The following is a 57,671-nucleotide window of genomic DNA, read 5'->3' on the forward strand; positions in this document are numbered from 1 at the left end:
GTCTTTTCTAATACTAGTAATCAATGTTTTAAAAAATTGAGGGCGTCTTTTTGTAAATTCTTTTAGCTCGTTACCTATAGACAGTAATTTTACTTCAGGAAATTCTTCGGAGAGTTTTGCAAATTCGTAAAACAGTTCTGTATATGTTTTTTCTATGGGCTTCCATTCTTCTTCGGTGTTTACATAAAAATCTCCCCAAAAACCAGAACCATTTACAGTCCAAAAAGACGTCAAAGGTTTTAACATTATATTATTTATTCCACTTTGTATCATATTAGGAATAACAACTTTCATTAACTCAACTTCATCATTTATATCAAAACATGGATGATTATCACATAGCTTTTCCAATTGTACTAAAGGAGATAGTGTTACCCAATTAATATTAGTTTTTTGAGCTAAATCAATTATCTTTCCATCGATTCTAAGCCTATAAACTTGAAGAATAGAACCTCCATTTATTTTGTCGTTAGTGCTTATTTTTTCAGTAAGGCAATCTTTAGGAAATCCATCATCATCTTTTTCACAAGAAAAAAAAGCTATGGCAATACAAAATATAAGTAGTCTTTTCATTTTAAATTATAATCAAAAGCAGTGCCAATTATGTTTATTAGCAATTAACACTATTTTTTAATTTATGAAAGGTTCATAATTTAATGCGTACTCTTATTAATATTTCCCTATTTCTTTCCTTTTTCATAAAAATTAGTTCTTTTCGTTTTTTATAATCGCAATGTTCATTTTAATTCTGACTAACGTTTAAATTTAGTATAATTTTCTTATACAAAATTTGACTCGTTAGCTTAAGAAATTAATAGAGTTTTTTTATGTGGAGAATTGCCCATAACGGCAGACTGTCTCAAAACCCAATTTTATAACATATGTATTCGGATACCTGTCTTTAAAAATTTTAAAATACTCAATTCTCAGAGAGCGAATCTGAGTTTTGAGACAGACTGACGGTTGAGCTATGAATAGTACGGGAGCAAACTAGTGTTTGCTTTCCGCCACGCACATAGCAAAATCTTTTTGTTTTGTTTTTTCTTTTCCTTGTTTAAAGCAAAATCTCAAAGATTTTGCGGACATCATAAAAATACACAAACCATTCGATTAAGCGCGAAGCCCGTATTGTTTATAGGTTGTGTTAGCACATGGTTTTTATCTTTTGTTTAAATTATCGTTGTACTGGAAATTCATTAATCCAGTTAAAACCTCTTTTAATAAGAAAGAAATCCTCTCTATCTTTTTTTAAACCAGTAATGTTAATAGTATCATTGTTTAAAATACTTTTTAAATATAGAACACTATCTTTTTTCTTATACTCTAAAGTGAATTTTACATCATCATTAGAATAGGATATTAATGTTAACAATTTAGAAGTTGTGTCAATTTCATGACGCATAGCCATTCCGCTATCATCCATGTTAATAATCTTGCTACTTCTCTTGTCTATAATGAGTTTTTTCCATCTTTGCTTATCAGTTGTTAATGGTGGTTTTGAATTACCATTAACAGTAAAATCACTCACATGGTATAAGCCGTAAAGTGTACTAGGTTCTGCTTTTTCTTTTTTTCTTTTTACGTTTTTATTAATTATATTAAACAGGACAAAACAGATTAAAAACCCTTTTAAAAAGTAAACCCCATACCTATTAATACCCTTTAGGACATAAGGTTCAATTTGATTAGGAATTGTTGGTTTGTTTAAAAAGAAAAAATGATAGACATTTTTAATATTTGAACTTATAATAATTAGAGCGATAAAACAGAGATGAAATGAAAGAATTTTAACAGGAACATCAAAAGTCATATTTAATATAAAGACATGCAACATTACTCCAAAGGTTATAAACCCTCCCAACAATTTTGTATGCCTGAATAAGAGAAATATTCCTCCCAGAACTTCAATTAAACCGGTAAAAACAGAATATGCTTCCGAATATCCCATAAATCGCCATAATAGTAGCATAGGAGATGAATCGCCAAAAGTTCGTGTCAAATCGAAAAAATCTAACTCGGTAAATTGTAAGTAAAAGATTTTCAAAAAGCCGTAAAAAAACATTATGAAAGCTAAATAATAGCGCAAAGCAACAATTAAATAAGTCCACAAAGATTTTTCATCTCTTTTTAACCTATCTAATCCTGACCAAATTAAGATTATAATTAAGGAGCTTAAAAGTCGGGTCGCAAGTAAAAGAAAACCGTAGGTATTGTCCCCGCTTCCAATGAAAGAGATTTTCTTTTTATAACCAAAGATGAAATTGGCGAATAAAGTAGTGTACTGCTCCCAAAAAGAAGCCACAAATTTTGAAATAGTATCACCAATTCCGAAAGGAATATAAGAAAATGGAAAAGGAAAAATATAAAGCATTAAGTACACTAAAAGAAATCTAATCGAAATTTTTTTTAACGAATTCATGTTTTTAAACTTTGTGCTAACGTGTTTGTATAAGAATAGTGCGGTTTTGTGTCCGAGGATTTTCCGCAGGAAAATCAGAGTGACCAAAAGAGCACTATCGTTTAGATTTAGGAATAAACTTAAGCATTATTTTTATACTTTGTTAGCCACAGTTATTTCTTTCTTTTCGTAATATTCTAGCCAAGATTTTATTCTTCCAACAAACATTTTTAGATAATTTTCAGTCAAAAAAATATTTGACCAATCAAATCTTTGCGCTTGTATTCCAAGATAAAAAACAAAAACAGAAGCTCCAGCTTTCGGAATTAGCCCAAGTTCCTTTTCCGATAAACTCCTATCTTTTCTATACCCATTCAGGAAACTCTGAACTTTTGATTCATACTTTTCTTTATCCGATTCTATGAAAAAAAGCTGTTTGCAAAAGTATGCGACATCTAAAATTTGATTTCCATTCCCACAAAAGTCAAAGTCAAAAATTGTGATTTCTCTTTCATCTGTAACAGCCATATTATCATACCAAATATCCATATGTAGAATTCCATTTTGAGTATTGTCAAAATCTGTATCTCTAAAATCTTGTCCGAATTCCTTAATGAATTCCATTTCTGGTAGTTTGTCAGAAAAGAATTGGTTTAAATAATTGTAAGGTTGTTCTACAAGCGATTTTTTATCGTAGGAAACTCGGTTAATAGTTTTATCTGAAGTAAGATTATGAATTTTTGCCATTAGAGAACCTATTTCGAGACAAGTCTCATTATCCATAAATCTAATTTTATCACCTTGAGCAAATGAGAAAAGTACAACATACCTAATTCCTTCTGGTGCATTTATTTCTTGAATCAATTCTCCATTTTTATCTTGAATAGGAAAGGATACGCTTAAATTATTTTCTTTCAGCAACTTTAAAAGTTCTATTTCTTCGACGATTTCAGATTTTGTTCTCCAATTATGACTGTAAACTCTTAAAACGTATTTATCTTTATTGTTAGAAAGAAAGTAAGTGTGATTCATTCCTGTTCTAAATAGTTCACATTTGAAATCTTCTTTCAATTGATACTTATCTTTTATAAACTCGCCCAATTCTTTTGCTGAAAGTGTAGAAGTTATAACTGGAAATGTTGTCATTTTTTGATTGCTAAATTAATTGTTTCGTTAACAAAATTTGTTTTTCCTAAAACGTAAGCTCCTCTATCATTTTTAAATTTAGAAGCTAATTCAAGTTTCAAGTTTTCGTATTCCTTTGCTCTTTTTTTATTTGTATTTAGATAGTCTCTAAAGTCAATTTGTTCCCACATGGCATTGTCTTTAGGACACATATGAATGTGGAAAATCTGTTCTTTCGTGCCATCAACATTGTATCCTTTTCCAAATGTTGAATATTCATCTATGTTTTCTCTTGCAGGAACTTTAAAATGAGAATATCCTAACTCAGCTAATTTGTCAATTAGTTTTTCATCAAATAGTAATTCTTTTGGAATTTCAATCATTAAATCAATGTAGGGTTTGGATTTGATTGAAGTAATAGATGTGCTCCCGAAATGCTCAATTCGTAATATTTTTTCTGTTCCAACTTTATCTAAAATCCGTTGTTTTTCTTTTCTGTAAATATTTTTCCATTCGGGGTTGTGGTCAACCAATTCAATTGGAAAAAGTCTGTTCCAATCCTCTTTCTTTAATTCTTTTAGACTTTTTGTCATTACTATGTTCTAATTGTGGCTAACAATAGTATAAAGAACATATGTTCTTTATACACCCAAATATAGGATATATATAACATATGTTACATATATCTTTTATATTCTTAAATATCTAGAGGGATCTTTATTTTCTTAAAAGTAGTCATGGCAACATGGGGCTAAATCTCCGTTGTTTTGGAAGAGCTGTAACCTAATAAAACTTGAATTTGCCTTAAAATCAACACCGTCTTCTAAAAAGTGAGTTGGCAGATGTATTATAACAACTTATAAAAAGGAGCTTCTATATGTGGAATTATGAATAGACAAGTTTTTAAATAATAAAAGTATCATTGCATTATTTAAAACAAAAACATTAAAATATCGAGATATTAATAATTTTCATGAAAAAACGATTCATTTTTACAAGTTGTATTAAATAAAGTTTTAGATTTGTGCTATGATAAATTTAAAAAATAAAATACGTTGTTCTGTTCCCGGTTTGCCCGCGCGCAATAGCCGCCGCTGTATCTAATCTTCCTGATAGCAAAACCAAAACGTAATTTTAATTTTTTCATAGTGTCCAAAATATTTTTTATAGCATTTCAAAATCAAGTTAATTTCTTAGTTAACACACAAATTATGCGCCGTATTTTTCCGCGTCGCCCGTAAGGGTGTACTTCAATTTTTGAACTTAGGTGAGTCCAGTTCAGCAATCAAAAAAAGGTTAAAATTCAAATAAAAAAATAGATCCAAATACATGGAGATTGTAATTGCCAATAAATCACATACTAAATACGCAGAAATTATTTGCGAAACCATTGCAGAATCAGCAATGGTTAGAGGTACAGGTATAGCCAAACGTACCCCTGAATATATTTCGACAAAAATGGAAAATGGTAATGCTGTTATTGCTATAGACGGCGACGTATTTGCAGGATTTTGTTATATAGAACTTTGGGGTCATGGAAAGTTCGTAGCGAATTCAGGTTTAATTGTACACCCTAACTATAGAGGTAAAGGTCTTGCTAAAAAAATAAAGCATAAAGTATTTGAGCATTCAAGAACAAAATTCCCCGATGCCAAAGTATTTAGTATTACTACAGGTTTAGCTGTTATGAAATTAAATAGTGATTTAGGATACAAACCTGTGACATTTTCAGAATTAACAGACGATCAAACATTTTGGGATGGTTGTCAAACCTGTCAGAACTATGACGTTTTAACACGCACCAATCGTAAAATGTGTTTGTGTACAGGGATGCTATACGACGGAAAGTCAAAAGAAAAAAAGGAATCAAGAAAAGTAAAAGAAAAGGTTTTTAAAAGATTGAAACATATTAAAGAAACCATGTTTTTAAAAAAGGATAAAAAAGTAAAGTAATGAAGAAATTAGTAATAGCATATAGTGGCGGATTAGATACATCTTATTGCGCAGTTAGTTTATCTAAAGAATATGATGTCCATGCAGTAAGCGTGAATACAGGCGGATTCACAAAAGAAGAAATTGGACATATAGAAAGCAATGCCTATAAAATGGGTGTGACTACTTATAAAAATATAGATGCAGTTGCTACATTTTATCAAAAAGTAGTAAAATATTTAATCTATGGTAATGTTTTAAAGAACAATACTTATCCACTATCTGTAAGTGCAGAAAGAATTATTCAAGCCATCGAGATTGTAGAATATGCAAAAAGTATCGGTGCAGGATATATTGCGCATGGAAGTACAGGGGCGGGAAATGATCAGGTGAGATTCGATATGATTTTTCAAACTTTAGCTCCAGAGATTGAAATCATTACACCAATTAGAGATCAGAAATTAACTAGGCAAGAGGAAATAGATTACTTAAAATCTAATGGAATTGATATGTCTTGGGAGAAAGCACAATATTCAATAAACAAAGGGCTTTGGGGAACTAGTGTTGGAGGATCTGAAACCTTAGCATCTGAAAAACCATTACCAAGTGAAGCTTATCCATCTCAATTAGAAAAAGAAGGTGAAGAAAAAGTAACACTAACATTTAAAAATGGAGAGTTTGTTGCATTGAATGGTCAAGAAAATGCACCAGAAGTTAATATTGAACTATTAAATGATTTCGCTTCTGCCTATGCCATAGGAAGAGATATTCATGTTGGTGATACCATTGTAGGTATAAAAGGACGTGTTGGTTTTGAAGCAGCAGCAGCTTTAATTACAATAAAAGCACATCATTTATTAGAAAAACATACACTTACCAAATGGCAGCTTCAACATAAAGAATATTTATCAAGTTTTTATGGGATGCATTTACATGAAGGACAGTATTTAGATCCAGTCATGAGAAACATCGAAGCCTTTTTACAAAGTAGTCAAGAGCAAGTAAGTGGTGATGTAACAGTGACTTTAAAACCATATCACTTCTCATTAGATGGTATTGTGTCAGAACATGACTTAATGAATGCTAAGTTTGGAAGCTACGGAGAAGTCAATAAAGGATGGACTGCAGACGAAGCCAAAGGATTCATTAAAATTATTGGAAATCAAAATAAAATATATCAACAAGTAAACTCTTAAGGAAAGGAGCTGTGAGACCTGTCAGGTTTTTAAAACCTGACAGGTCTAGCAAACACAGTAATAAATTGTATAAAATGGAAAAAATAGAAGTTGGTATCATAGGAGGCGCTGGTTATACAGCAGGAGAGTTGGTGAGATTATTAGTGTCGCATCCAAAAACGACTATTAATTTTGTGTTCAGCACATCCAATGCAGGTAATAAAATTAGTCATATCCATCAGGATTTAGTGGGATCTTTAGATTTGAAATTTACTGATACCGTTAATCCAGATGTCGATGTGTTGTTTTTATGTTTAGGTCATGGAAATTCAGTAAAGTTTTTAGAAAACAATACGTTTTCAGATAAAACAAAAATTATTGATTTAGGAAACGATTTCAGATTAGAAAAAGATACCATTTTTGATGGTAAAAACTTTGTGTATGGTTTACCAGAATTGCAAAAAGAAGCTGTAAAATCTGCTAATTATATTGCCAATCCAGGCTGTTTTGCAACTGCTATTCAATTAGCATTATTACCATTAGCAGAAAAGAATTTGTTGAATAACGATGTGCATGTTAATGCCGTAACAGGAGCCACAGGTGCAGGAACATCATTATCGGCAACAACGCATTATACATGGAGGGATAATAACTTTTCGTATTACAAACCGTTTACGCATCAGCATTTAGGAGAAATTAATCAATCTGTAAATCAATTACAAAATGATTTTTCATCAGAGATTTTGTTTATGCCAAATAGAGGGAATTTTTCAAGAGGCATTTTTGCAACTCTTTATACGGATTTTGAAGGTACGATTGAGGAAGCGATCTCGATGTATAAAGATTTTTATAAAGATGCCAAATTTACCTTTGTTTCAGATGCGGCCATACATTTAAAACAAGTGGTAAATACGAATAAGTGTATTATACATTTACATAAACACAATAATAAGTTGTTGATTACAAGCGTGATTGATAACTTGTTAAAAGGAGCGTCTGGTCAAGCGATTCAAAACATGAATTTAATGTTTGGATTTGAAGAAACAACTGGGTTGCAGTTAAAAGCTACCTACTTTTAAAAAATATTTTAATTGTCATTCCTGCGAAGGCAGGAATCCACTTGAAACTAAAAGAACCATGAATAAGATTCCCTCCTTTGAGGGAATGATAAAAAAAAGTATTCAAATGAAAATAGCAATCATAGGAACAGGGAATTTAGGAAGTTCAATCGCTAAAGGGCTTATAAAGAATAAGTCATTTACATCGTTGTATCTAAGTGATAAAAATACATCGGCAGTAAAAACTTTTGAGGAAGAACCTCATGTTACGATTACAAGCGATAACGCTAAAGCAGTTGAAGCATCAGATATTGTTCTTTTTGCATTACAGCCCAGACATATTGAAGGCGTATTGAAAGATGTTGCACCACTTATAAAAGCTGATCATGTGGTGCTATCTGTAGCTGCTGGTTACGAGATTTCAAGAATAGAAAGTATTATTGGAAGCGATAAAAATATCATTCGTGTGATGCCGAATACAGCAATCTCAATAGGGAAATCCATGACATGTCTTTCAGCGAATGATAAAGGCCAAGGGAAAATTGAATTAGCAAAAAATATATTTAATCAGTTAGGAACTACCATGGTCATTCCAGAAGAACAAATACAAGCTGCTACGGTTATTTGCGCTAGTGGTATCGCATTTTGGATGCGCTTGGTGCGTGCGACAACACAAGGCGCTATTCAATTAGGTTTTGAAGCACATGAGGCGCATGATTTGGCTGTACAAACTTGTTTTGGTTCTGCGAGTCTATTAATTGAATCTGGAAGACACCCAGAGCAGGAGATTGATCGTGTAACAACACCTAGCGGATGCACCATTGAAGGCTTAAATGCTATGGAACATCAAGGTTTGAGCTCAGCCTTAATACAAGGTATCGTATCATCATTTGAAAAAATTAATCAAATTAAAAAGAATTAAAATGCCATTATTTGACGTTTATCCATTATATAATGTAACGCCCGTTTCTGGGAAAGACATTCTCGTTTATGATAACGAAGGAACCGAATATTTAGATCTTTATGGAGGGCATGCTGTGATTTCTATCGGACATGCACATCCAAATTATGTGGAGGCAATCACGAACCAAGTTAACACCTTAGGGTTTTACTCCAATGCGATTCAAAACCCATTACAAAAGCAATTAGCAGATAAAATTGAAGCACTTTCTGGGTGTCAAGACTACGAGTTGTTTTTATGTAATTCTGGAGCAGAAGCCAACGAGAATGCTTTAAAATTAGCGTCCTTTAAAACTGGTAAAAAACGTGTGGTGGCCTTTAGTAATGGATTTCATGGAAGAACATCTGCAGCTGTAGCAGCAACCGATAACAAAAGTATTATTGCGCCAATAAATGCACAACAAGCTGTAACAATCTTGCCTTTAAATGATGTTGAAGGTGTTAAAAGAGAATTAGAAAAAGGTGATGTTTGTGCTGTAATTGTTGAGTTTATACAAGGTGTTGGTGGATTAGATCAAGGCACTGTAGAATTTTTCGAACAAGTAGATGCACTCTGTAAAGCCAATAACACGATGTTTATTGCAGATGAAATTCAATGTGGTTATGGACGTTCAGGAAAGTTCTTCGCATTTCAACATTATAATGTAACGCCAGATATAATTTCTTTAGCCAAAGGGATGGGGAATGGTTTCCCAATAGGTGGGATTTTAATTCACCCAGATATTGAATCCAAATATGGTATGCTAGGAACGACCTTTGGTGGGAATCATTTAGCATGTGCGGCAGGTTTAGCTGTTTTAAATACGATTGAAGAAGAAAATCTTATTGAAAACACAAATAACATTTCTGAATATTTTATTGAAAAAGCAAAAGCTGTTCCGCAGATAAAAAACATAAAAGGACGAGGTTTGATGTTAGGTTTAGAATTCGATTTTGAAGTTGGAAATATCCGCAAAGCATTAATATATAATCATAAGATATTTACTGGAGGCGCATCCAACAAGAAATTACTAAGGATTTTACCTCCATTAACTATTAAAAAAGAACACGTAGATCAATTTTTTGAAGCTCTTAAAAAGGTTTTAGAAGAAATACAAGAAACAGTTTAAACTATAATATTATGAGATGTCTCAATCGTGATTCATATCGACATGACAAAGCCATATTAATAGTATTGAGTCATTTCGACCAAAAGGAGAAATCACATAAGAAGCTAACGAATATAGCGAGACTGAACACTGAGACTGTAAGCTGAACACTAGAACAACTGAATACTAAAAAAATGAATACCTTATTATCCATAGAAAAAAGAAACGCCGTACTACTTAAAATGGCAGTGCTTTTAGAACAAGAAAGAAATGCCATTATTACGATTAATAAAACAGATTTAGAAGCATACGATGGGGATGATATTTCAATGTACGACAGACTTAAGGTGGATGATGCCAAGGTGGACGAAATGATTGCCTCAGTAACACATTTAGCATCTCAAGAAGATCCTGTTGGGGTAGAACGCTTTAGTTTTAAACATGATAACGGGATGCAGGTTTATAATAAAACAGCATCGTTTGGGACTGTGTTAATTATTTACGAATCTAGACCAGATGTAACCGTTGAAGCGGCAGGTATTGCTTTTAAATCAGGTAATAAAATATTACTTAAAGGTGGTAAAGAATCTCTAAAGTCAAACTTAAAAATTGTTGCCTTATGGCATGAAGCTTTAAAGGCAAATGAAGCATCAACAGATTGGGTAGAGTATTTACAATTTAACAGAACAGAAACGCAAGCATTTTTAGAAAAACCAACACAGAAAGTTGATTTAATAGTACCTCGTGGCGGTGAACGTTTAATTGCCTTTGTGAAGCAACATGCAACCTGTCCGGTTATCATTAGTGGTCGTGGTAATAACTTTGTGTATGTACACAAAGAAGCCAATTTAAATATCGCCATAGACGTGATTATCAATGGGAAATCAAAAATATCGGCTTGTAATGCGGTTGATAAAGTTTTAATTGATAAAAACCTTCCTAATAAAGAGGCCTTCATAAAAGACTTAATTTCTAAATTAAAGGCATCTAATATTCAGATTTTAGGAGATAAAGCAACCTGTCAGTTTGATGAGATTGAAGCATTTGAATCTGATGATATTTGGTATGAAGAGTTTTTAGATTATAAGATTGTTGTTGGAGAAATAACATCGAATGCGGACACTATTGCCATGATAAATAAATATTCTGGCGGACACTCATCAGTTATTGTGACAACCAATGAAACTGAAGCTAAATTATTTATGGAGAATGTAGATACCGCTGCCGTGTATCACAATGCATCTTCACGTTTTACAGATGGCGGACAACTGGGCTTGGGAGGCGAGTTAGCTATTAGCACCGATAAATTACACCAAAGAGGCCCTATAGGCTTGCAACATTTGGTAACTAATAAATGGTATGTTCATGGAAATGGACAAATAAGATAACCATGAAGAAAAAAAGAATATTACTTAAAGTTGGGTCTAATACACTTACCAAAGAAACTAATAATATTTCTAGAGGTAAGATTGAAGACATTGCAAACCAAATGGCACAATTACAAGATACTTGTGAATTTATTATTGTAAGTTCTGGGGCGATCGCAGTAGCAAAACAGTTTGTAAAGTTGGAAAGTAAACAAAAAGATGTTTTTGTAAAGCAAGCCCTCGCATCTATTGGTCAGCCACATCTTATAAGGATTTATCAAGAGATTTTCAGAGAATACGGATTGCTAACATCGCAATGTTTATTATCCTATTCAGATTTTGAAAAACAGGAAAGCAAAACCAATATCGTAAATACTATAAATGTACTTGTTAATAATAATTACATCCCTATTATTAATGAAAACGATACGGTCGCTACCGACGAAATTAAGTTTGGAGATAATGATAAATTAGGAGCACTTACCGCGTCGCTTTTAAATGCCGATCTGTTTATAATAGCAACCAACACAAATGGTATTTATACCAAAGAATCCATAGAAAATGGCACCCCAAAAACCATAGAACTCGTTGAAGACTTTGATCAATTAAAGAATCAAGTCGTAAACTCTAAATCTACTCATGGTACTGGAGGCATGCAATCTAAAATAGATGCCATTTCAGTAGCAAAAAAATCAAACGTAGAAACATGGATAGTAAACGGATTAGAAGATAACTTTATAACGAATGCTATCGAAAATAAAATTCCGTTTACCAAAATAATGTAGACCTGTCAGGTTTTTAAAACCTGACTAGGTCTAAAACAACAACAATGAAACAATGAAACATTACACCTCCATACACGACATAGATGACATCGATTCGTGGATTGCCGAAGCAAAAGCTATAAAACAAGACCCTTTAAAACACTTAGCATTAGGAAAAGATAAAACCATCGGGTTATTATTCTTTAACTCTAGTTTACGTACCCGTTTAAGTACGCAAAAAGCAGCATTAAATTTAGGGATGAATCCAATTGTTATGAATGTATCTGGTGATGCTTGGGGTATCGAATTTGGAGATGGAACAGTGATGAACGGAACTACGGCAGAACATATAAAAGAAGCAGCAGCAGTAGTATCGCAATATTGTGATATTATTGCAGTAAGAGCATTTCCAACGTTGAAGGATAAAGAAAAAGATGAAAGCGAGCAGGTTTTAAAATCGTTTGTTAAATATGCGTCCGTTCCTATTGTGAACATGGAGAGTGCTACAGGACATCCATTACAAGGATTAACAGATGCGTTAACCATTTCAGAACACACTAAAGTTGCAAAACCAAAAGTCGTATTAAGTTGGGCACCACATGTTAAAACCTTACCTCATGCAGTAGCAAATAGCTTTACTCAAGCCATGCAAAAAATGGATGTTGAGTTTGTGATCACAAATCCAGAAGGTTACGATTTGGATCCTAAAATTACTGGGGATACTCCAATAATTCACAATCAAGAAGAAGCTTTTGCAAATGCCGATTTTGTATATACTAAAAACTGGAGTTCTTATGTCGATTATGGTAAGGTTTTAAGTGAAGATCCTAATTGGATGATAACCAAAGACAAAATTGGTGACGCTAAATTTATGCACTGCTTACCAGTAAGACGAAATGTAGTCGTAGAAGATGCTGTTTTAAATAGCGATAGTTCATTAGTGATTCAACAAGCTAATAACAGAACCTATGCAGCGCAATTAGTGCTTAAAAAATTATTGGAAAACTTGTAACAGATTATTCGGATTACGAATGTCACACTGAGCATTGCTGAAAATGAAAATATATTTTTATTGAAAGTAGCTTGCGAAACAAGTCGAAGTGTCTATATTTCGAGTCTTTCGACTCCGATCAAGGTAAATTAAAGTTGAAATGTCAGGTTGAGCGCAGTCGAAACCTAAATAAGATAAATTAAAATGGAAAAATTATCCATAGTAAAAATAGGAGGCAACATTATTGAAGACGAAACATCTTTAAAGGCCTTTTTAAAACTATTTTCTAATTTAGAAGGAAAGAAAATCTTAGTACATGGAGGCGGCAAACGTGCTACATTGGTGGCATCTAAATTAGGGATTGAATCTAAAATGATAAACGGCAGACGTATTACAGATGCCGAAACCTTAGAAGTCATCACAATGGTTTATGGCGGTCTGGTAAACAAAAATATTGTTGCTAAACTCCAGTCTTTAAATACCAATGCCATTGGGTTAACTGGTGCCGATATTAATAGTATAACCTCAGATAAAAGACCTGTAAAAGAAATCGATTTTGGATTTGTTGGAGACGTTAAACGAGTCGCTCACGAATCTATAGATAAATTAATTCAAGCCGATTTTGCGCCTGTTTTTTGTGCGATCACCCACGATGGTCATGGACAATTATTAAACACCAATGCAGATACTATTGCGTCTCAGGTAGCTGTAGGGATGAGCCATTTGTATGAAACATCTATTTATTATTGTTTTGAATTGAATGGTGTTTTAGAAGATATAAACAATAAGAATTCGGTAGTAAAACATATTAACTCAAAGACTTATAGGGAGTTATTAGAAAAAGGTATCATAGCTGATGGGATGTTACCGAAATTGGAAAATTGTTTTGATGCGTTAAATAACGGAGTAAGTACAATTAATATGGGAAACACATCCATGTTAACCAAAGAAAATGATAATTTTACAACCATAACTTTATAACATGACGCAACAAGAATTAACAAACGATGCCATATCACTTTTAAAAAAGTTGATAGAAACACAATCTTTTTCTTCAGAAGAAGATCAAACAGCATGGCATATAGAAGATTGGTTTAAGCGTTATGAAATCGATTATAAAAGGACGCAGAATAATGTTTGGGCCATTAATAAGTATTTTGATGAACGCAAACCAACATTATTGCTAAATTCCCATCATGACACCGTAAAACCAAACAGTGCTTATACTAAAGACCCATTTAAAGCCATTGTAGAAGATGGTAAATTATATGGTTTAGGAAGTAATGATGCAGGTGGATGTTTAGTGTCGTTAATTGCGACATTTACTCATTTCTATAATCAAGAAGATTTAAAATATAACCTAGTAATCGTCGCTTCGGCAGAAGAAGAAAGCAGTGGGCCAAACGGATTGAACAGTATGTTAGCTGTTATTCCAAAAATTGACGTAGCGATTGTAGGAGAGCCAACACTGATGAATTTAGCAGTAGCCGAAAAAGGTCTAGTCGTTTTTGATGCAGTTGTATCGGGAACACCAAGTCATGCAGCGCACCCTAACGATGATAATGTACTTTATAATGCTATTGACGTATTACAATGGTTTAAAGACTTTAAGTTTGAAAAAGGATCGGAAGCCTTAGGAGATGTAAAACTAACAGTAACGCAAATTAATGCAGGAAAGCAACACAATGCCGTACCAGCACATTTAGATTTAGTTGTTGATGTTCGTGTAAATGATGCTTACAGCAATGCTGAAATTGCAGAAATACTACAAGAACAGTCACCTTGTAAAAGCATTACACCTCGTAGCTTACGTTTAAATTCATCAAGCATTCCTATAGATCACGATTTGGTTAAAGCAGGTATTGCCATTGGTAGAACAACCTATGGCTCACCAACACTATCTGATCAGGCGGTATTATCCTGTCCATCGTTAAAATTAGGGCCAGGAGATAGCACACGTTCACATTCGGCAGATGAATTTATTTATGTGAATGAAATTGAGGAAGGTATTAAAATTTATGTTGAATTGTTGAATCGTGTAATCGTTTAAACAAATCAACCTAATAAACAAATAAACATTAAGGAAATGAAACTCTGGGATAAAGGCATATCAATCGATAAAAAAATAGAACAATTTACTGTTGGAAACGATAGAGAAATAGATATTCATATTGCGAAGTATGATGTTATTGCATCCAAAGCACATGCTAAAATGCTTCAAAAGATTGGCATTATAACTGTTGAAGAATTAGTTGAATTGTTAGGAGGTCTAAAGGTTTTAGAAAACCAGATTGAAAACGGTACGTTTGTTATTGACCCTCAATTTGAAGATGTACATTCTAAAATAGAATTCGAACTCACAAAATCGCTGGGTGAGGTTGGCAAAAAGATCCATACAGCGCGTTCTAGAAACGATCAAGTTTTAGTGGCTTTACACTTATATTATAAAGAGAATTTGGGTATAATAAAAGAAAAAACAAAATCCTTCTTTACCACACTTCTTGAATTAGCAGAAACCCATAAAGATAAAGTATTACCAGGGTATACGCATTTACAAGTGGCTATGCCATCATCTTTTGGATTATGGTTCTCTGCCTATGCAGAGTTAATGATAGACGATGTATACTTACTAAATGCTGCCATTCAAACAGTAGACCAAAATCCGTTAGGGTCGGCTGCAGGTTATGGTAGTTCATTCCCTATAGATAGAGAATTAACTACCAAAGAAATGGATTTTTCTACCTTAAAATATAATGTAGTTGCTGCCCAAATGAGTCGCGGGAAAAGCGAGCGAACCATCGCTGCCAGTTTAGGTAGTCTGTCTAATACCATGTCTCGTTTTGCTATGGACATCTGTTTGTATATGAGCCAGAATTTTGGTTTCATTTCTTTCCCAGATGAATTAACTACAGGGAGTAGTATCATGCCTCATAAAAAAAACCCCGATGTATTTGAATTAATTCGAGGAAAGTGTAATAAAATACAAGCTTTACAAAGCGAAATGATTTTAATAACCAATAATTTACCAAGTGGTTATCATAGAGATTTTCAGTTATTAAAAGAAAACATCATTGCAGCTTTTGAGGAAGTAAAAGATATTCTGGATATTTTTAATTATTCCATTCAACAAATCATTGTAAAAAATATAGATATTAATAGCGATCTGTACAAATACTTATTTACGGTAGATAATATAAACACCTTAGTTGTAGAGGGGCAAAGTTTTAGAGAAGCTTACCAGAAAATTGGTGGAGAAGTGCAAGACGGTACTTATGTTCCAGATACCTCTAAGCATCATACACATGTTGGTAGTATTCATAATTTAAGTTTAGATAAAATACGAGCTAAGTTTCCTGATTAATTTAATCATGCACGATACATGTTCAAGTAGTATATTATATCTTCTGTATAGAAAAACGTGTGTTAAATTTCCTGAATAAAGTATTATTGCAATTAATATTAAGTAAATTGGAATCTATTATATGAGTAAATAAAAAAATAGGTACAATGAAAAAAGGACTGGTATTTCTTGGCTTTTGTTTAATAGTCTCTTTCTCAAGTTTTGCACAAACAGGAAAGGTCTTCGATAAATTATCTCACACGAGTAAAATCTTAAAAGGAGATCGAAACTTTGCCATTTACCTACCGCCAGATTACGAAACGTCTCAAAGAGATTATCCTGTTTTATATTTATTGCACGGTGCTGGTGATGATCAAACAGGTTGGGTTCAATTTGGAGAAGTGCTGCATATTACAGATAAAGCCATAAAAGAAGGTAAAGCAACCCCTATGATTATCGTTATGCCTGATGCAAAAACGAAACGCTTAGGTTATTTTAATGACGCAAGAGGTGATTGGAATTACGAAGACTATTTTTTTGAAGAGTTTATGCCTTACGTGGAAACGACTTATCGTATAAAAAGAGAAAAACGATATAGGGCTGTTGCAGGATTATCTATGGGCGGTGGAGGCTCTTTTATGTATGCATTACATCACCCCGAATTATTTTCATCGGCATGTCCGTTAAGTGCTTATACGGGTCCATTAACTGTTGGTGAAGTAAAAAAAATGGCAAAACAGTATTATAATTTAGAAATCAGTGATACCGATGCAGAAAAATATTTCTCAACACATAGTGCGTTACCACTTATAGAGTCCATGACCAAAAAACAGGTTGAATCTGTAAAATGGTATATTGATTGTGGTGATGACGATTTTCTATACGAAGGAAATAGTCTCGTACATATTGCGCTTCGTAAAAAAGACGTACAACATGAATTTAGAATTAGAGATGGCGGGCATACCTGGACGTATTGGAGAGAATCACTTCCTGATGTTTTAGAATTTGTATCGAATACGTTTCATCAGAAATAGAAAGTATATTTAAATATCATAATAAATAACTGAGGAGTATTTGAGTGATTGAATTAATATTAGAAACTTTAGTAGATTTTGGCCTCATTCGTGAAGATTATAAACATCGAAAGCGGGTAAGTAAAAAAGAAAAAGAAGACGGAATTAAAAGACCGATCCAAAAGTATGTTTTTCAACCAAGTGCTTTGGTAATTATCAAACTTTTAATTGTTGTGAGTATCATTGCGTTTATATTTCTTAGTTATCAAAACGCATTTCTTTTTCCTAAAAGAACTAAAAAAGAAATTTCTCAAATAAGTGATCGAATAGAAAAATGGAATGAAAAATTCGAGCAGTACCCTAAAGAAATAGATGAACTAATTGGGAATGATCCAATGAAACAAAGCTGGATAAAAGATGCTTGGGGTCGACCTTATAATTATGTCATTAAAGGAAATGAAAAAGGTTTTTTGATAATATCTGCTGGTTATGACGGGCAATTTGAAACGGAGGATGATATTAAATCGGAATGAAAATTATGAGCAGTCACTACAATAACCAGATATTAACCCATTGAAAGTTTCTGAAGTATATCCCTTTGGTAAAGACACGTCAATTTCGTGTTTAAGACACTCCATTTTACCACATTTAAGACATTTGAAATGAAAATGATTATGCGTATGCTGCTTTTTTTCTTCATCGCAATTTAAGCAGAAGGCAAAATATTGCTTACCATCGTCACCAATAACTTTATGTACTATACCATCGTCGCTAAATCGGTTTAAAATACGATAAATGGTAGCTCTATCAACCTTTTTAGTTAATTTAGCTTGCAGCATATCATGGTTTAATGCTGATTTTGAATCTTTTAAAATTGTTAAAATTTCTTCCTGTGATTGTGTCTTTCTTCTCTTCATGATTTGTTAACGCGACAATATTGCAATAATATTATTTTTAGTATTTTTGTCAAAAATTATCGTAAAGTAAATTTTTTATGAGTCTCTACAAATTTAAAAACTTAAAGATAGAAAAATGACAAATAATAATTTTGACGTAATCATTATAGGTGGTAGTTATTCTGGTCTTTCAGCTGCTATGGCATTAGGTAGGTCTTTAAGACAGGTTTTAGTTATTGATAGTGGAAAACCTTGTAATAGACAAACACCTCACTCGCATAATTTTCTAACTCAAGATGGAGAAACACCAAAAAACATTTCAATAAAGGCAAGAGCGCAAGTTGAAAAATATGAGGCTGTAAAATTTTATGCTGGATTAGCAACAAGTGGGGTAAAGACTCTAGAAGGTTTTGAGATAACAACGGAATTCAATGACAAATTCATATCAAAGAAACTAATATTTGCTACAGGAGTTAAAGATATTATGCCAGACATAAAAGGCTTTTCAGAAAGCTGGGGCATTTCTGTTATTCATTGTCCTTATTGTCATGGGTATGAAGTAAGACATGAAAAAACTGGTATATTAGGAAATGGAGAGTATGGTTTTGAATTTTCTAAAATGATTAATAATTGGACAAAAGATCTGACGCTTTTTACCAATGGAAAATCAACCTTAACAGAAGAACAAACAGGGAAATTAAAAGCACATAACATAAAAATAGTAGAAGAAGAGATTGATAGTTTTGAGCAGACTAATGGACAAGTTGAGTATGTGATTTTTAAAAATAGGCATAAAAAACCAATACAAGCTATTTACGCAAGAGCTCCATTTGTTCAACACACAGATATCCCAAAAACATTAGGTTGCGAATTAACAGAGGAAGGATATATCTCAGTAGACCCTTTTCAAAGGACTACTGTTCAAGGTATATATGCTTGTGGTGATAATACAACATTTAAGCGTTCTGTGTCAAATGCAGTAGCCATGGGGACTTCTGCAGGAGCTATAGCCAATAAAGAAATCATTGATGAAGCGTTTTAAAGCGCTTTGAAATTTATATCATTAAAAAAGCACATCGGTTAGATGTGCTTTTCGTAAATCCCAATAATTTTAATTTTGGTGACTAACTCAAATAATTAAATGATTGTGGACTGTCCTAGATGTATGTTTGTAAAATTTAAATTAGTTTCTTCTGGGTTATTTATAAAATCTTCTATAAAATCACCAACCTTAGTGGTGGTTACATGATTGTATTTTGTGTTTAAATCCGGTGTTGTAATATGAAGTTTCAATGATTTATCGACACCTTCTCTAATTAAATCAGCTTCTTCATGTAATTCAAAATGATCTAATAACATAGCGGCCGATAAAATGGACGCAATTGGATTAGCAATTCCTTTATTAGCAGCTTTTGTATAAGCACCATGTATAGGTTCGAACATAGCATATTTGTCGCCAATAGATGCCGAAGCTAACAAACCTATAGAACCTACAATAACGCTGGCTTCTTCAGATAAGATGTCTCCAAACATGTTTTCAGTTAAAATAACATCAAACTGTCTTGGGTTAATTATAAGCTCCATGGCGGCGTTATCTATATATAGATAATCTACTTTTACATCAGGGTACGTTGGAGCTAATTCCTGAACTACTTTACGCCATAAGCGAGAACTTGCCAAAACATTAGCTTTATCTACCAGTGTTAGTTTTCGTTTTCTGGATTGAGCAGCTTTAAATGCGCGATGAGCAATGCGTTCTATCTCAAAACGGGTATACTCACAAATATCGGAAGCTGTATTACCGTCTTCACTTAGCTCTTTTTGTCCAAAATAGATGCCACTTGTAAGTTCTCGGTAAATAAGAATATTAGTATCCTTAATTTGTTTTATCTTTAATGAAGATTTATTTAGTAAATCGTCATAAGCTATAACAGGTCTTATATTTGTATATAAATCTAAGACTTTTCGAATCCCCAAAAGACCTTGTTCTGGTCGTATTTCAGCATTAGGATCTATATCGTATTTAGTCTCACCGATAGCACCAAATAAAACAGCATCCGCTTTTTCACAAATAGTTATGGTTTCTTCTGGTAAAGGATCTCCTGTTTTTTCTATAGCAGAAGCTCCTACTAATCCGGTTTCGAAAGTAAATATATGGTTAAACTCCATAGCGATAGCTTTCAATACCTTAACGGCTTGTTCTATAACTTCTGGACCTATACCATCGCCTGGCAAAACGGCAATATTTAGTTTCATTTATTTATTTTTAGTTCCCGTTTTTTGGGAATGACAAATTCAATAGTAACCTCAAAGTTACGCCTTTCGGAATTCTTTTTCAATTAAGCAGAAGTAATTATTTCATTATATACTTTGCTGCTTTCTATTATTTGATGGATATCACTATCATTAACTTCTTTCTTTTTGTCGGCAAAATTTAAGAAATTTACATAAATTTCATCCAACTGAAGTTTTGTTAATTCATATCCAATATTTTTTGCTCTATATGCTAAAGCGGCTCTACCACTTCTAGCTGTTAATACAATAGCAGATTCTGTAACACCAACATCTTTAGGATCAATAATTTCGTAAGTTTCACGATTTTTAATAACACCATCTTGATGAATTCCAGAACTATGAGCAAATGCATTAGCACCAACAATAGCCTTGTTAGGCTGTGTGTAAATACCCATACTATCCGAAACCAATTGACTAATACCGTAAAGCATTTCAGTTTGTATTCTAGTGTCTAGATCTAAATATGGATGCTGCTTTAAAATCATTACCACTTCCTCTAAAGCAGTATTTCCAGCACGTTCTCCAATACCATTAATAGTGCATTCAATTTGTCGTGCACCGTTAATAACACCTTCAATTGAGTTAGCAGTTGCTAAACCTAGGTCGTTATGACAATGGCATGATAAAATAGCATTATCTATACCTTTAACATTTTCCTTTAAGTATTTAATTTTTGCACCATATTCATGCGGTAAACAGTAACCAGTTGTATCCGGAATATTTAAAACGGTAGCTCCAGCTTTAATAACAGCTTCACAAACACGTGCTAAATATTCATTATCAGTTCTCCCAGCATCTTCAGCATAAAACTCTACATCTTCAACAAAAGATTTAGCATAACTAACTGCTTTTACAGCACGTTCAATAATAGCTTCTTGTGTAGATTTAAATTTAAATTTTATATGAGAATCTGATGTTCCAATACCAGTATGGATTCTTGGTGTTTTAGCATATTTTAATGCCTCAGCAGCTACTTTTATATCATTTTCAACAGATCGTGTTAACCCACAAACCGTTGCGTTTTTTACAATTTTAGAAATCGCCTCAACCGATTTAAAATCACCAGGACTTGATACAGGAAAGCCAGCTTCAATAATATCAACTCCTAAATTATCTAACTGTTCTGCGATAATTAATTTTTGTTCAGTATTTAATTTGCAGCCAGGGACTTGTTCGCCATCTCTTAGCGTAGTATCAAAAATTTGGACGTTATTATTAGACATTTATATAAATATATTTTCTTATTGTATTACGAATTTATATTTTGGTTTCCTAAAACGAGGATTAAAGCTTTCGTTTTTACGATGTTTAACCTACGTATTGTTTAATTAAAAAACTGTTAATCAACATGTTAGTGTTGTGTTTGCAACTATGACAAGAGAGCAAAAAGATAATTTGTTTGTTTTAATAAAGTCACTGTCTAAATCTGAAAAGAGACAGTTTAAACTTTATGTAGGACGTTTAGGTGTAAATGAAGATTCAAAATTTTTGACACTTTTTAATATTCTGGATAAACTTTCCGTTTACGATGAAGCTACCATTCTTAAAAAAGGAATCGTAAAAAAACAGCAGCTTTCTAATTTAAAGGCGCATTTGTATAAGCAAATTTTAATTAGTTTAAGATTAAATCCATCCCATCAAAATGTTAGAATTCAAATTCGGGAACAGTTAGATTTTGCGACTATTTTGTACCATAAAGGACTTTACAAACAAAGTTTGAAGATACTAGATAAAGCAAAAAGTTTAGCGATAGCTAACGAAGAAAAAAACATAGCTTATGAAATTGTTGAGTTAGAAAAAATAATCGAATCTCAATACATAACCAGAAGTCTTAATAACAGAGCAGACGAGCTATCTGTACAAGCAAAAGAACTAAGTCAGCAAAATGTAATAGCCAGTAAATTGTCTAATTTATCACTCCAACTATATGGTTTGTTTTTAAAAACAGGCTATATAAAAAATGATAAAGAAAATCAAAGAGTCACTAACTATTTTAATGACAGGTTACCAAAATATGATATTAATAAATTAGGTTTTAGAGAAAAACTTTGGTTATATAAAGCCCATTTATGGTATAGTTTTTTAACCTCAGATTTTTTAGCAAGCTACAAATACGCTTCTAAATGGGTGGATTTGTTTTATAAAAATAAGGATATGATTATTTTAAATCCTGTCTTTTTTTTAAAAGGAAACCACTATTTACTTGAAGCATTATTTTATTTAAGACAGTATGAAAAATTTAAGGAAGTACTTTTTAATTTAGAAGCTGTTACAAAAGAAAAATGGTTTCCAATAGATGATAATGTAGACGGATTAGCTTTTTTATATATTTATAATAATAAGTTTAATTTACATTTTATTGATGGAAGCTTTAAAGATGGATTACCTCTAATAGATGAAATATTAGAGCGGTTAAGAAATTATAAAGATCGCATTGACGAACACCATATTATGGTATTCTATTATAAAATTGCGAGCATGTATTTTGGGGTAGGAGAAAACAAAAAATGTATTTACTTTTTAGAAAAAATTATAAGTAATAAGTCCCTGCAAATGCGTGAAGACTTATTGTGTTTTTCAAGAATTTTAAATCTTGTGGCTCATTATGAAGCAGGTTTGGATTATAATCTTGATGTTTTAATAAGAAGTACTTATAAGTTTTTAATTAAAATGGAAGACTTGTATGAAGTACAAAAGGAGTTTATTAAATTTTTGAGAGGTTTAGGTGATATTTATCCTAATGAAGTGAAAGGGGAGTTTATTAAACTTCACAAGAAATTAAAGGAGTATGAAGATGACCCTTACCAAAGCCGTGCTTTCTTGTATTTAGATATTATTTCGTGGTTAGAATCTAAAATAGAAAACAGACCAATAGACCTGGTTATTAGAAATAAGTTTCTTGAGGGGAAGCGAGGTACTTAATCGTGAAAAATAACGTATTCGAAGAGTATATTTACTTACCTAAATAAAGTTTTTATAAAATTTTTCAAAAAAAATTAGGTTTTTAACTTTTTCTGAACGAATATTTGCATTCACAAAGTTCAATCACTTATTGAAATGTTATCAAGAAAGGCGGAGGGATTAGACCCTATGAAACCTTAGCAACCCTTTACACGTAAAGAAGGTGCTAAATTCTACCCCGTCCTGAACCCGTTTCAGGATTACACGGATAGATAACCAAATGAAATTACTTTCGGTAATTTTAATTTTCTTTTTAACATTTTTCTATATAAGTAAGCTATTCGTAGCATATTTGGCTTAATCATAAGGAATTTCTAAATATTTTTATTTAGACAACCTTTAAAAATGTCATTCTCGCATAAGCGGGAATCAATTAATTCAAAAATTAGAAAAATGAGTACTCAAAAATTAGCAACAAACGCACTACACGCAGGACATGATGTAACAGCAAACGCAGGTACAAGAGCAGTACCAATATATCAAACAACATCGTATGTTTTTAACGATTCAGATCATGCAGCAAACCTATTCGGATTAAAAGAATTAGGGTTTATATATACCAGACTGAATAACCCAACAAATCAGATTTTACAAGAACGTTTAGCTGCTGTAGAAGGTGGTATTGGAGCTGTTGTATTTGCTTCGGGAACGGCTGCTATTTCAACAGGATTATTAACCCTTTTAAAAGCGGGAGATCATATTGTAGCATCTAGTAGTTTGTATGGAGGAACTTATAATCTGTTAAGTGTAACATTACCTAGACTAGGGATTACTACAACATTTGTAGATGCTTCTAATCCAGAAAATTTTAAAGGCGCCATACAAGATAATACGAAAGCATTTTTTGTAGAATCTTTAGGGAATCCGAAATTAGATGTTTTGGATTTAGAAGCTATTGCTGTACATTCTAAAGCCGCAGGAGTCCCTTTTATTGTTGACAATACTGTAGCAACTCCAGCATTATTAAATCCATTAAAACATGGAGCTAATATTGTAATTCATTCGCTTACTAAATATATTGGAGGTCAAGGAACATCATTGGGAGGTGCTATTGTTGATGGAGGTACCTTTGATTGGACAAACGGAAAGTTTCCAGAATTTACAGAACCATCAGCCGGATATCATGGTCTAGTTTATAGTGAAGCTTTAGGAGCTGCAGCTTATACTTTTAAATTAATTTTAGAAGGATTAAGAGATTTTGGTGGCGCATTAAGTCCAACAAATGCGTTCAATATTATTCAAGGCTTAGAAACGCTACCAGTAAGAATAAAGCAACATAGTAAAAATGCTTTAGAGCTTGCAAAATGGTTAGAACAACAAGATGAGGTTGCTTGGGTAAATTATCCAGGTCTGGAAAGTAGTAAATACAAAGCTTTAGCCGATAAATATTTATCTGAAGGACAAAGTGGTATCGTTACTTTTGGAGCCAAAGGCGGGTATGATGCTGCCAAAACAATTGCAGATAAAACGAAACTATTTTCTTTATTAGCGAATATAGGTGATACAAAATCATTAATTATTCATCCGGCAAGTACAACCCATCAACAGTTAAGTGATGAGTCACAGGAATCCGCAGGGGTGACTAAAGATCTTATCAGATTATCGGTTGGTTTAGAAGATATAGAAGATTTAAAGACCGATTTAAAAGCTGCTTTTAGCGAGATTTAAGGTTTTAAAATAATTATCAATGAAAGACGTACTGTCACATACCATAATTCCAAATTATACGACCGAAAGTGGTGTTTTAGTCTCAGAAATTAAACTGAGCTATCAGCTATTTGGTAAGAGCTTAGGCACAGCTCCAGTTGTTTTGGTAAATCATGCTTTGACCGGTAATAGTAATGTTGCTGGAGATGATGGTTGGTGGAAAGATTTAATCGGTAACGATAAAGTAATAGACACTAATTTATACACTGTTTTAGCATTTAATATTCCTGGAAATGGTTTTGATGGTTTTGTAATAGATAACTATAAAGATTTTATTGCCAGAGATATTGCAAAACTATTTTTAATAGGTCTTAAAGAATTAAAAATCGAGAGGCTGTTTGCCATTATAGGAGGCTCTTTAGGAGGTGGTATTGCATGGGAAATGGCTGTTATAAAACCAGATGTTACAGAGCATTTTATACCTGTTGCAACCGATTGGAAATCGACAGACTGGTTAATTGCTAATTGTCAGATTCAAGAGCAATTTTTATTAAATTCAAAAAGCCCTGTGCATGATGCCAGAATGCATGCTATGTTATGTTATCGTACTCCAGAATCATTCAAAGAACGCTTTCACCGTTCTAAAAATGAAGATTTAGAGATTTTTAATGTAGAAAGCTGGTTACTGCATCATGGTAAAAAACTACAAGAACGGTTTCAATTGTCAGCTTATAAATTGATGAATCAATTGTTAAGAACAATTGATGTTACTAAAAATAGAGCGGACGATTTTAATACTGAATCAAGTTCAGCAGAGGTTGTTTTAGAACGTATCGATGCTAATATTCATATTGTGGGCGTAGATTCCGATTTGTTTTTTACAGCAGAAGAAAACAGGCAAACCCATAAGCAACTGGCATTAACACATCCCAATGTAACATACAATGAGATACATTCAGTACATGGCCATGACGCTTTTTTAATGGAATACGAACAATTAGAAAAAATTATAGAGGGCATTTTTGTGCCAGATTCTAAAAAAAGAAAAATGAAAGTATTAAAATTTGGAGGAAAATCTTTAGCAAACGGAGATGGTTTGGATAAAGTTCTTTCCATTATTGAAAACAAAGTCAACAATGGCGAGCGAATTTCCGTTGTAGTTTCGGCAAGAGGACAAGCAACGGATGAATTAGAGAATATTTTAAATAAAGCTTTAAAAGGAGTACCTTTTCAAGATGAATTGGACGCTTTTAAAGCGTACCAAAAAGAACCATTAAAAACCATAGATTTTTCTGAACAGTTTTCAATTCTTGATAAACTTTTTGAAGGCGTTAGTCTGTTGCGTGATTGTAGCCAAAAAACGAAAGATGAAATTTTAGCTCAAGGAGAACTATTGTCTATTAAATTACTTTCAGAATTACTTAATCAACGCGGCATTAAAGCAAAAGCTACAGATTCAAGACAGTTAATTAAAACGGATGACGCCTTTGGAAATGCACAGCCTATTTCGCAATTAACGAAAGATAATGTTAGACATTATTTTAAACAAAATAATGGAGATACTGTTAACATAGTGACAGGGTTTATTGCTTCTAATGCAAAAAATGAAACGACTACCTTAGGCAGAAATGGAAGTAATTATACAGCTGCTTTATTAGCCAATTATTTGGATGCAGAAGAGTTGCAAAATTATACACATGTAAATGGTATTTATACAGCAAATCCTGATTTGGTAGCCGATGCTCAGAAAATTAGAGAATTATCGTTTAGTGAAGCGAATGAATTAGCTAATTTCGGGACAAATGTTTTACATGCTAAAACCATTATTCCTTTAGTAGAAAAGAATATCAATCTTCGTATTCTAAATACGTTTAATTCAGATGATGAAGGTACTTTAATAACAGCAAAACCAAGCTCTAAAGAAGTTACATCCTTATCAGTTTTAGATAATGTGGCTCTGTTAAATTTAGAAGGACGTGGTCTATTAGGTAAGATTGGGGTGGATGCTAGAATTTTTAAAGCATTAAGTATTCATGATATTAGTGTGAGCATTATTTCTCAAGGCTCTTCAGAAAGAGGTATTGGATTAATTATAAATGCAGAACAAGCAACTCAGGCGGTTATTGCTCTAGAACGTGAATTTGAAAACGATTTTTATGCACAGGATGTCAATAAAATTGAAATTGTAGATGATGTGTCCGTAATATCCATTATAGGGATTGAATTAAGTTCGTTTCATAAACCATTTAATGCATTGATTAAAAACCAGATTACACCTTTACTGTTTAATAATACGGTAACAGGTAGGAATGTAAGTTTGGTGGTTAAAAAGGATCAATTGCATAAAGCCATGAACGTGATCCATGGTGAGGTTTTCGGTATCTCAAAAAAGATAAATATCGCCATTTTTGGCCATGGTTTAGTTGGAGGCGCTTTAATTAATCAAATTCTAAAGTCTAAAAACGATATAGAAAAAAGAAAAGGTATTAACCTGAATGTGTTTGCGATTGCTAATTCAAGAAAACTCCTTTTAAATAAAAATGGTGTCGAAAATAATTGGCAAGAAGCTATACAATCAACATCACAAGAAAGTTCCATTCAAGATATTATTACTTTTGCGAAAACACACCATTTAGAAAATTTAATTGCAGTAGATAATACAGCGAGTTCAAATTTTCATGCAAACTATATACCGTTAGTTGAAGCTGGTTTCGATTTAGTATCCTCTAATAAAATAGCGAATACGATCTCGCATGCCTTTTATACAGAATTGCGTTCGCAATTAAATGAGCATAATAAGCAGTATTTGTATGAAACTACGGTTGGTGCAGGGTTGCCCTTAATTGATACGATTAAATTGTTGCATGAATCGGGAGAAAATATTACTAGAATACGCGGTGTTTTTTCGGGAACATTAAGCTATTTATTTAATAACTTTTCAGTTGAAGACAAACCATTTAGTGTGATTGTTCAAGAAACTATAGATAAAGGTTTTACAGAGCCTGATCCAAGAGAAGATTTTTCTGGAAATGATGTTGCCAGAAAGCTATTAATATTGGCCAGAGAACTAGATTTGCAAAATGAATTTGAAGATGTGGCCGTTCAGAATTTAATTCCAGAAGCCTATCAAAATATTTCTGTTCAGGAATTTTTAAAACAGTTGGATGTTTTAGATGAAGAATTTCAAAAAATAAAAGATGAACAGAAAGAAGGGCATGTATTAAGATATGTGGGTGATTTATTTGGCGATTTATCTCAAGATAAAGGGAATTTGGAAGTAAAATTAGTATCTATTCCAGAGGATAGTACACTGGGGCATGTAAAAGGATCGGATGCTATTTTTGAAATTTTTACAGAATCTTATGGTGAACAACCCATTGTTATTCAAGGTGCAGGAGCAGGTGCAGAAGTAACAGCCAGAGGTGTTTTTGGGGATATTTTGAGATTATCTAAACATATAAATTAAATAATCTTGTCATTCCGAACGAAGCATGAGGAGGAATCTCATCATTATAGGATTTCTTGTCGTTCATTCTTCACGCTTTCGAAATGACAACTGGTCAGTAAATAGATTGTTAGTGTAAAAAACTGAATAGGTTTTATACTGAGTTAAAGAAAAATAAAATGAGCAAAGAAAAAAAACAATTTGAAACAGAAGCCATTCGTACGCAATTAGAACGTACCGAATTTTTGGAACATACAAGTCCACTATATTTAACATCAAGTTTTGTATTTGAAGATGCCGAAGATATGCGTGCTTCTTTTACAGAAGAAAAGGAACGTAATATATACAGCCGTTTTACAAATCCTAATACATCTGAGTTTGTAGATAAAGTTTGTAAAATGGAAGGTGCTGAAAGTGGTTATGCCTTTGCAACTGGAATGGCTGCCATATTTTCAACCTTTGCAGCGTTGTTGGATAGTGGTGATCATATTGTATCAGCTCGCTCTGTTTTTGGTTCTACACATACACTATTTACAAAATATTTACCTAAGTGGAATATTGAAACGACTTATTTCGACATCAATAAACCAGAGACTATTGAAAGCTGTATCACATCAAAAACAAAGATTCTATATGCTGAGTCACCGACAAACCCAGCGATCGATATTATTGATTTAGAATTGTTAGGTAACATTGCTAAAAAACACAATCTAATTTTAATTATAGATAACTGTTTTGCGACTCCTTATATTCAGCAGCCTATAAAATATGGTGCGCATTTGGTAGTGCATTCGGCGACAAAACTTATGGATGGTCAAGGACGTGTTTTAGGAGGCGTTACAGTAGGTGATGCCGATTTAGTTAGAGAGATTTATTTGTTTGCTAGAAACACTGGGCCAGCCTTGTCTCCATTTAATGCATGGACTTTGTCTAAAAGCCTTGAAACGCTTCCTGTAAGAGTCGATAAGCATTGTGAAAACGCCTTAAAAGTGGCTGAGTTTTTAGAAAATCATCCAAAAGTAAATTGGGTGAAATATCCATTTTTAAAATCACACCCGCAATACGAAGTAGCCAAAAAACAAATGAAACTAGGAGGCAATATTGTTGCTTTTGAAGTTAAAAGTGGTATTGAAGGAGGTCGTAAGTTTTTAAATGCTATAAAAATGTGTTCATTATCTGCGAATTTAGGAGATACAAGGACTATTGTAACACATCCAGCATCTACAACACATAGTAAACTATCAGAAGCAGATAGGCTAGAAGTAAGTATTACTGATGGTTTGGTAAGAGTATCAGTTGGCTTAGAACATGTGGATGATATTATACAAGATCTAGAGCAGGCGTTGCAAGAATAAAATATTTTGATATTTCAACTTTAGAAGCGTTGAAATATCAAAATATTAAATAAGCTTTTAGAGATAAAAAGAAGAATGTTCTAATTAGTTACCTTATTATAAGTAAAGGTAATTTTACTACTAATACGATTTCCTTTTACATCAGTAATATTGAAGTTATCTTCTATTAAGAATGAATTACCATCCGTATTAATCTCAATAGTAATTTCTCGCGTACTACAAAAACTTACCAAGGTTAATAAGGTATTATTTGTTAATTTCCAGGTGCCAGTAGATGTCTGTTTGTTACTACAATTTGAAGCCGTTACTCCCTGTTCAAATGTGTAGCTTCTATCATTATTGAAATTATAGAAGGCATCTTTTTCACATGCTCCGTATTGTTCAAATAAATTGGTACTTGGGTTATCTTCGCTGTCATCTGTTAAATCTATTTCCTTATCTGAAACAATTTCAGCTAAAACCCACTTGTGGGCAAATGCAGTTTCATTATTACTTAGTTCTCCAGTTAGGTCTTGAGCGCAATTTGAATCGTCATCATTACAACCAACAATTAAAAGTGCAATTGCCATAAGAATAGGTACTAGGGCATTAGTTTTCATATTTAATAAACTTTAACATTATAGTATAATAGATGCAAAGCATAGGAAATAGTTGCGTGACATGTTAGATTATTTTGAAATAATTTTTATATAATGTCTTTAAGGTAATGGTTTTTACCATCAAAGAATATACCTTTTAAAGCTTCCATAGCTTCCTAATCTGCCATGCCTAGACGTCTGTATTTAAGACTGTTTCTTTGTTACGTTTTTCAGCTCTAACTCAAAATTTGCGTGGATCATCACCTTGGAACGTCACATCATCTTTTTGAGATTGATATAAGAATTATCATATAAAAAGTTCTATCATTGTAAACCAATAATAGGACTAAATTATAGTTGTAAATCTATTTTAGGATTAAGTATAAATTTGTAAACTTTTTTTAGGAAGAGATTCACGGATTTAAGTTACAAGTCCGCGCTATCGGGGTTATTTTATTTCTTACTCTCACCTCCACTAAACACAGTTTAGCGGGAGCGGGGGTCAATTTTTACAAAAACTTCCTTTTTTAAGGCTTAAATCTTTAAAGTTCTTCACGTAAGATTGATAGGAGATACAGCCATCTCCAATAATATCTAAAAGCTCAATTACAACACCTCCATCTTTATTAACCATTTTCATTTCATCAGTTAGCTCCATTTTATCCTCATCAAATTTCTGAATAAAACTACATTCGCTAATCCATTCAATAGAATAATAAATTTTATTCCCCAATTGGTCTGTCTCAATTTGAGTATTTTCAGTCCTTTCATATTTTGAATAAACTTCAGTGTCCAATTTTATAATAAAATTACCTTTCTGAAAATCTTGACATGTAGATTTTTGATTACACCCAAATAAACTTGACAAAAGTATTGACATGAAAAAGAATCTTAAAACCATTTAATATTATTTTTAATAGAATACAACATTAATATCACAATAATTGTAGAACTTATTATATATGCAAAATAAATAAATTTATATGTATTTCTATTATTTCTAATAGCAGTATTATAATCATTTTCTATTTTTTTTAGATTAGCTGATTTAAAATAAAAATAGTTTACAGCTAAAAGTAGAGTAATAATTATAAAACCCAAAATAGGCGTCTTATCAAATAAAAGGTCTCTTTTATTGGTCAAATGAAAGAAAAAGAGTCCCTGTAAAAAAATTAAATTTAATACTTGCAATCCTACTATTGCGCATACAGAGGAAAATAAGGGGTCAATCTCTTTTCCTTTTTTAAAATAAGAATATAAAAACCAAAAAAAACTCTTATAAATCATTTTACCATCTTGAATCATTATGAATAGCATTAAAATACCAACTACTTTCTACTATTGATTTTCCAATTCCCGTACCCAAAGACCAAGCCGCTACGTTAATATTTTTACTACCTATTCCTGCTGCATCTACTCCTCCAATATAGGATGCTCCCAACCCTGTCAAAGTACCATTTGCATATTCTCCTGCTGTATTGTATAAACCATATACTCCAAATAACTTACCTGCACTACCTACATATTTGCCATATTTTTGAGATAATTTTCCAATATATTTATCTCTACCTCCTGTCGAACCGTTTCCAGTGACAGACCAATCATAGAATTTGTTCACTTTTGTTGAAAACCACCAATTTCCAGGGTTATATAATAATTTTTGTGCATATCTCCCTGCAAAGAAACCCAGTTTAACACCAGGGAATGAACCTCCATTTTCATACCAACTACGTTCTCTAAAATACTTATATGAATAAAAAAGGCTATTATATGAAGAAGATTTTTCATTCCACGGATTTGAACCATAATTTTCATGCTGATTTCTTATATTATCTACTTGTCTAGCACTGAATCCATTTGAATTGCCATTACTATCACCAACTATTACTTCTGTATCTAATAATATACTACCATTACTTAGTCTTCCGCCTGAGCCTCTAAATTCTTCAGAAATAAAAGTATCTATCTGTGCTATTGAAGCTTCTTCTCCATTATTCATTTCTTCAAATCCTAACATACTTACGAATCTTTCAATATCTTTAGCATCGTCTGTATACCAATTCCCATCTTTAATTTCCCATAATCCAGTAGGGTCACTAAACAATATTGGATTATTAAAACCAAAACGATAAGGAGTCCAGTTTTGAGCCATTTCAGCAGCTGGGTCAATTACCATAAACCTTCCGATAGCAGGGTCGTATTGTCTAAATGTCATTTCATTAACATTTAGTCCTAATGCTTCTTCAAATTCCTGTCCATTATACCTTTCATATTTATGATTGGTTAACGGTACATTATTGTACCCTTTATGTTTTAAACCAAATGGGTAGTAGTTGTTCTCCTCCAGTATTTCAGAGGTTTCAGCAACTCCATTATTGTTACTATCCTTATAACTTAAGCGTACATTCCCTAAATGGTCCTTATATTGGTATACATAGCTATAGTTGCTACCATTAACATCCACATACCCTTCCGCATGGTTAAAGAATTTTAAGAGATCGCCCGCACCAGAATCTTTATATACATAATTACCGGCATACTTCGTTTTTGTCACAGAACTTCCCTCGGTCACTACTTTTTCAAGTTTTGTACCAGAGGCATCGTAAATATAAGAAATCGTACCCAAATTACCATTACCATTTATCGAAACACTGGTAGGTAGGTTCAGATGGTTATAAATAATATTGGTAATACCCTTGTTTTTGTCCCATCTCATATTGCCGTTCTTGTCATAATTATAATCAGCCACTCCAGATACATTATAGTCCTTGAACCCATAGGTGTTTATTGCACTGGCCATATCGCTCACCCTTGAGAGTTGGTTGCTGTCGTCCTTGTACTTATAAAAGAGCTTGTCCAACTTTACGTTATCTGTAAAGGTAGCGTTAGGCGCATTTCGTATGAGTTCCTGAATGTTACCATTCTTATCGTAAACCACGTCCTTTAAACTAAAGAACTGGTTCTCCTCCCCAAGCCATTTACCGGCCTTATAAGTGGCATCCGTAATCCGGTTCAGGGCATCATATCTATACCCGTAGCCTCGTTTCTTATTATCATTGGCCGTTTTCCAGATAGTCTCACTGATATTGCCGTTGTATAGAGGCTCTGTATCTAACTTAAGATGTCCTCCGCTATAGGTCACCGTATTATAGTTTATCTTAAATGCGAAAAGATCCTTGCCCAACCAGTCCGTATCATTTATCTGTTTGAGCCACCCCCTGATGTTATATGTATAATCAATATTCTGTAGTCTCTTGGGAGCAGTCTTTTTACCTCCCACACCCTTAGAGAGCAACTGCCCCAACTCATCATAAGTATTCTTTACGATAACCTCTTCACCAGCCACATTGTTGATAATCTGCGATTGTTTGGTTAGACGCCCCATATGGTCATAGATAAAATTATCCTTGGTTTTTACTGTCGTGCCATTTTTGGCATGTTCTGTTTCAGAGAAGATCACTTGTCCTGTAAAATCATATTTGTTTTCCGTCTTGTCTGTCGTAGCCAGATATTCGTTATGGCTATATATATGGATAGGCCTGGCCTTTTCATCATAGTAGCTTACCGTTGTAATCCAATCGTTGGTATTAGGGTCATCATCCAATACCTTGACCTTGCTACCTGTAGCCAATCCTTTTATCTTATCTGTAGGTGATACACTAAACACATATCCTGGATGGACTCCTCCACCTATATCAAAATCATAGTTGTCGTAATAGTTTACGGTAAGCACCTCCACATTAGTGGCATCGGTAGTAATCACATTATTGGTATAGTACACATCTCCCAATGTAGCATTGAGCTGCTCTTCTTTGGTCTCATGTACCGTAAAGCTGTCGTTGGCATCTTTCTGAAGCTGTTTCCTGTTCTTTGGGGAACTGTAAATACCTGTGTAAACGACTCTGCCAAAGACATCGTATTTTGTAAAAAGCCATTTGTCCTGAACCTTAAGGTTGCCATCTTGGGTAAAGATAGGCCTGTCCAGTTTGTCATAGACGATCTCCTCAGGGTCTTTGCCCGGGATGCGTTTTTTAATGAGCCTATTTCTATAATCATAGGTATACTGGTAGCCCAGTCCGTTCAGTTGTTGGTCGATAACGGTCAGGGGATTGGTGGTGGCGTTCATCTGTGGGGGGAGCACGTAGGTAAGGTTGCCGTAGTCATCGTAGATGTAATAGGTGTCATGGGGCTGTTCATTTACATTGGCATAGGTGCGCTTTAGTACTACCATACCCTGCTTGTCCTTAAACTCCTCGGTGGTATGGAGCTTACTAGTGCTCCCATCATGGTTCTCATCTTTTGTAATGGTCTTGTAAAGCTCGCCCTCCGAATAAAATTCGGTACTAGTGTTCAATGTAAGAACAGGATCGTAGAAGGTGCCCCCATTGGTGGTTACTGCTGTAAGGGCTACATCGAATTGTCTTACCTCTCCAGTTGTATTACTTTGATATTCAAACTCTATTTCATGCCCGTTACCTAGTTTCCAGTCTTCTCCAGGGGCTGCTTGTTTTAAGACTCTATTAAGTGGTGAGGCCTCAAACTGTTTTTGAGAGTATGGGTTTAATGTGTTCTCATATTTTACAGTGTTATAAAACCCCTCTGTATCTACTAAGGCATCTTGTTGATATTGTCCACAAGCATTTGTATTAGGTACATAAGGTAAATAGTCCTTGTCTTGCCTACCAAAACCATCATAGTCTATATGAGTAACAATATCCTGTTGACCACCACCAGAGCGCATACCTATTGATTGCATGGGTCTTCCTAAACCATCATAGTACGTTATACTTTCTATTTTCTGATCATCTGTAAGAGTAGACAGATCTGTCGTGGCTTCTCTTGGATTGATAACATGAATATAATTTTCGTTACTTGGCCCACATGTTGGTTGAGCATGAATTATTACGTCATTTGATGGATTTGAAGTGCATCCAGATGTATTATTAGTAACTGTGAAATTATAAGTGGTATTAGCAATTAGACCTGTTATGGTTGTACTTGAACCAGATCCAGAAATATTACCAGGGTTTATCGTCCAACTACCAACAGGTAAATCTGTTAATTCCAAACTTGCTGTTGCCACATCAATAGTAGGCTGATTTATGAAATTTATCGTAGGGGTTAAAGGAATTTCAGGTTGGGCATTAATGGTTATAGTGGTAGAAGGTGGTGAATTGAATCCTCCTGAGGTAGCCGTTATCGTATAGTTTCCTTCAGGTGCCCAAATATCAGATCCTGAAATACTAACATCTGTAGAAGGGCTAGCGGAATAAAAATATGAAGAATTATAATTAGTGATAGAAAAATGCCCTCTATACGAAGAACATGATGGTTGTGTCACAGAGCTAAGTGTTGGAGCTGCAATATTAACGGGAGTTACATCTACGTCTATCTCCGAAAATAGCCAATTCCCAAATGTATCGTAATACTCAACATATACAAAATAAAATACGTTTGGGTTATAATTATCCCATTTAATATCAACATAAGATACATCAGAAACATCACCTTGAATGGAACCGCTACTTTGCCCCCACCAAATCTCACCATTAAAATCTATTTGATTTAAAGGGTCTGTAAGTGTATAACGCCAAGTTTCCCCCTCATTTACTTCAGTTGGCCCAGAGATGTAAGTATCTTGTCCTAAATCTTGTCCTATTGCTAAACTACTTGTTAACAAGATTATAAAAAAGATATAACCCCTTATTCCTTTATTTAAAAATTGTAAATACATATTCTTAGTGTTTAGTTTTTTATATAATCCAACTCAGTTAGTATTGCTCTTGAATTTCCTGTAATAACTAACTTCAAAGTCATTGCTGTAGTAGAAAGTGATTTAATCTTAAATTTCATGGTTTTTCCCAATGAATTAGTTAAAATAATGGTATCGCTGGTTACTGTCCAGTTACCCATAACTTGTCTTCCATTAGGAGATACTTGCAAAAAGGTTCCATCATTATTAAAACTTAAAGTTCTATTTTTATAAGACTTCTCAAAACTTAGTTTTCTTGTCGTTTCCATATTGATGTAATGCTCCTTTGCTTTTGTTTTCATTTTGGCTAAGGAAGAATTATAATTAAAAGTCCATGTCCCCTCAAGTTGTTCTGTTATGTTCTGTGCTTGCATTGAAAAACTTAAAGTGATAAACAAAATCACTCTAACATAATGTATTGGTTTCATATTAATGAGATTAATGTGTTTTAGAAAAGATATAATTACTAGATCTTTTATTCATTCTTATAGTGGTATTCATTTTGTGACAAAATATTACCATCGGTATCTTTAACCTGTTTTAAACGGTTAAAGTTATCATACTCGTAATAGGTAGTATATCCCTTAGGGTCGGTGATACTGGTTACGCCTATTAAGGGATCGTAGGTGTAGGTTGATACCATAGCATTGGGAAATTCATCGCGTAACAGTTGTAATTTTGTCCTCAAAATGTTCTCTGAGTTATTGTCAACTTCATTACTTGTAGCTGTTACAGCATTATCAATCAATGTTTGTTGAGAGTCGGTAATGGTATAAGGTTTACTGACTTCAAATGTGGCGTTTTCGATCTTAGCTATAGGATATTCTTCATTATAGCCCCAAATGTAAACTATAGAAGTTCCGTCTGATTTTGCAATTTCTTTTATGTTACCATTGGAATAATAGCCTTTATAAGTAACACGGTCTTCCAAATTTTCAGTAGCTTTAGATGTTTGAACTAATTCTGGTAGCACTATATGCCCAGTTCCAAGATAATTTAAGCCCCAATCTTTGTATTGTGTAAATTGTGTTGAAAGTGCCGCATCGTTTAATGTGCTCTTTTGTTCTATAAGAGGTGATAAAATATGGTTGTCATTTAAATAATCAATAGCTGTACTTGTGCCTTCGGGAAAATCTAAAGGATACTTGCTCTCTGCCTTTAAAGTTTGACCTTGGCTATTAATTGTAAATACTTCTGTTGGAAATTTATGGTATTCATTATCATAGGTATAAGTTGTACTTGTTATTATTGGGTTTTCTCCATTAAGGTCGTAAATGATTTCTTCTGTATCTGTTAGATACCACCACTCTGAATAGATATCATAAAACGTCGATGGGGATCCTGCTAATGGCTTATTTGATCCTGGTTGTAGATAAGAATTAAACCCTTTGATTTGATTCATTATTTGAGAATCATAATTATTATTTTTTTCATACACCAATACACTATCAATGTTAAATGTTTTTTGCATTAACAACTTCCCATTACCTAAATGAGGTCTATAGGGGGTTCCAGGTACGTCTCCAGTGCCTGTATCTATCTCAGATTTATTTATATAATAATACCTAGTGGTACCATTATCTGTTTGAGCTATTGTGGAAAGTTGCTTTATAGATACTCTATCATAGCCTATAGGACTTCCTAAAGCAGAGTTGCCAAAAGGAGTTGTTGGCTCAGAATTAATAACTACTCCAGATTTATAGGGAATGGGATATCCTAGATTATATAAAGCATCATCAAGTATCGAATAAAGAATTCTCCCTTTTGGACAATCTTTGTAAGGCACAATATTAAATTTAAACATATGACTTTTAGGTTTCATTAAAACCCCAGATGACTCCTCTTGATCATTATAAGTATAATCATATATCTTTTCATTGATCATTTCTGCACCCTTATTAAAGTTTCTAATACTAGAAATTCTCAAACCAGATCCATATTTATTAAGTTTCACCTCAGAAAAATCAATATAATAAAGGCTTAATTCCAAATCTAGATAAAAATTATTACCGTTATCAACTTTAAGTTTATAATTTCCCGCAGGCAAATCTACTTTAGCAACCATAAAAGAAGTCTCTAATTCTTCTTTGGGGTTAAAACTAACAATAGGGAATTGTTGTCCATCAGCAAATGTTAATTTAGCTTCAATCTCATCATTGAATATCCCCCCAGAGGAATGTAACATATGATAATTATACTCCATATCGAATCGTAAATAAACTGTTGTGGTTTTATCAAGTGTAAAAGTACGCTCTTTAATAGCATCTGGATGGGAATTCTTATTTGGTGAGTTTGGGTCATTATAATCTTTAACGACTAAAGTTTCTTTAGAAAAATTAGTATATGGTTCAAAATATTCATTGGTTTGATAGGTGAATTCAGTTTTTCCACCTGTTGGATATTGTATTGATTTTAAAACACCCGCTTGATTTTTATCAATATTTGGAGCTTTTAATTTAACTTTTTGTATTTCTAATTGGGTGGGAGTAATTTGACCGATAGCTTCATTACTAATAATTAACCTGTTTCCAGAATCTGTATTCTCTACATTATGGAGAATGGAATGATAAGCATTTTCTAAGGTTAACTCTTTAGCATCAATTAGTCTGGTTGGACAATAATACCCCCATAAATCTATTTCTTCAGATGTTTTACTAGGTAATTTAGTAGTATCGTATTTAAAAATATATGGAGGGATATTAAAGTCATCAGCACTGCTAACATGTATCTGTTCTAATTTTAATCGTAAATCGTTAGCGGGGTTTACTGGACTAACAGTTTCGGAGCTAAAATAATTGTACTGTAAATTCACTTTCTTAATTAAGCTATTTGATAAATCAAAAACCTCTATTGATTTTAATCTTTGTGGTAAGGGATCATCATTATTTCTTGTTCTAACATCTAATCTATCCTCAGTGTTAAAAGAAATATATCCATTTTTAAAATTTATTTTACTTAAATATATAGCATCTGTTTCTTGTTGTGAAACATACGAAAATAAAGGGATGTATTGTTCTTCGGCAGGTTGTGTATAGTGAAACCATTTACGTCCAGAAGCTATCTGACTCAGAATATTTCCTTCTACGTAATTGTATTCAAAAGAAATAAAATCACCATTTGGAGTTTTAATTTCATCTAGATACCAAGCATTATCAATAGGTAAGAGATTTGTTTTTCCAAAAGGTATTATACCTCCTGCAAAATTGAGATTACTCCCCAAAGCTGAATAATAAAAATTATTTGTACTTTCTTTTGTTTGAAAAGTATATATCCACCCATTTTGATCCTTAACAGTCCATTTTTTATTATTCCTATTAAACTTAAATTCAATATTGTTATTTTCAATAGGTAGGGCAGTGTATTCCATTGGATAAGTTAAAACACCATTAATTTCTTCTTTAGGGTGTCTATCAAATATCATTTTGCCATTGTTTCCAAAAAAATTATAAAAAAAGTAATCTGGTTGTCCGTCAAAATGGCCTGCTACTAAGTTATCACCATAAACTTCGTGTGGAGTACCTAGGGAAAAACAAGTTTCTGTATTTTCAGGGGTGAAAATTTCATTATTTGCACCAAGAGGAAGATGTTCTGTTGAAATATTAATATATCCATTTGGGATTTCAAAATCATCCCTACTTCTTATTTGCCTAGTAATCATACCCCCTGCATTTAAAGCCCAACCTAAGCCTACCCAGCTAGCTTCTTGACCAACTTTAATACCGGAAGCATGGTAACTCAAAGAAATAGGCAACTCAATATCTCCTGACTTTATATTGTACAACGGTATGGAAATATTAGGGACTCCAGTATAGTTGCTTACGGGAATTTCTCCGTATTGAGCCAAAGAGGCCGCATTTGGCGAAGGAGGAATAATAGTAGGGAGTTCTTGAGCTTGTACTCTAATAGAATATAAAATGATTAAAGCAAATACGATCAACGAAGAAAGTCTTTTCATAAGGCTATGGATTGTTTAATTATAAAATAATAAGCCATAAAATTACTGAACACTCAAAGAATAAAAGTAAGATTTCACCTTACTTTTGGTAAGGTTTAGTGTTAAAATCTGGTAAGGTTTTATTTATTTAATCTTGCTTGAAATAAATTTTCATCTTAGTTGTAAGTAGTTTTTACAGCTAACTATAATTTGAAAGGAAATTGAATACCTTTGATAAATAGTTGATTTTTAAAATTTTATAACATTTTTTTGTTTTTTTGTAACATTTGCAACAAGCTATAAATTAAGTATATTAGCAGCATGCTATCCAAGAAGACTAAATACGGCTTAAAAGCACTAACCTATATAGCCAAAAATGAAGGAGATAATCCTGTCCAAATAAGTGAGATTTCTAAGAATGAAAATATCCCGCAGAAATTCTTGGAAAGCATTATGCTTACGCTTAGAAAATCTGGTTTTTTAGGCTCAAAAAAAGGAAAACACGGAGGGTATTATCTCATTAAAGAACCTGCTAATATTAAAATGGCAGATGTTATGCGTGTTTTAGAAGGTCCTATTGCTATGGTGCCTTGTGTAAGTTTGAATTTTTATGAAAAATGTGATGACTGTCCAGACGAGCATGACTGTAGTGTTCATAAACTTATGATTCAAGTACGCGATAATACTTTAAAGGTATTAAGGAATAATACCTTAGAAGATCTGTCTGGATCTTAAGCGTTGAAAATTTCATAAAATAAATCGATTTTCTCTTCAATTTAGGTTAATTAACCTGAAAATATTCCATTATTCTAAATAAGTTGTTAATATTTTTTGTCATGTAACAAAAAGTACTACTTTTGTAATTCCTATTAAATCGATAGGATTAATGTAATACAACGACAAATGATAGCGCAGATGTTATTAAAAAACAAAGAAAAGTCTACTTATAAAGCCGATAGTACTGGTGAAAAACCTATCAGGAGTATTGCTAAGGCTTTAAGTTGGAGGGTTATAGGGACTCTAGATACATTGATTGTTTCTTATATATTAACTCAGGAGATAACAGTGGCATCACTTATAGCATCTGTGGACTTTTTAACTAAAATGGTATTATACTTTTTCCATGAAAGACTTTGGAATAAGATTAAATGGGGAAAATAAATAGAAAGAAGATGTTTACAGAAAATCAAATACAAGAATTGAATGAGGCATTTAAAGAGGCCTCTCCAATAGACATTATAAAAAAAGCTTTTGAGCTTAATACTAAAGCTTTAGTAACAACTAACTTCAGACCTTACGAAGCAGCTATTTTGCATGCTGTAAATTCGGTTGAAGCAAAAGTGCCAGTTGTTTGGTGCGATACGGGTTATAACACGCCCCAAACATACAAACATGCAGAGCAGGTGATTAAAGATTTAGATTTAAATGTCTTTTTATATGTTCCAAAACAAACATCATCACATCGCGATGTTGTTATGGGAATTCCTAGCATTGATGCTCCAGAGCATGCATTATTTACAGAACAAGTAAAACTGGAGCCTTTTAGAAGAGCAATGGAAGAACACAAGCCAAACGTTTGGTTTACAAACCTTCGTCAAGGACAAACAGCATTTAGAAATAGCATTGGGATTTTTAGTTTGAGTAACGATGGCGTATTAAAAGTGAGTCCTTTTTATTACTGGTCTGATGAAAAATTAGACCGTTATTTAGAAGAAAATAATTTGCCAAACGAATTTAAATATTTCGATCCAACGAAAGCATTAGAAAACAGAGAGTGTGGTTTACATGCGTAGAACAGTATGCAGTTGTAGTAAACAGAATAGATAAAAACATTAAAATAACAAATATTCTTGCTTTTACCCGAGTAAGAATTCCTCCCCTTTTGGGAGGCTAGGAGGGGCTAATTATGAATAAAGATACATCACATATCAACTCATTAGAGAACGAAGCGATATACATCATGAGAGAAGTAGCGGCACAGTTTGAAAAACCAGTGTTGTTATTTTCAGGAGGAAAAGATTCTATTACTTTAGTGAGGTTAGCTGTAAAAGCGTTTTATCCAGCTAAGATCCCATTCCCTTTAATGCATATTGATACAGGGCACAATTTTCCTGAAACTATAGAATTTAGAGATCGATTGGTTAAAGAATTAGGATTAGAACTTATTGTGCGGAATGTGCAAGATTCTATCGATCAAGGAAAAGTGAAAGAGGAAACAGGTAGATATTCAAGTAGGAATCAACTTCAAACAACAACACTTTTAGATGCTATAGAAGAGTTTAAGTTCGATGCTTGTATTGGTGGTGCACGTCGTGATGAAGAAAAAGCAAGAGCTAAAGAACGTATTTTTTCTGTACGTGATGACTTCGGACAGTGGGATGAGAAAAACCAACGCCCTGAGTTATTCGATATGTTGAATGGAGATATAGAACATGGACAAAATGTTCGTGTATTCCCAATTTCAAACTGGACAGAATTAGATGTTTGGTCTTATATAGAGAAAGAAGATATAGAAATACCATCAATTTATTTTGCCCACAAACGCAAAGTGTTTTTAAGAGACGGTATGATCTGGTCTGCAGAAGACGATGTTGTTTATAGAGATGACAATGAAGAAGTGGTAGAAGAATTAGTGCGTTTTAGAACGGTAGGAGATATGAGTTGTACAGCGGCTGTATTGTCTGATGCTGTTTCTATCTCTAAGGTAGTACAAGAAATTAGAGAAAGTACTATTTCAGAGCGTGGTGCGCGTATTGACGATAAACGTTCTGAGGCAGCCATGGAGAAACGTAAACAACAAGGGTATTTCTAAAATACCAATTTTTGTCATTTCCGCGAAGGTGGAAATCTTTTAAAAAGAATATTTAATAAGCTAAGAGCCCAGAGCAAATAGCAAAGCCAAATAAAAATGGAAGTATTAAAAATTGCAACAGCAGGAAGTGTAGATGATGGTAAGAGTACCTTAATAGGGCGTATTCTATACGATACAAAATCATTGACTACAGATAAGTTAGAAGCTATTGAGAAAACAAGTAAACAAAGAGGTTACGATTATTTAGATTTTTCTTTAGCAACCGATGGTTTGGTAGCAGAAAGAGAACAAGGAATTACAATAGATGTCGCTCATATTTACTTTTCAACAGCTAAGAAAAGTTACATTATAGCAGATACACCTGGCCACGTGGAATATACACGTAATATGGTAACAGGAGCTTCAACATCTCAGGCGTCTATCATTTTAATTGATGCTAGAAAAGGGGTGATCGAGCAAACAAATCGTCACTTTTTCATCAATAATTTATTGAGAGTTAAAGATATTGTTGTTGCCATTAATAAAATGGACTTAGTAGATTATTCTGAAGAAACCTACAATAAAATTAAAGCAGATTTTTCAGAATTAATGAGCAAAAGAGACTATCAGGACCAAAAAATAACTTTTATTCCTGTTAGTGCTTTAAAAGGAGATAATGTTGTAAATAAAACGGATAAGATGCCATGGTACAAAGGTCAGACTTTATTAGAGCATTTAGAAGAAATAGATAAAGCAGATATTTTTAATATCGGAACCCCAAGATTTCCGGTACAGTATGTAATACGTCCAAAAACTGAAGACTTTCACGATTTCAGAGGGTATGCAGGAAAAGTATACGGAGGAAATTTAAGTGTTGGAGATGATATCGTTGTATTACCGTCGCAGACAAAATCTAAGATAAAAGATATTTATTTCTATGATGAAAAGTATGAAACGGCTTCAAGACGTTCATCAGTAACCATCACTTTAGAAAATGATATTAATGTGAGTAGAGGAGATATGATTGTAAAAGATGGTGATTTGCCAACTATAGAGAAACAATTTACAGCCAATGTATGCTGGATGGATTCTAGCCAGTTAACACCTGGAGGTAAATATGTCGTACAACATGGAGTGAATAAAGTATTAGCGAAAGTTGATAGAATTAATCATAAAATTAACCCAGACTATTCTGGAATAGAAGAAAATGTTACAGGTTTAAATGTTAATGATATTGCTTCGGTAACTTTCAAATTAAATAAGCCAATCTTCTATGATCAATTTAGAAATCATAGAACTAACGGTTCGTTTATCTTAATCGATACACAAAACAATAATACCGTAGGGGCTGGCTTCATTCAATAAAAAAAAGAAAAATGCAAAGTTTTAGAACAGAAATAGAAAATCCAATTGTCGAAAACGACATTATAGAATTAGCGAATAAAATCGAGCTTTTTCATAATGGTAAAATAGACGAAGAAAAGTTTAGAAGTCTTCGTTTAGCAAGAGGTGTTTATGGTCAACGCCAAGAGGGTGTACAAATGATTCGTATTAAATTGCCTTACGGAAAAGTTAAGAGTAATCAATTGCGAAGAATTTCGGAAGTATCTGATGAGTATTCTCGTGGACGTTTACACATTACAACACGTCAGGATATTCAAATTCACTATGTTGATTTAAACAGAACACCAGAACTTTGGGCTGAATTAGAACGTGATGATGTTACTTTGAGAGAGGCTTGTGGTAATACGGTTAGAAATGTAACGGCTTCTGAAACGGCAGGGATTGATGTTAACGAACCATTTGATGTATCGCCTTATGCAGATGCTTTATTTCGTGCGTTCTTAAGAAACCCTATCTGTCAGGAAATGGGACGTAAGTTCAAAGTGTCTTTCTCTTCTTCAGATGAAGACACTGGGTTGTCATACATGCATGATTTAGGTTTTATTGCTAAGATTGAAAATGGTGTACGTGGATTTAAAGTGATGCTTGGAGGGGGACTAGGTTCCCAGCCACGACATGCAGATGTATTATATGATTTTTTAGAAACAGATAAGATCATTCCCGTAATGGAAGGTGTTTTAAGGATTTTTGATCGTCATGGTGAGCGTAAAAGCCGCGCCAAAGCACGTATGAAATTTTTAATAAAAGATATCGGATTAGAGGCTTTTAAGGCATTAGTTGAAGAGGAGCAAAATGCAATTGAGTTTAAATCGGTTGCTATTGATGCAGATGTGTATGAAGCTTCAATACCAGTGGAAATAAGTGAGATTCCACAAGTTGAAATAAAAGACCAAAAAGCTTTTGAAACTTGGAAGTCAACGAATCTGATTCCTCAAAAGCAGGATGGTTATGTAGCGATAGGCATCAAAGTACTTTTAGGAGATTTTTATACAGATAAAGCAAGATTGTTAGCAGATCTAGTTGAAAAATATGCAGCTGGAGAAATAAGACTATCATTACGTCAAAATATTGTTATTCCTTTTGTAAAAGAAGCATTAGTACCATTTTTTTATAACGAATTAGAAAAATTAGGATTTGTAGAAGCGGGTTATAACAAAGCAGTAGATATTACAGCATGTCCAGGAACAGATACTTGTAATTTAGGAATTGCAAGTAGCACAGGAATTGCAGATGAATTGGAGCGTGTTATCAAATCAGAATACCCGCAGTACCTAAGTAATGAAGATCTAGTTATTAAAATTAGTGGATGTATGAATGCTTGTGGACAACACAATATGGCAAATATTGGTTTCCAGGGGATGTCTGTTCGTACACCAGACAAATTAGTAGCACCAGCATTACAAGTATTATTAGGTGGAGGTAATTTAGGAGATGGTAGTGGTGTATTTGCAGATAAGGTGGTTAAGGTTCCAAGTAAAAGAGGTCCAGAAGCTTTAAGACGTATTTTAAACGATTTTGAAGCAAATGCCAATGGAAAGCAATTTGTAGAATACTATAAAGAAAAAGGAGAAAAGTATTTTTATGATTTCTTAAACGATCTTCAAGACGTTACTAATTTAACTCAAGAAGACTTTATCGATTGGGGAGAAGAAGAGAAATATGTTAAGGAAATTGGTATTGGAGAATGTGCAGGTGTTGTTATCGATTTAATTGCGACATTATTTTTAGAAAGTGAAGAAAAGATTGATAATGCAAAAAAATCCTTTGATAACAAAGTGTATTCAAGTGCTATTTATCATGCATATAGTTCTCTAGTTAATTCCGCGAAAGCGTTGCTATTAGCAGAAAACAAGAAAACAAATACGCATGCAGGTATCGTGAGTCAGTTTGACGAATTATTTGTTACAAGTGGAAATATAGATTTAGGAACATCTTTTTCAGAATTGATATATCAAATTAATAAATTTGCACCAACAGAAGAGTTTGCTGCAAAGTATATCGAGAATGCAAACTTATTTTTAGATAAAGTAAGAACATTCAGAGAAACTGAAACTGAGAAACTTCAGAAAAAAGCTGTTTAGGAAGTGTCATTCTAAATGTAATAAAGAATCTTTTTTACAGAGGTTTTTATAAAGATGAGTAAAAAAAACGAAAATAAAGATATAGAGAATTCTTTTCCCCCTTCGGGGGTTAGGGGGCGTTTAACGGTCGTAGGAGCTGGACCAGGCGATGTGGATTTAATAACGCTTAAAGCGATAAAATCTATAGAATCTGCAGATGTTATTCTGTACGATGCTCTTATAAATGAAGCCTTATTAGAATACGCTTCAAGCGAGGCAGAACTCATTTTTGTGGGGAAACGTAAAGGTTGTTATGCTTTTCAGCAAGAACAAATAAATGAGCTTATAGTTAGTAAAGCTAAAAGCCATGGTCATGTAGTGAGACTGAAAGGTGGCGATCCATTTATATTTGGAAGAGGCGCAGAAGAGATTGATTATGTAAGACAGTTTGGGTTAGAAACCTTTGTGGTTCCTGGAATATCATCGGCCCTTGCAGTCCCAGCATATCAAGGGATCCCTTTAACCAAACGAAACGCTTCAGAAAGTTTTTGGGTTATTACGGGTACAACTAAAAATCACCAATTATCATCAGACGTTGCTTTAGCTGCAAAATCAACAGCGACTGTAGTAATTTTGATGGGAATGGGTAAGTTGACCGAAATAGTTCGTATTTTTTCAGAGGAAAACAAACAAAACACATCTATTGCTATTATTCAAAATGGCACCAGAGACGATGAAAATGTTGGTATTGGTACTATTGAAACCATTAGCGATATTGTAGCTGAAAAACAATTAACAAACCCAGCTATTATTGTTATTGGCGATGTTGTTAAAGAACGTGCTGTATTAACCTCTATTTATAAAGAAGTTAATAGTATATAGCCTGATTAAGTATGGAAGAAAGGAATAATTTATATCCTATTTTTTTAAAGACAAAAAACTTACATGTACTTATTGTAGGTGGTGGTTTTGTGGCTGAAGAAAAATTAACTTTTTTATTAAAGTCTAGCCCTGATGCGAAGGTTACCATGGTATCACCTATGTTTAGAGACGGTACTATAACGCTAGCAAAGAAAGGTGATGTTGCCTTGGTTGAGGATACATATAATAAAAGTTATTTAAACGGAAAGCATATTGTTGTAGCTACGACCGATGTTCCCGAAGTAAATATAGACGTTTGGAAAGATTGTAGAGCAGAGGCCAAATTAGTTAACGTTGCAGATAATCCGCCATATTGTGATTTTTATATGGGAGGTATCGTAACAAAAGGTCATGTGAAAGTAGCGATTTCAACAAATGGAAAGTCGCCAACAACAGCCAAAAGATTACGTCAGTTTTTTGAGGATGTCATTCCAGAAAATGTAGACGATTTGGTTAAGAATTTAAATGAATATAGAAAAACAATAAAAGGTGATTTCGAGCAAAAAGTAGAAACGCTTAATGAATTTACCAAAGGATTAATTTCAAAAAAAGAATCATAATATGATTAAAACAGATATACTTATAATAGGTGCAGGTCCAACTGGATTATTTACGGTTTTTGAAGCAGGTTTATTAAAACTTAAGTGTCACTTAATTGATGCACTACCACAACCGGGTGGGCAATGTTCTGAGATTTATCCAAAAAAACCTATTTATGATATTCCTGGATTTCCAGAAATTTTAGCAGGAGATTTAACAAAAAACCTTTTAGAGCAAGGGAAGCAATTCGAGCCTGGATTTACATTAGGTGAGCGTGCAGAAACTATAGAAAAACAAGAAGATGGCTCTTTTATTGTTACAACAAACAAAGGCACACAACATCATGCACTTGTAGTTGCTATAGCAGGAGGGCTTGGGTCTTTTGAGCCTAGAAAACCAGCTATTGAAGGTATTGCAGATTATGAGGATAAAGGTGTTGAATACATTATAAAAGATCCTGAATTTTATAGAGATAAAAAAGTAGTGATTTCTGGAGGTGGGGATTCTGCTTTAGATTGGAGTATTTTTTTAACCGATGTGGCTTCAGAAGTAACATTAATTCATCGAAGAAACGAGTTTAGAGGCGCTTTAGATTCTGTAGAAAAAGTTAGAGAATTAACACTTCTAAATAAAATAAAATTAATCACACCAGCTGAGGTTAAGGAACTTCATGGTGATGGAAAAATAGAAGCAGTTTCTGTGGTTAAAGACGGTGAAACGACTAAAATAGATACCGATCACTTTATTCCTCTATTTGGTTTATCTCCTAAATTAGGACCTATAGGGAATTGGGGGTTAGATATAGAAAAGAATGCTATAAAAGTTGATAATTCCTTAAACTACCAAACAAATATTCCTGGTATTTTTGCTATAGGTGATGTAAATACGTACCCTGAGAAATTAAAATTAATTCTTTGTGGTTTTCATGAAGCGACGTTAATGTGTCAAGCAGCATATAGAATTATCAATCCAGGTAAAAAATATGTATTAAAATATACAACCGTTAGTGGTATTGATGGTTTTGATGGAACTCGTAAAGAAGCACCAAAAGCAGTAGTCCAAGCTATTAATTAGAAATATATTTAATACATGAAAAGCTATAACGTTTGCCTAAAAGATACGGTTAAAACATTCACAAAACGACTGTTTTATTCGCTATTTGATTGCGAACAAGAAGAGATTCATGGTGATTATTTAGAGAAAACATTTCTTAAAATAGTGTCGTCATTAGAAATAGAAAATGGCGAAACATTATGGAAAAGCTTTAAAGGGGAGCTTCCGGAAATTAGAAAAACGTTAGACCTGGATGCTATTGCATTTGAGAATAATGATCCGGCATCTCATTGCTTGGAAGAAATATATTTAGCGTATCCAGGTTTTCATGCCATATCTATTTATAGGTTAAGTCATGCCTTGTATAACCTTGGTGTGTATATTTTACCTAGAATGATGAGTGAATACATTCATGGTATTACAGGAATCGATATTCACCCAGGTGCTACTATAAGTGACTCGTTTTATATAGATCACGGTACAGGGATTGTAATAGGAGAATCTTCTATTATAGGTAAACATGTTAAAATATACCAAGGGGTAACCTTGGGTGGTATTCAAGTGGCAAAAAGTCTGGCATCGACAAAAAGGCATCCTACCATAGAAGATAATGTAACTATTTACGCAAATGCTACTATTTTAGGTGGTGATATTATTATTGGAGCGAATTCAACTATTGGAGCCAACGTTTGGATTACACAATCCGTTCCAGAAGATTCATTAGTGACCTATCAAACTGAAATTAAAATCAGACCCAAAAAGAATGGCATACGGTAAAAGAATCCTTGATCAAATTGGAAATACGCCAATTGTAGAAGCAAGTCATATTATTGAAAATAAAAACGTTCGATTGTTTTTTAAGCTCGAAGGAAATAACCCAGGAGGAAGTGTAAAAGATCGTGCCGCTTTTAATATGATTAATGAAGCATTAAAACGAGGTGATATTGAAAAAGGAGGAACCTTAGTTGAAGCTACTAGCGGGAATACAGGCATTGCTCTAGCATTTATTGCGCAGTTATTAGGGTTGAATATGGTACTAATCATGCCAGAGAATTCTACCGAAGAACGTGTTAAAACAATGCGAGCTTATGGCGCTGAGGTTATTTTAACGCCTGCAGATGTAGGTATTGAAGGCTCTAGGGATTTGGCGTTTAAATTGAGAGATGAAAAAGGATTTACGCTTTTAAATCAGTTTGAAAATAACGATAATTGGAAAGCACATTATAAAACGACCGGACCAGAAGTTTGGAGAGATACAGAAGGAGAAATTACGCATTTTGTATCTGCGATGGGAACAACTGGGACCATTATGGGGACGTCAACTTTTCTAAAAGAAAAAAATAAAAATATAACCATTGTAGGAGCGCAACCGGCAGATGGTGCTAGAATACCAGGGATTAGAAAATGGTCACCAGATTATGTCCCTAAGTTTTTTGATCGTTCTAAGGTGGATGTCGTAGTGGATGTTAATGAAGAAAATGCTAAAGTAACGACCCAACGTTTAGCCAAAGAAGAAGGTCTTTTTGCAGGAATGAGTAGTGGAGGCGCTGTTTATTGTGCTTTAGAAATTGCAAAAACTATTGACAAAGGTGTTATAGTTGCTATTATTTGTGATAGAGGTGATCGGTATTTGTCGTCACCATTGTTCGAATAATACAATTTTTAATAAAATTATAAGGATAAGAAAAATATAGTTGTTATTTTTGTCCCCAGTTCATAAATGTATTAATGTTATCAAGAAAGGCAGAGGGAATAGACCCGTTGAAGCCTTGGCAACCCTTTAACTTTAAAGAAGGTGCTAAATTCTACTAATGTTTAGAAATATTAGAAAGATAACGAAAAGTGTTTCCTTTACTTTTCTTGATGACATATGATATAGAATAAAAAATATCAAAATGTCGAATATACAACAAGCTTTACAAGAACGTATTTTAGTGCTGGATGGTGCTATGGGTACGATGTTACAAGCTTATAAATTTACCGAAGCCGATTTTAGAGGAGATCGATTTAAGGATTACCCAACACCATTGCAAGGTAATAATGACTTGCTGTCTATTACACAGCCACAAGCTATTAAAGAAATACATGCTAAATATTTTGAAGTAGGTGCAGATATCGTAGAAACCAATACCTTTTCCGGAACAACAATCGCTATGGCAGATTATCAAATGGAAGATTTGGTATACGAGCTTAATTACCAATCTGCAAAGATTGCCAAAGAGGTTGCCGATGCGTTCACAGCAAAAGAACCTCACAAACCACGTTTTGTAGCTGGATCAATCGGTCCAACAAATCGTACAGCAAGTATGTCTCCAGATGTTAATGACCCTGGTTATAGAGCCGTTACATTTGATGAATTGCGCATAGCTTATAAACAACAAGTGGAAGCTCTTATTGACGGAGGATCCGATTTATTATTGGTAGAAACGGTTTTTGATACCTTAAATGCTAAAGCGGCGTTGTTTGCTATAGAAGAAGTTAAAGACGAACGCAATATTGATATCCCTATTATGCTTAGTGGTACGATTACAGATGCATCAGGAAGAACACTTTCTGGACAAACGGCTGAGGCATTTTTAATTTCTGTATCACATATTCCACTATTATCAGTTGGCTTTAATTGTGCTTTAGGGGCTAATTTATTGCAACCACATTTAGAGGCAATTGCTTCTAAAACAGATTTTGCAATATCGGCACATCCCAATGCAGGTTTACCAAATGCTTTTGGAGAATATGACGAAACACCAGAAGAAATGGGCGCACAGATAGAAGAATATTTAAAAAAGAATTTAATAAACATTATTGGAGGCTGTTGTGGTACAAGCCCAGAACATATTAAAGTCATTGCAGACTTAGCTGCTAAGTACAAGCCAAGGACTGTTATTTCTGAGAAAACAGAAACCTTATAAAATAGACCTGTCAGGTTTTTAAAACCTGACAGGTCTCGCTAAGTAAATAAAATATGATACTAGAAGTAGCCATACTAAATATTAAAAAAGGACTTTCAACAGATTTTGAAAAAGCTTTTAGTGAGGCTAAGAATATTATTTCATCAATGAAAGGATATATATCCCACGAATTAAAAAAGTGTGTCGAACAAGAAGATAAATATATATTATTAGTGAATTGGGAAACGATTGAAGACCATGAAGTAGGGTTCAGAAAATCGAATGAATATCAAAAATGGAAAGCTTTATTACATCATTTTTACGAACCATTCCCAATAGTAGAACATTATAAATAATGAGCAAGATTCAAGAAAAATACATGCGTTTATCAGGATTAGAACCACTAGTCCTTAACGAAAACAGTAATTTTATTAATGTTGGAGAACGTACTAATGTTGCAGGGTCGCGTAAGTTTTTAAGATTAATAAAAGAAGAAAAATTTGATGAGGCATTAGATGTTGCACGTCATCAAGTAGATGGAGGCGCACAAATAATAGACATCAATATGGACGATGGTCTTATTGATGGAAAAGAATCCATGGTTCGCTTTTTAAATTTAATTGCTGCCGAGCCAGATATTTGCCGGGTTCCTATCATGATAGACAGTTCTAAATGGGAAATCATTGAGGCAGGACTTCAGGTGGTACAAGGTAAATGTGTTGTAAACTCTATTTCTTTAAAAGAGGGTGAAGAAAAGTTTATCTGGGAAGCAAAACAGATTAAACGATATGGAGCAGCCGTTATTGTAATGGCTTTTGATGAGGTAGGACAAGCCGATAACTACGAGAGACGTATTGAAATATCTAAGCGATCTTATGATGTTCTGGTAAATAAAGTTGGCTTCCCATCGGAGGATATCATTTTCGATTTAAATATTTTTCCTGTAGCAACAGGAATGGAAGAGCATCGTAAAAATGCTATTGACTTTATAGAAGCAACACGTTGGGTACGCGAAAACTTACCAAATGCAAGTGTTAGTGGAGGGGTGAGTAATGTATCATTTTCTTTTAGAGGTAATGATGGTGTTCGTGAAGCGATGCACTCAGTATTCCTATACTATGCGATTCAGGCAGGTATGAATATGGGAATTGTAAACCCAGCACTTTTAGAGGTATACGATGATATTCCTAAAGATTTATTAGAACACGTTGAAGATGTTATTCTAGATAGAAGAGAGGATGCTACTGAGCGTTTATTGGATTTTGCTGAAACTGTTAAAGGGTCTAAAGTAGAAAAGACTGTAGATTTATCATGGAGAGAAAATTCACTTCAGGAACGTATTACACATGCCTTAGTAAAAGGAATTGATGCCTTTATTATTGAAGATGTTGAACTAGCAAGGCAAGAAGCTGAAAAGCCTATAGATGTGATTGAAGGTCATTTAATGATTGGAATGAATGTGGTTGGTGATTTGTTTGGAGCTGGAAAAATGTTTTTGCCGCAAGTAGTTAAATCGGCAAGAGTAATGAAAAAAGCTGTGGCTTATTTAAACCCGTTTATTGAAGCTGAAAAAGGCGAAAAACAACAAGCCTTAGGAAAAGTCTTGATGGCAACCGTAAAAGGTGATGTACACGATATTGGAAAAAATATAGTAAGCGTTGTTCTTGGCTGTAATAATTATGAAATAGTTGATCTGGGAGTTATGGTGCCGCCAGAAAAGATAATCTCAGAAGCTAAAGAGCATAATGTAGATGCTATTGGATTATCAGGTTTAATTACACCGTCTTTAGATGAAATGGTGTACTTAGCTAAAGAAATGGAACGCCAGAATTTTTCGGTACCATTACTTATAGGAGGCGCAACAACATCGAAGGCACATACCGCAGTTAAAATTGATCCTCAATACAAGAATGCTGTGGTGCATGTAAATGATGCCTCCAGAGCGGTAACTGTTGTTGGAGACTTATTGAATAAGAAAACGTCTAATGCATATGTTGCAAAACTTAAAAAGGATTATGATGAATTTCGTGAAAAGTTTTTGAAACGAGGCAAAGAGAAATCATATATATCCATAGAAGAAGCCCGAACTAAAAAATATAGCATAGACTGGGAAACGTCTAACATTGTAAAACCTAATGAGCTAGGAATTCAAAAATTAAAACAACTAAGTTTAAAAGAATTGTTGCCATACATAGATTGGAAACCGTTCTTTATTTCATGGGATTTACATGGTAAATTTCCTGAGATATTAACTGATGAGGTTGTGGGTGAACAGGCTACCCAATTATATGAGGATGCCCAAGAAATGATTAAGCAAATTGTTGCAAAACAGTTATTAAAACCAAAAGCTGTATTTGGTTTGTTTGAAGCTAATACTATTAATGATGATGATATTTCTATTCAGAAAAAAGGCCGTGAGATTGCAGTATTTAGAACCTTGCGTCAACAATTAAAGAAAAGAGATGGCATTCCAAATATTGCCCTGTCCGATTTTATTGCTCCAAAGGAAACAGGTAAAACGGATTATATGGGGGCATTTTGCGTTGGTATTTTTGGAGCACAAGAATTAGCAACTTATTACAAAGAAAAAGAAGATGATTATAATTCTATAATGGCACAAGCCATTGCAGATAGGTTTGCAGAAGCATTTGCAGAATATTTACACAAGCAAGTGAGAGTAAAACATTGGGGTTATGCATCAAATGAAGATTTATCTAATGAAGAATTAATAAAAGAAACCTATAAAGGGATTCGTCCGGCACCAGGTTATCCAGCATGCCCAGATCATTTAGAAAAAGAAACGATTTGGGAGTTATTAGATGTAGAAAAACTTATTGGAGTGACATTAACAGAAAGTTTAGCCATGTGGCCAGCAGCAGCGGTTTCAGGATATTACTTTGGAAATCCAGAAGCTAAATATTTTGGTTTAGGGAAAATTACAGATGATCAGGTAACCGATTATGCTAATAGAAAAGGTATTGAAAAAGATAAAGCTCGAAAGTGGTTGCATCCTAATCTTGCTGAGGAGTAAAAGCCCCTCCTAGCCTCCCCAAAGGGGAGGAACAAATGAGGTAAAGAAAGAACTTAAGAATTTATAAAAGAATTTAAAAATTAAAATATGCCCATTAAAAGCCCATCCGAAGGAGGGGTTGGGGAGGCTTATGAAAGTAACAGATCACATAAAAAAAGCTAACGGAAAAACATTATTTTCCTTTGAAATTATTCCGCCGCAAAAAGGTAGAAATATTCAGGAATTGTATAATAATATAGATCCTTTAATGGAGTTTAATCCACCATTTATTGATGTAACAACCTCTAGGGAACAATACATATATATTGATAAAGGTGATGGGTTATTAGATAGGAAAATAACGCGTATGCGTCCGGGAACTGTTGGTATCTGTGCTGCTATAAAACACAAATATAATGTAGATACAGTGCCACATGTATTATGCGGGGGCTTCACAAAAGAAGAAACGGAATATTTGTTGGTCGATTGTCATTATTTAGGTATTGATAATGTGATGGCATTACGTGGTGATGCCATGAGTCATCAAAAATATTTTGAACCTTCAAAAGGAGGGAATCACTATGCAACAGATTTAGTGACACAAATTCAGAATTTGAATTGCGGAAAGTATTTGCATGAGGTTATAGAGTCAGATCATAAATCTGATTTTTGCATTGGTGTTGCTGGTTATCCTGAAAAGCATATGGAAGCACCTTCTTTACAAGCAGATTTAAGACGCCTTAAAGAAAAAGTAGATGCTGGAGCAGATTATGTCGTAACACAAATGTTTTTTGATAATAAAAAATACTTTGATTTTGTAGATCAAGCTAAAAAGGCAGGTATTAATGTTCCCATAATTCCGGGTATAAAACCTTTAGCTGTTAAACGTCATTTACAAGTGCTGCCTCAAGTCTTTAAAATAGATTTACCAGAAGATTTAATTGATGAAGTTGAAAAGTGCAAAGACAATAAGCAGGTAAGGCAAGTGGGGGTAGAATGGGCTATAAAACAATCGGAAGAACTTAAAAAAGCAGGTGTCCCAGTGCTTCATTATTACTCTATGGGTAAGAGTGATAATATAAAAGCTATTGCATCACAGTTATTTTGATAATTCTGTTATTTTTGCTCTTCAAACAAATCTATTAATCTATTAATGAGGTTATTTTTAGTCTGTATTTTTTGTGCAGTTCTTAGTGTATCTTTCTCACAAGAAAAGAAGCATACATCTTATATCGATGTTAATTACCTTAAAGGAAACATTGCGTTACACAATAAAGATATTCTGCATTTAATAAAAGGGCATCCTGAAGGTTTTATTTTAAGTTGGAATAAAAAAAACTATGGGTTTAAAGATTGGGAACAGCGCTACAACTATCCAGATCATGGTGCGTCTTTTATATATCAAGATCTAAAAAATGAAGATTTAGGTAACGTTGCTTCGTTATACGCACATTACAATTTTTACTTTTTAAAACGGAATTTGATGTTTCGTGTAGGCCAAGGTCTAGCTTATGCAAATAATCCTTATGATAAAGTAGACAATTTTAGAAATATAGCCTTTGGTTCTAAAATACTTGGTTCTGTCTATGTCATGCTTAACTACAAAAAGGAGCGTATTATAGATAAGTTCGGTTTACAAGCTGGAGTGTCACTTATTCATTACTCTAATGGAAATACAAAAGCACCCAATACAAGCATAAATGTTATTGCTTTAAATGTCGGGGTGACCTATAGTTTAGATGATGAAGCCCCAGAATTTCAATATACATTAGATGAGAATGACCGTAAATTTACAGAGCCTATAAAATATAATATAGTATTTAGAACTGGTATTAATCAAAGTGATATTGTTGGTAGTGGGCAATTCCCTTTTTATGTTTTTTCCGCTTACGCAGACAAGCGTATCAATGTGAAAAGCGCATTTCAATTTGGAGCCGATATTTCCTTTTCAAATTTTTTAAAAGAGTATATTTATTATAGATCGGTTGCTTTTCCAGAAGACAATTTATCTGGAAATGAAGATTATAAAAGGGCAAGTGTTTTTGCTGGACATGAATTATTTATCAATAAAATATCAGTCATCTCACAGTTAGGGTATTATGTGTATTACCCATTTGATTTTGAAGGACGTACATATTTTAGAATAGGTTTGAAACGCTATTTTGGAGAAAAGTGGTATGGTGCTTTAACGCTAAAATCGCATGGTGCAAAAGCAGAAGCGATAGAATATGGAATAGGTATTAGGTTATAGATTGCCATTCCTGCGAAGGCAGGAATCTTATAAATTGAAACTTAAAATATTAAAATGAATTCCTGCTGTAGTTTATCTTGAACGAAGACGAAAGGCAGGAATGACAAAGTATATGAAACGAATAATATACATATTTTTAATAATTATTATAGTTGCTTGTGATAGTGAAAATGCAAATGATTGTTTTCAGAGAGCAGGAGACATTATTCAACAAGAGGTTATTGTAGATCCTTTTAATAAAATCTTCATTAACCGCAATATTGAATTGATAATTAAAGAAGGCCCTATACAGGAGGTTGTTATTGAGACTGGCAAAAATCTATTAAATGATGTTATTGCTATGGTTGTTGATGGCAAATTAACGTTGACAGATAATAATACATGTAATTATGTTCGTGACTACGAGTCTACTAAAGTATATGTAACATCTCCAAATATTACAGAAATAAGAAGTTCTACACAGTATGATATAAGCTCCGATGGTGTTTTAACGTATCCAAGTTTAACTATTTTGTCAGAAGATTTTGGAGACCCAAGCACCATTACAATTGCTAATTTTAGATTACAAATCGATAATAATACATTTAGGGCGGTTTTTAATAATATATCTAATTGTTTTATTTCGGGCAAAACAGAAAATTTGAGTCTCATTTTTGCGTCAGGAATCTCACGCTTTGAG

47 protein-coding genes and 2 riboswitches (2 of these 49 only partly in view) are annotated in these 57,671 nt (G+C 33.4%); of the genes, 35 read left to right on the forward strand and 12 right to left on the reverse strand.

Features of this window, described 5'->3' with window-relative positions; genetic code table 11:
* The 4 genes from Q4Q39_RS08235 to Q4Q39_RS08250 form a co-directional block, all read right to left on the reverse strand.
* Positions 1 to 573, reverse strand: partial view of a glycoside hydrolase family 113 gene (locus Q4Q39_RS08235; RefSeq protein WP_303281930.1) — the 5' portion only. Its footprint begins 480 nt before the window's first position; 573 of the gene's 1,053 nt are visible here — the first part of the coding sequence; it begins with the start codon at positions 571 to 573; its stop codon lies beyond the left edge, outside the window.
* Between the two features lie 601 nt (positions 574 to 1,174).
* Complete coding sequence (locus Q4Q39_RS08240) at positions 1,175 to 2,419, reverse strand: hypothetical protein (RefSeq protein WP_303281931.1); 1,245 nt, start codon at positions 2,417 to 2,419, stop codon at positions 1,175 to 1,177.
* A 132-nt stretch (positions 2,420 to 2,551) separates the two neighbouring features.
* The gene (locus Q4Q39_RS08245) at positions 2,552 to 3,544 is read right to left on the reverse strand and encodes a phosphotransferase (protein ID WP_303281932.1); all 993 of its coding nucleotides are present in this window, start codon (positions 3,542 to 3,544) and stop codon (positions 2,552 to 2,554) included.
* Positions 3,541 to 4,116: a GrpB family protein gene (locus Q4Q39_RS08250; protein ID WP_303281933.1), complete on the reverse strand. Its 576-nt coding sequence runs from the start codon at positions 4,114 to 4,116 to the stop codon at positions 3,541 to 3,543. The genes Q4Q39_RS08245 and Q4Q39_RS08250 overlap by 4 nt, the downstream gene beginning before the upstream one ends.
* Before the next feature lie 736 nt (positions 4,117 to 4,852).
* Here Q4Q39_RS08250 and Q4Q39_RS08255 point away from each other — a divergent pair.
* The 13 genes from Q4Q39_RS08255 to Q4Q39_RS08315 all read left to right on the forward strand — a co-directional run bounded on the left by Q4Q39_RS08255 (position 4,853) and on the right by Q4Q39_RS08315 (position 17,744).
* Positions 4,853 to 5,476, forward strand: coding sequence for a GNAT family N-acetyltransferase (locus Q4Q39_RS08255; RefSeq protein ID WP_303281934.1), 624 nt, complete (start codon positions 4,853 to 4,855; stop codon positions 5,474 to 5,476).
* Positions 5,476 to 6,651 carry an argininosuccinate synthase gene (locus Q4Q39_RS08260; RefSeq protein WP_303281935.1) on the forward strand — a complete coding sequence of 392 codons (1,176 nt, stop codon included), beginning with the start codon at positions 5,476 to 5,478 and terminating at the stop codon, positions 6,649 to 6,651. The genes Q4Q39_RS08255 and Q4Q39_RS08260 overlap by 1 nt, the downstream gene beginning before the upstream one ends.
* A 74-nt stretch (positions 6,652 to 6,725) precedes the next feature.
* The gene (gene argC, locus Q4Q39_RS08265; RefSeq protein ID WP_303281936.1) at positions 6,726 to 7,709 is read left to right on the forward strand and encodes an N-acetyl-gamma-glutamyl-phosphate reductase; all 984 of its coding nucleotides are present in this window, start codon (positions 6,726 to 6,728) and stop codon (positions 7,707 to 7,709) included.
* 106 nt (positions 7,710 to 7,815) lie between these two features.
* Positions 7,816 to 8,610, forward strand: a complete 795-nt coding sequence (gene proC / locus Q4Q39_RS08270) for a pyrroline-5-carboxylate reductase (protein ID WP_303281937.1) — start codon at positions 7,816 to 7,818, stop codon at positions 8,608 to 8,610.
* A gap of 1 nt (position 8,611) precedes the next feature.
* Positions 8,612 to 9,757, forward strand: coding sequence for an aspartate aminotransferase family protein (locus tag Q4Q39_RS08275; protein ID WP_303281938.1), 1,146 nt, complete (start codon positions 8,612 to 8,614; stop codon positions 9,755 to 9,757).
* 173 nt (positions 9,758 to 9,930) lie between these two features.
* On the forward strand, positions 9,931 to 11,124 hold the full coding sequence (locus tag Q4Q39_RS08280) for a glutamate-5-semialdehyde dehydrogenase (protein ID WP_303281939.1): 1,194 nt from the start codon (positions 9,931 to 9,933) through the stop codon (positions 11,122 to 11,124).
* A gap of 2 nt (positions 11,125 to 11,126) precedes the next feature.
* Positions 11,127 to 11,888 (forward strand): glutamate 5-kinase, encoded by a 762-nt coding sequence (gene proB, locus Q4Q39_RS08285; protein ID WP_303281940.1) that lies wholly within the window; start codon positions 11,127 to 11,129, stop codon positions 11,886 to 11,888.
* 52 nt (positions 11,889 to 11,940) lie between these two features.
* Entirely contained in the window at positions 11,941 to 12,879 is a 939-nt protein-coding gene (locus Q4Q39_RS08290; protein ID WP_303281941.1) for an N-acetylornithine carbamoyltransferase, read from the forward strand.
* 183 nt (positions 12,880 to 13,062) lie between these two features.
* A complete protein-coding gene (gene argB / locus Q4Q39_RS08295; protein ID WP_303281942.1) occupies positions 13,063 to 13,839 on the forward strand; it encodes an acetylglutamate kinase in 777 nt (258 codons plus the stop codon).
* 1 nt (position 13,840) lies between these two features.
* Positions 13,841 to 14,908: a M20 family metallo-hydrolase gene (locus Q4Q39_RS08300; protein ID WP_303281943.1), complete on the forward strand. Its 1,068-nt coding sequence runs from the start codon at positions 13,841 to 13,843 to the stop codon at positions 14,906 to 14,908.
* 36 nt (positions 14,909 to 14,944) lie between these two features.
* On the forward strand, positions 14,945 to 16,219 hold the full coding sequence (gene argH, locus Q4Q39_RS08305) for an argininosuccinate lyase (protein ID WP_303281944.1): 1,275 nt from the start codon (positions 14,945 to 14,947) through the stop codon (positions 16,217 to 16,219).
* A gap of 146 nt (positions 16,220 to 16,365) precedes the next feature.
* Positions 16,366 to 17,232 carry an alpha/beta hydrolase gene (locus Q4Q39_RS08310; RefSeq protein WP_303281945.1) on the forward strand — a complete coding sequence of 289 codons (867 nt, stop codon included), beginning with the start codon at positions 16,366 to 16,368 and terminating at the stop codon, positions 17,230 to 17,232.
* Positions 17,233 to 17,276: 44 nt separating this feature from the next.
* Positions 17,277 to 17,744, forward strand: coding sequence for a type II secretion system protein GspG (locus Q4Q39_RS08315; RefSeq protein WP_303281946.1), 468 nt, complete (start codon positions 17,277 to 17,279; stop codon positions 17,742 to 17,744).
* A 3-nt stretch (positions 17,745 to 17,747) separates the two neighbouring features.
* On the opposite strand, the gene Q4Q39_RS08320 is transcribed toward Q4Q39_RS08315, so the two are convergent.
* Positions 17,748 to 18,128 carry a Fur family transcriptional regulator gene (locus tag Q4Q39_RS08320; protein WP_303281947.1) on the reverse strand — a complete coding sequence of 127 codons (381 nt, stop codon included), beginning with the start codon at positions 18,126 to 18,128 and terminating at the stop codon, positions 17,748 to 17,750.
* 115 nt (positions 18,129 to 18,243) lie between these two features.
* Between Q4Q39_RS08320 and Q4Q39_RS08325 the strand changes: the two genes are divergently transcribed.
* The gene (locus Q4Q39_RS08325) at positions 18,244 to 19,149 is read left to right on the forward strand and encodes an NAD(P)/FAD-dependent oxidoreductase (protein ID WP_303281948.1); all 906 of its coding nucleotides are present in this window, start codon (positions 18,244 to 18,246) and stop codon (positions 19,147 to 19,149) included.
* A gap of 95 nt (positions 19,150 to 19,244) precedes the next feature.
* On the opposite strand, the gene leuB is transcribed toward Q4Q39_RS08325, so the two are convergent.
* Together leuB and Q4Q39_RS08335 are read right to left on the reverse strand one after the other, a co-directional pair.
* On the reverse strand, positions 19,245 to 20,363 hold the full coding sequence (gene leuB, locus Q4Q39_RS08330) for a 3-isopropylmalate dehydrogenase (protein WP_303281949.1): 1,119 nt from the start codon (positions 20,361 to 20,363) through the stop codon (positions 19,245 to 19,247).
* A gap of 83 nt (positions 20,364 to 20,446) precedes the next feature.
* Complete coding sequence (locus Q4Q39_RS08335; protein WP_303281950.1) at positions 20,447 to 21,625, reverse strand: 2-isopropylmalate synthase; 1,179 nt, start codon at positions 21,623 to 21,625, stop codon at positions 20,447 to 20,449.
* 148 nt (positions 21,626 to 21,773) lie between these two features.
* On the opposite strand from Q4Q39_RS08335, the gene Q4Q39_RS08340 reads away from it, so the two are divergent.
* From Q4Q39_RS08340 to Q4Q39_RS08355, 4 genes are all read left to right on the forward strand, one after another.
* On the forward strand, positions 21,774 to 23,324 hold the full coding sequence (locus Q4Q39_RS08340) for a hypothetical protein (RefSeq protein WP_303281951.1): 1,551 nt from the start codon (positions 21,774 to 21,776) through the stop codon (positions 23,322 to 23,324).
* 135 nt (positions 23,325 to 23,459) lie between these two features.
* A riboswitch (SAM riboswitch) is annotated at positions 23,460 to 23,582 on the forward strand.
* A gap of 174 nt (positions 23,583 to 23,756) precedes the next feature.
* Entirely contained in the window at positions 23,757 to 25,031 is a 1,275-nt protein-coding gene (locus tag Q4Q39_RS08345; protein WP_303281952.1) for an O-acetylhomoserine aminocarboxypropyltransferase/cysteine synthase family protein, read from the forward strand.
* Between the two features lie 19 nt (positions 25,032 to 25,050).
* On the forward strand, positions 25,051 to 28,476 hold the full coding sequence (gene thrA, locus Q4Q39_RS08350) for a bifunctional aspartate kinase/homoserine dehydrogenase I (protein ID WP_303281953.1): 3,426 nt from the start codon (positions 25,051 to 25,053) through the stop codon (positions 28,474 to 28,476).
* Positions 28,477 to 28,634: 158 nt separating this feature from the next.
* Positions 28,635 to 29,810, forward strand: coding sequence for a trans-sulfuration enzyme family protein (locus Q4Q39_RS08355; RefSeq protein ID WP_303281954.1), 1,176 nt, complete (start codon positions 28,635 to 28,637; stop codon positions 29,808 to 29,810).
* Between the two features lie 80 nt (positions 29,811 to 29,890).
* On the opposite strand, the gene Q4Q39_RS08360 is transcribed toward Q4Q39_RS08355, so the two are convergent.
* The 5 genes from Q4Q39_RS08360 to Q4Q39_RS08380 form a co-directional block, all read right to left on the reverse strand.
* On the reverse strand, positions 29,891 to 30,409 hold the full coding sequence (locus Q4Q39_RS08360) for a DUF5004 domain-containing protein (protein WP_303281955.1): 519 nt from the start codon (positions 30,407 to 30,409) through the stop codon (positions 29,891 to 29,893).
* A gap of 481 nt (positions 30,410 to 30,890) precedes the next feature.
* Entirely contained in the window at positions 30,891 to 31,268 is a 378-nt protein-coding gene (locus Q4Q39_RS08365) for a hypothetical protein (protein ID WP_303281956.1), read from the reverse strand.
* A 408-nt stretch (positions 31,269 to 31,676) separates the two neighbouring features.
* Positions 31,677 to 36,122, reverse strand: coding sequence for a DUF6443 domain-containing protein (locus Q4Q39_RS08370; RefSeq protein ID WP_303281957.1), 4,446 nt, complete (start codon positions 36,120 to 36,122; stop codon positions 31,677 to 31,679).
* Positions 36,123 to 36,133: 11 nt separating this feature from the next.
* Positions 36,134 to 36,568 carry a hypothetical protein gene (locus Q4Q39_RS08375; protein WP_303281958.1) on the reverse strand — a complete coding sequence of 145 codons (435 nt, stop codon included), beginning with the start codon at positions 36,566 to 36,568 and terminating at the stop codon, positions 36,134 to 36,136.
* A gap of 47 nt (positions 36,569 to 36,615) precedes the next feature.
* Entirely contained in the window at positions 36,616 to 40,095 is a 3,480-nt protein-coding gene (locus Q4Q39_RS08380; RefSeq protein WP_303281959.1) for an RHS repeat domain-containing protein, read from the reverse strand.
* 300 nt (positions 40,096 to 40,395) lie between these two features.
* Between Q4Q39_RS08380 and Q4Q39_RS08385 the strand changes: the two genes are divergently transcribed.
* From Q4Q39_RS08385 to Q4Q39_RS08465, 17 genes are all read left to right on the forward strand, one after another.
* A complete protein-coding gene (locus Q4Q39_RS08385; RefSeq protein WP_303281960.1) occupies positions 40,396 to 40,809 on the forward strand; it encodes an RrF2 family transcriptional regulator in 414 nt (137 codons plus the stop codon).
* 180 nt (positions 40,810 to 40,989) lie between these two features.
* Positions 40,990 to 41,235, forward strand: a complete 246-nt coding sequence (locus Q4Q39_RS08390; protein ID WP_425555563.1) for a DUF2061 domain-containing protein — start codon at positions 40,990 to 40,992, stop codon at positions 41,233 to 41,235.
* Positions 41,223 to 41,867 carry a phosphoadenosine phosphosulfate reductase domain-containing protein gene (locus Q4Q39_RS08395; protein WP_303281962.1) on the forward strand — a complete coding sequence of 215 codons (645 nt, stop codon included), beginning with the start codon at positions 41,223 to 41,225 and terminating at the stop codon, positions 41,865 to 41,867. Before Q4Q39_RS08390 ends, Q4Q39_RS08395 begins: the two co-directional genes overlap by 13 nt.
* A gap of 113 nt (positions 41,868 to 41,980) precedes the next feature.
* Complete coding sequence (gene cysD / locus Q4Q39_RS08400; RefSeq protein WP_303281963.1) at positions 41,981 to 42,886, forward strand: sulfate adenylyltransferase subunit CysD; 906 nt, start codon at positions 41,981 to 41,983, stop codon at positions 42,884 to 42,886.
* A gap of 96 nt (positions 42,887 to 42,982) precedes the next feature.
* On the forward strand, positions 42,983 to 44,230 hold the full coding sequence (locus tag Q4Q39_RS08405; RefSeq protein ID WP_303281964.1) for a sulfate adenylyltransferase subunit 1: 1,248 nt from the start codon (positions 42,983 to 42,985) through the stop codon (positions 44,228 to 44,230).
* 11 nt (positions 44,231 to 44,241) lie between these two features.
* Entirely contained in the window at positions 44,242 to 46,350 is a 2,109-nt protein-coding gene (locus tag Q4Q39_RS08410) for a ferredoxin-like domain-containing protein (RefSeq protein WP_303281965.1), read from the forward strand.
* A gap of 54 nt (positions 46,351 to 46,404) precedes the next feature.
* Positions 46,405 to 47,211, forward strand: coding sequence for a uroporphyrinogen-III C-methyltransferase (cobA, locus tag Q4Q39_RS08415; RefSeq protein WP_303281966.1), 807 nt, complete (start codon positions 46,405 to 46,407; stop codon positions 47,209 to 47,211).
* 11 nt (positions 47,212 to 47,222) lie between these two features.
* On the forward strand, positions 47,223 to 47,810 hold the full coding sequence (locus tag Q4Q39_RS08420) for a precorrin-2 dehydrogenase/sirohydrochlorin ferrochelatase family protein (RefSeq protein ID WP_303281967.1): 588 nt from the start codon (positions 47,223 to 47,225) through the stop codon (positions 47,808 to 47,810).
* Between the two features lies 1 nt (position 47,811).
* A complete protein-coding gene (locus Q4Q39_RS08425) occupies positions 47,812 to 48,864 on the forward strand; it encodes an NAD(P)/FAD-dependent oxidoreductase (protein WP_303281968.1) in 1,053 nt (350 codons plus the stop codon).
* A gap of 15 nt (positions 48,865 to 48,879) precedes the next feature.
* Positions 48,880 to 49,620, forward strand: coding sequence for a serine O-acetyltransferase EpsC (epsC, locus tag Q4Q39_RS08430; protein ID WP_303281969.1), 741 nt, complete (start codon positions 48,880 to 48,882; stop codon positions 49,618 to 49,620).
* Positions 49,607 to 50,497: a cysteine synthase CysM gene (gene cysM / locus Q4Q39_RS08435; RefSeq protein WP_303281970.1), complete on the forward strand. Its 891-nt coding sequence runs from the start codon at positions 49,607 to 49,609 to the stop codon at positions 50,495 to 50,497. The genes epsC and cysM overlap by 14 nt, the downstream gene beginning before the upstream one ends.
* Before the next feature lie 74 nt (positions 50,498 to 50,571).
* Positions 50,572 to 50,682, forward strand: a riboswitch (SAM riboswitch).
* Between the two features lie 56 nt (positions 50,683 to 50,738).
* The gene (locus Q4Q39_RS08440; protein ID WP_303281971.1) at positions 50,739 to 51,752 is read left to right on the forward strand and encodes a homocysteine S-methyltransferase family protein; all 1,014 of its coding nucleotides are present in this window, start codon (positions 50,739 to 50,741) and stop codon (positions 51,750 to 51,752) included.
* 53 nt (positions 51,753 to 51,805) lie between these two features.
* Entirely contained in the window at positions 51,806 to 52,087 is a 282-nt protein-coding gene (locus tag Q4Q39_RS08445; protein WP_303281972.1) for an antibiotic biosynthesis monooxygenase family protein, read from the forward strand.
* Positions 52,087 to 54,762, forward strand: a complete 2,676-nt coding sequence (metH, locus tag Q4Q39_RS08450) for a methionine synthase (RefSeq protein ID WP_303281973.1) — start codon at positions 52,087 to 52,089, stop codon at positions 54,760 to 54,762. The genes Q4Q39_RS08445 and metH overlap by 1 nt, the downstream gene beginning before the upstream one ends.
* Positions 54,763 to 54,892: 130 nt before the next feature.
* On the forward strand, positions 54,893 to 55,849 hold the full coding sequence (gene metF, locus Q4Q39_RS08455; protein WP_303281974.1) for a methylenetetrahydrofolate reductase [NAD(P)H]: 957 nt from the start codon (positions 54,893 to 54,895) through the stop codon (positions 55,847 to 55,849).
* A 45-nt stretch (positions 55,850 to 55,894) separates the two neighbouring features.
* The gene (locus tag Q4Q39_RS08460; RefSeq protein ID WP_303281975.1) at positions 55,895 to 56,992 is read left to right on the forward strand and encodes an acyloxyacyl hydrolase; all 1,098 of its coding nucleotides are present in this window, start codon (positions 55,895 to 55,897) and stop codon (positions 56,990 to 56,992) included.
* Between the two features lie 112 nt (positions 56,993 to 57,104).
* On the forward strand, positions 57,105 to 57,671 hold the 5' portion of the coding sequence (locus Q4Q39_RS08465) for a head GIN domain-containing protein (RefSeq protein ID WP_303281976.1). The gene runs 180 nt beyond the window's last position; 567 of the gene's 747 nt are visible here — the first part of the coding sequence; it begins with the start codon at positions 57,105 to 57,107; its stop codon lies off the right edge, out of view.

This window comes from Flavivirga amylovorans, from assembly GCF_030540875.1.
In the GTDB taxonomy this organism is placed as follows: Bacteria; Bacteroidota; Bacteroidia; order Flavobacteriales; family Flavobacteriaceae; genus Flavivirga; species Flavivirga amylovorans.

Bases quoted from the DNA above. Each gene is read 5' to 3' on its own strand.
- Q4Q39_RS08240 (WP_303281931.1), bottom strand. From the start codon at position 2,419: ATGAATTCGTTAAAAAAAATTTCGATTAGATTTCTTTTAGTGTACTTA.
- Q4Q39_RS08245 (WP_303281932.1), bottom strand. From the start codon at position 3,544: ATGACAACATTTCCAGTTATAACTTCTACACTTTCAGCAAAAGAATTG.
- Q4Q39_RS08250 (WP_303281933.1), bottom strand. From the start codon at position 4,116: ATGACAAAAAGTCTAAAAGAATTAAAGAAAGAGGATTGGAACAGACTT.
- Q4Q39_RS08255 (WP_303281934.1), top strand. From the start codon at position 4,853: ATGGAGATTGTAATTGCCAATAAATCACATACTAAATACGCAGAAATT.
- Q4Q39_RS08260 (WP_303281935.1), top strand. From the start codon at position 5,476: ATGAAGAAATTAGTAATAGCATATAGTGGCGGATTAGATACATCTTAT.
- argC (WP_303281936.1), top strand. From the start codon at position 6,726: ATGGAAAAAATAGAAGTTGGTATCATAGGAGGCGCTGGTTATACAGCA.
- proC (WP_303281937.1), top strand. From the start codon at position 7,816: ATGAAAATAGCAATCATAGGAACAGGGAATTTAGGAAGTTCAATCGCT.
- Q4Q39_RS08275 (WP_303281938.1), top strand. From the start codon at position 8,612: ATGCCATTATTTGACGTTTATCCATTATATAATGTAACGCCCGTTTCT.
- Q4Q39_RS08280 (WP_303281939.1), top strand. From the start codon at position 9,931: ATGAATACCTTATTATCCATAGAAAAAAGAAACGCCGTACTACTTAAA.
- proB (WP_303281940.1), top strand. From the start codon at position 11,127: ATGAAGAAAAAAAGAATATTACTTAAAGTTGGGTCTAATACACTTACC.
- Q4Q39_RS08290 (WP_303281941.1), top strand. From the start codon at position 11,941: ATGAAACATTACACCTCCATACACGACATAGATGACATCGATTCGTGG.
- argB (WP_303281942.1), top strand. From the start codon at position 13,063: ATGGAAAAATTATCCATAGTAAAAATAGGAGGCAACATTATTGAAGAC.
- Q4Q39_RS08300 (WP_303281943.1), top strand. From the start codon at position 13,841: ATGACGCAACAAGAATTAACAAACGATGCCATATCACTTTTAAAAAAG.
- argH (WP_303281944.1), top strand. From the start codon at position 14,945: ATGAAACTCTGGGATAAAGGCATATCAATCGATAAAAAAATAGAACAA.
- Q4Q39_RS08310 (WP_303281945.1), top strand. From the start codon at position 16,366: ATGAAAAAAGGACTGGTATTTCTTGGCTTTTGTTTAATAGTCTCTTTC.
- Q4Q39_RS08320 (WP_303281947.1), bottom strand. From the start codon at position 18,128: ATGAAGAGAAGAAAGACACAATCACAGGAAGAAATTTTAACAATTTTA.
- Q4Q39_RS08325 (WP_303281948.1), top strand. From the start codon at position 18,244: ATGACAAATAATAATTTTGACGTAATCATTATAGGTGGTAGTTATTCT.
- leuB (WP_303281949.1), bottom strand. From the start codon at position 20,363: ATGAAACTAAATATTGCCGTTTTGCCAGGCGATGGTATAGGTCCAGAA.
- Q4Q39_RS08335 (WP_303281950.1), bottom strand. From the start codon at position 21,625: ATGTCTAATAATAACGTCCAAATTTTTGATACTACGCTAAGAGATGGC.
- Q4Q39_RS08340 (WP_303281951.1), top strand. From the start codon at position 21,774: ATGACAAGAGAGCAAAAAGATAATTTGTTTGTTTTAATAAAGTCACTG.
- Q4Q39_RS08345 (WP_303281952.1), top strand. From the start codon at position 23,757: ATGAGTACTCAAAAATTAGCAACAAACGCACTACACGCAGGACATGAT.
- thrA (WP_303281953.1), top strand. From the start codon at position 25,051: ATGAAAGACGTACTGTCACATACCATAATTCCAAATTATACGACCGAA.
- Q4Q39_RS08355 (WP_303281954.1), top strand. From the start codon at position 28,635: ATGAGCAAAGAAAAAAAACAATTTGAAACAGAAGCCATTCGTACGCAA.
- Q4Q39_RS08360 (WP_303281955.1), bottom strand. From the start codon at position 30,409: ATGAAAACTAATGCCCTAGTACCTATTCTTATGGCAATTGCACTTTTA.
- Q4Q39_RS08365 (WP_303281956.1), bottom strand. From the start codon at position 31,268: ATGTCAATACTTTTGTCAAGTTTATTTGGGTGTAATCAAAAATCTACA.
- Q4Q39_RS08370 (WP_303281957.1), bottom strand. From the start codon at position 36,122: ATGTATTTACAATTTTTAAATAAAGGAATAAGGGGTTATATCTTTTTT.
- Q4Q39_RS08375 (WP_303281958.1), bottom strand. From the start codon at position 36,568: ATGAAACCAATACATTATGTTAGAGTGATTTTGTTTATCACTTTAAGT.
- Q4Q39_RS08380 (WP_303281959.1), bottom strand. From the start codon at position 40,095: ATGAAAAGACTTTCTTCGTTGATCGTATTTGCTTTAATCATTTTATAT.
- Q4Q39_RS08385 (WP_303281960.1), top strand. From the start codon at position 40,396: ATGCTATCCAAGAAGACTAAATACGGCTTAAAAGCACTAACCTATATA.
- Q4Q39_RS08390 (WP_425555563.1), top strand. From the start codon at position 40,990: ATGTTATTAAAAAACAAAGAAAAGTCTACTTATAAAGCCGATAGTACT.
- Q4Q39_RS08395 (WP_303281962.1), top strand. From the start codon at position 41,223: ATGGGGAAAATAAATAGAAAGAAGATGTTTACAGAAAATCAAATACAA.
- cysD (WP_303281963.1), top strand. From the start codon at position 41,981: ATGAATAAAGATACATCACATATCAACTCATTAGAGAACGAAGCGATA.
- Q4Q39_RS08405 (WP_303281964.1), top strand. From the start codon at position 42,983: ATGGAAGTATTAAAAATTGCAACAGCAGGAAGTGTAGATGATGGTAAG.
- Q4Q39_RS08410 (WP_303281965.1), top strand. From the start codon at position 44,242: ATGCAAAGTTTTAGAACAGAAATAGAAAATCCAATTGTCGAAAACGAC.
- cobA (WP_303281966.1), top strand. From the start codon at position 46,405: ATGAGTAAAAAAAACGAAAATAAAGATATAGAGAATTCTTTTCCCCCT.
- Q4Q39_RS08420 (WP_303281967.1), top strand. From the start codon at position 47,223: ATGGAAGAAAGGAATAATTTATATCCTATTTTTTTAAAGACAAAAAAC.
- Q4Q39_RS08425 (WP_303281968.1), top strand. From the start codon at position 47,812: ATGATTAAAACAGATATACTTATAATAGGTGCAGGTCCAACTGGATTA.
- epsC (WP_303281969.1), top strand. From the start codon at position 48,880: ATGAAAAGCTATAACGTTTGCCTAAAAGATACGGTTAAAACATTCACA.
- cysM (WP_303281970.1), top strand. From the start codon at position 49,607: ATGGCATACGGTAAAAGAATCCTTGATCAAATTGGAAATACGCCAATT.
- Q4Q39_RS08440 (WP_303281971.1), top strand. From the start codon at position 50,739: ATGTCGAATATACAACAAGCTTTACAAGAACGTATTTTAGTGCTGGAT.
- Q4Q39_RS08445 (WP_303281972.1), top strand. From the start codon at position 51,806: ATGATACTAGAAGTAGCCATACTAAATATTAAAAAAGGACTTTCAACA.
- metH (WP_303281973.1), top strand. From the start codon at position 52,087: ATGAGCAAGATTCAAGAAAAATACATGCGTTTATCAGGATTAGAACCA.
- metF (WP_303281974.1), top strand. From the start codon at position 54,893: ATGAAAGTAACAGATCACATAAAAAAAGCTAACGGAAAAACATTATTT.
- Q4Q39_RS08460 (WP_303281975.1), top strand. From the start codon at position 55,895: ATGAGGTTATTTTTAGTCTGTATTTTTTGTGCAGTTCTTAGTGTATCT.